A 57,299-nucleotide genomic window follows, 5' to 3' on the forward strand; every position below is an offset into this window, starting at 1 on the left:
AAGCCGGAGGCGATCCTGTACCGCCTGAACGAGGAGCAGGGTGTGCTGACGGTGCGCACCCGTGGCGATATCGCCGGCGCCCGTGCCGCCATCGAGGCCCTGTGGGCGCGCCATTTCCCGAACGACTTGCCCGTCATCGAGACCGCGTCCTCGGTGTTCGCCCGCAATTACAGCGACGACCTGCGCCAGGCCAAGCTGCTGGCGCTGGCCAGCATCGTCGCGACTGCCCTGGCCTGCTTCGGCATCTATGTGCTGTCGAGCTACACGATCCGCCGCCGCGCCCGCGAATTCGTGCTGCGCAAGCTGCACGGCGCCACACCCCGCCATATCGGCCTGCTGGTCGCGCGCGAATGGCTTGCGCTGCTGGGCGTGGGCGCGCTGCTGGCGCTGGCGCCGGCCTGGCTGTGGACCGAGCGCTACCTGGCCGGTTTCGTCGAGCGTGCGCCGATGGGCTGGTGGCCGCTGGCGATCGCCTGTGCCGGTGTCGGCCTGGTCGCCCTGGCCGGCTGTGCGCGCCAGGCGGTGGCGGCGATGCGGATGTCGCCGGCCCTGGCCTTGCGCGACCAATGATTTTTCAATGATGGAGTGTCCATGTTCAAACTGAAGCCTTTGCTGCCGATCCTGGCTGCCTGCACGATGGCGGCCGCCGCGCTGACCCTGCCGGCGGCGCCGGCCGTGGCATCCAGCATCCCCGACTATCCCTTCGTACACGTCACCGGCAGCAATTTCCGGGTCGAGATGCCAGATATTGCCACCCTCGATTTCCAGGTCGTCGCGGCTGACGCCGATCCGGCCGCGGCGCGCGCCGTGATCGATGCGCGGATGGCCGAGGTGCGCGAGCTGATGCAGAAGCTGAGCATCGAGGAGGACGACATGCAGGTGCGCGAGGTGCGCCAGTCCGTGCGCAAGGAACGCAACGCCGATGGCACCCCGGTATATGAGCTGAGCTGCGACGTGCACATCCGGCTGCGGAATACCGCCAACTGGCCGGCGCTGGGCGGCGGCCTGCTCGGCAAGCCCAACCTGGACAGCTTCGCCGCGGATTTCGATCTCAGCACCATGGAGCAGGTCAACGACGAGATGGTGGCCGCAGCCATCGCCGATGCGCGCCGCCGCGCCGAAGTGATGGCGGCGGCCGGCGGACGCCGGCTGGGGCCGATGATGGCGGCAACCCCGGACGCCCTCAAGAAGCTGGGCACCACCCTGGGCCTGGAACGCGACGAGTTCCGGGTAGAGCGCAGGGCCCGCGCTACCAGCAACCAGCGCGCCGCCGACATCGACCGCGAGACTTTCGTGATGGTCCAGTTGCTCAAGCTGCGGCAGTCGGTCGACATCGTGTTCCGGCTGGAGAACGGGGCGGCGGCCAGGGCGCGCCCGGCAAATAAACCGTGAGCGGGGGTGTATGCGCAGCCTTGGCTGCCGCCGCAGCGTATCGCGCCGAACAGTCGCCCGCCTGAATATCCGCTAGCCCTCGAGCTTCGCCAGCTTGCCCAGACAACGCCGCTGGAAATTGTCGAGTCCGTCGGTGACGAGGCTGTCGTCTTCGCCGATCACGCCGGCGTCGATCAGCAGGCGCAGCTTGGCGATGCGGTCGCCCTGGGCCAGGGCTTCGGCCAGGTGGTCGCTGCCCGGCTCGCCGGCGTGGGCGATGGCGTCGACGACTGCCTGCGGGAAGCTCCAGTGGGCGGCGATGGCGGACGAAAGCTGGCGGCTGGCGGCCAGCAGCTGGGCACCGAAGTCGCTGGAGCCGGGCACGCGGCCGTCGGTGCAGATGCGGTCGGCCAGGCGGAAGGCGACCACCAGGCCCACGTTCTGCATCAGGCCGGCCAGGTAGGCTTCGAACACGCCGGTGCTCAGGCCCGGCGCCATCAGGCTGGACGCCAGCGCGCAGCTGACCGACTGGTTCCAGACCTGGGGCGCGGCCTCGCGGGCGAAGCCGTTCGCCTGCATGTTGATGAGGGGACGGAAGGCGATGCGCGCCAGCAGCATGCGCAAGCCGTTCTGGCCGAGCATCATGATGGCGGCCTCGACGTTCTTGACCGGGGCGATCGGGCGGTAGTAGGCGCTGTTGGCTTCGCGGATGACCTCTGCCACCAGCACCACGTCCTGCGCGACCTGGCGGGCCAGGTCGGCCACCGAGGCGTCTTCGTCGCTCAGGCTGGACAGCAGTTTGGGAATCGCTTCCGGCACGCGCGGCACCAGCCCGGCGGCTTCGCCCGGTTGCGCGCTCAGATGGTGTACCGAGTCGAGGATGCGGGTCTCGACCTCTTCGGGGGCGGCGTAGCCGCGCGCCGCGGTCAGCCAGCGGTAATAGCTTGCTTCGATGTCGGCCGCGAGGTCGGCCGCCTGTTCGTCGGGCGCGGCCGCAGGAGCGGCTGCGGCGGGCGCATTCTCGGGGGCGCCGCGCAGGCGGTTGATCCAGTTCTTCATAGCACGGATTCTAAAGCAAAAAAAAGACGCCGGGCGAACCCGGCGTCTGAACGAGGAGAGTTATTTCCAGCCCGAGCGGCCCGCTCGAGCGGTCGACTCAAGCGGTTTCGTGCACGGCCTGCTCGCGCAGGGAGCTGTCGTCCACGCTCGGATTCTTCAGTTCGGCGCTCAGGCGCTCGTGGTCGAGCTCGCCTTCCCACTTCGACACGACGATGGTGGCGACGCCGTTGCCGATGATGTTGGTCAGGGCGCGGCATTCGCTCATGAACTTGTCGATGCCCAGGATCAGGGTCATGCCCGCCACCGGGATGGTCGGCACCACGGCCAGGGTCGCCGCCAGGGTGATGAAGCCGGCGCCGGTGATGCCGGACGCGCCCTTCGAGGTCAGCATCGCCACGAGCAGGATGGTCAGTTCCTGGGTCAGGGTCAGGTCGGTGTTGGTTGCCTGGGCAACGAACAGGGCAGCCATGGTCATGTAGATGTTGGTGCCGTCGAGGTTGAACGAGTAGCCGGTCGGAACCACCAGGCCCACCACCGATTTCGGGCAGCCCAGCTTTTCCAGCTTGCGCATGATGGCCGGCAGCGCGCTTTCCGACGAGCTGGTGCCCAGCACGATCAGCAGCTCTTCCTTGATGTAGGAGAGGTAGCGGAAGATCGAGAAGCCGGTCAGGCGGGCGATGATGCCCAGCACGATCACGACGAACAGGGCGCAGGTCAGGTAGAAGGAACCGACCAGCGAAGCCAGCGGGATCAGCGACTTGACGCCGTATTTGCCGATGGTGAAGGCCATCGCACCGAAGGCGCCGATCGGGGCGGCCTTCATGATGATGTTCACCACGCCGAAGATCATGTGCGACAGGGTTTCGATGCCGCGGGTGATCGGACGGCCACGCTCGCCCATCATCGACAGCGCGAAGCCGCACAGGATCGCGATCAGCAGCACTTGCAGGATCTCGCCCTTGGCGAACGCATCCACGAAGGTGTTCGGGATGATGTTCATCAGGAAGTCGGTCGTCGTCAGCGCCTTGGTCTTGTCGGTGTACTGGGCGATCGAGTGGGTGTCGATGGTGGCCGGGTTGACGTTGAAGCCGGCGCCCGGCTTGATGACGTTGGCGACGATCAGGCCGATCGCCAGCGCGAAGGTGGACACGACTTCGAAGTAGAGCAGGGCCTTGCCGCCGACGCGGCCAACCTTCTTCATGTCCTGCATGCCGGCGATACCGGCGACCACGGTACAGAAGATGACCGGGGCGATGATCATCTTGATCAGTTTGACGAAGCCGTCTCCCAGCGGCTTCATCGCAGTGGCGAGGCCGGGATCGAAGATACCCAGCAGCACGCCGACAATAATCGCGAACAGTACCTGGAGGTACAGTACTTTATAGAATGGTTTTTTCATGATCGGGCTTCATGAGCGAATGATAGTGCCGTCATCATTACTGAAAATATCTGCGCCAGCTATTGTGGAAAACCGCAACGCCGGCACGTATAACCCATCCTACGCTTCCTGAATGTCAGGAGCGCCCGATTGGCGGGCGCATCCCGGGATCACGGCGCCTTACCGGCGCCGATCAGTCGCGGCGATACACCGTGCCCGCCTTCATCACGAAGCCCACCTTGCGCAGCACCGCGATGTCGGCGGTCGGGTCGCCCTCGACCGCGATCACGTCGGCCAGGCTGCCGGCCTGGATCGCCCCCAGGTCCTTCTTGCCGAGGATGTCGCCGGCGACCACGGTGGCGGCGCGCAGGGCCTCGGTCGGCGTCATGCCCAGGCGCACCATCCACTCCAGCTCGCGCTCATTGCTGCCGTGGGTGAACACGCCGACGTCGCTGCCGTTGCCGATGGTGACGCCCAGCTTGTGCGCCAGGCGGAAGGCGCGCGCCGCTTCCTGCATGCCCGGGGTCGGCGTGCCGCCGCGCACGTGCTTCTGGAAATACTCACCGATCGCTTCCGGCGCGGTCAGGGTCGGCACATAGGCGGTATGGCGCTCCAGCATCAGCCTGAAGGTCGCCTCGCTGGCGCCGTAGCCGTGCTCGATGCTGTCGACGCCGGCCAGCACGGCCATGCGGATCGCGTCGTCGCTGCTGGCGTGGGCCGCCACCTTGCGTCCGGTCACGTGGGCGGCCGCCACCATCGCCTTCATTTCTTCCAGGGTGAAGGTCGGACGGGTGCTGCCGTCGATACCGGTGCGGTAGTCGGCATAGAACTTGATCCAGTCGGCGCCGTGCGAAGCCTGTTCGCGCACCGCCTTCGTTACTTCGCCGACGCCGGTGGCCTGCTGGGCGCCGTAGGGAATCTCCATGTCCGGACGGTAGTTGCGCTCGGCCGGGCCGTAGCTGGCGGTGGCGACGATCGCGCGCGTCGCCACCAGCAGGCGCGGCCCCGGCACCTGGCCTTCTTCGATGGCGCGCTTGATGCCGACGTCGGCATAGTCGACACCCTCGGTGCCGAGGTCGCGCAGGGTGGTGAAGCCGGCCTGCAGGGTGTCGGCGGCATGGCGCACCGCCAGCGCGATGCGGTAGGCCGGCGCTTCCTTGATCACCTGGTCGTCCCAGGTGGTTTCGTTATACGGGTGCAGCAGCACGTGCGAGTGCAGGTCGATCAGGCCGGGCAGCAGGGTCTTGCCGGGCAGGTCGATCCGTTCGGCATCCGCCGGCACGGCCAGCCTGTCGGCCGGGCCGACGGCCTGGATGCGGCCCTGGGCCACCAGTACACCCCAGCCGGCATGCGGCGCGCCTTCGCCGGTCCAGACCTTGTCGGCGGTGAGCAGCACGGGACGCTGCTCGGCGGCGCGCGCGCCAGCGCCCAGCAGGCTAAGGGAGGCGAGGGCAGTGAGGGCGATTTTCCTGGTCCAGCTCGGCATGCTTTTTTCCTTCTGAGGGTGAATTTGCGGAAACGAAATCATAGCGGACGGGACTTCTTTGCGGTCAAGAAAACATTTGCATAAATGAAATATTTAGCTTGTGTTAATAATTTTTTGGCAATACTATCGGTTTGCTGTATTGACTCGACCGCATGCCGGGGCGTGGGTCCGGCATATCTATAACCATAAGCACAGCAAGACCATTCCGAGAGAGGACACCGCATGAAAACGAAGTGTTCGAGTTCCATTGCATTATGTGTAGCCCTGGCTTTCCTGGGGACCGCGCCGGCGGCATTCGCCCAGGCCGGCTCCGGCGTCAAGAGCCAGCCCGCAGCACCGTTCTGGCAGAACGTGGGCGGCGGGATCCAGTCATCCTCCAGCCTGACCCAGGCCCTCGGCGCCTCCGCAAGGTTGCCCGAGCTGCAGCTCAAGCGTTTTCACGCTGCCACGCTCGACCTGCCCGGCATGAAGTCGTTTACGGCCGGCGCGCCGCGCGAGCGCCTGGCCGCCGGCGCCACCGCCACCTCGAGCACCCTGAGCATTTCGCTGCCCCACCCGGATGGCGGCTACCAGCGCTTCACCCTGGTCGAATCGCCGATCATGGAGGACGAGCTGGCCGCCAGGCACCCCGAGATCAAGACTTATCGCGGCAAGGGCATCGACGACCCGAACGCCAGCCTGCGCATGGACATCACCCCGCTCGGCCTGCACGCCTCGGTCCGTTCGCCGAACGGCGGCTGGTACGTCGATCCCTACTATCGCAACGACACCAGCGTCTACGCCGCCTATACCCGCGCCGACCTGATCAGCCCGCGTGGTCCGCTGATCGAAGGGAGCCTCGACCAGGCCACGCTGAGCGTGTCGCGCGGCTTCGTCGGCGAAGGCGACAATGTCGAAGTGCGCGGCGCCGGCTTCGCGCCGGGCGCCAGCGTCAACCTCGAACTGCACGCCGAAGGCGACAGCGTTCCCCTGCAGAATCTCAGCGCCACCGCCGGCAAGGACGGCAGCTTCAGCATCGCGCTGCCGGCCGGAGCCAATCCTGGCGCCTACGAGATCAGCGCGGCCGACGGCGGCGCCAGCGCCGCCTTCCACGTGGTCGGCCAGGATGCGACGCCGATGGCCAGCGCCGGCGGCACGCTGCGCACCTACCGCCTGGCGCTGGTGACCGACCCCTCGTATGCCGCCTATTTCGGCGGCGACCCGGCGAGTGTGACCGCGGCCAAGGTCACGCTGATCAACCGCGTGACCCAGGTGTACGAGGACGAGACCTCGATCCGCCTTATGCTGATCAACGGCACCGAGGCCCTGAACCTCGACACCGCCGCCAAGATGACCGGCGCCAACGGCCCCTGCGGCGGTTCCGCCTGCTTCACCGCCGCCCAGGCCTCCACCTGCGGCAGCGGCACCCTGTCGCGCAACCGCGTGGTCGCGGGCCTGCTCGCCGGCGCCAGCAATTTCGACGTCGGCCACATCGGCCTGGGCCTGAACGGCGGCGGCATCGCCAGCCTGGGCGTGGTCGGCGGCACCAGCAAGGCCCAGGGCTGCACCGGCATCCCGACCCCGAAAGGCGATTTCTACGCGGTCGACTACGTGGCGCACGAGATGGGTCACCAGTTCTCGGGCAACCACACGTTCAACGGCACCATCAGCAACTGCGCGAGCACCAACCGCAACTCCGGCACCTCGGTGGAGCCTGGCAGCGGTTCCTCGATCATGGCCTATGCCGGCATCTGCGGCACCGACAACCTGCAGACCCACAGCGATCCCTACTGGTCGCAGCGCAGCTTCGACGAGATCACCGCCTACACCTCCGCCGCCGAAACCTCGGTGAGCGAAGTGCAGATGGGCGTGCTGACCGGCTTTGCCGGCACCCAGCAGTTCCAGCTGTCGTGGAACGGCAAGCTGTCGGCGCCGATCGTGCGCGGTTCCAACTTCAGCACCGCCGGCATCAAGGCGGCGATCGAGAACATCGCCGGCTGGCAGGCCGGCGGCACGGTTGCGATCAGCGCGCTGACGGATACCGGGTTCACGATCACCTTCGGCGGCACCCTGGCGAACACCAACGTGCCCTCGCTGGAACTGCTGAACTGCAGCGGCGGCTGCACCGGCTACGTCGGCGAGATCACCGCCGGCGGTGCGACCACCCGGCGCGGCACCCTGTCGGGGACCGGCAACACGCCGCCGGTCGTGAGCGTGACGCCGTCCTACACGATCCCGGTGCGCACGCCTTTCGTGCTGACCGGCAGCGCGACCGACGCGGACGGCGACGCCCTGACCTATATGTGGGAGCAGAACGACCGCGGCGCCGCCACCGGCACCGGCCTGGTGAGCAACGTCAAGACCAACGGACCGCTGTTCCGCCAGTTCGGCCAGCGCGCCATCGTCAACAACACCGACACGCTGGAGTATGAATCGCCGGGCGAGAACACCGTGACCGGCGAGCCGACCCGCGTGTTCCCGGACATGAAGCAGATCCTGGCCAACAACACCAACGCGGAAACCGGCGCCTGCCCGACGGCTTCGCCCACGCCGACCGCGGACCAGATCGAGTGCTTCTCGGAGTTCCTGCCGACCGCGGCCTATGTCGGCGTGGCGGGCGTGAACGCGAGCCCGGCCTCGTTGAACTTCAAGCTGACGGCGCGCGACGGCCGTGGCGGCGTCAACAGCGCCATCACGACCCTGGTGCTGGCCCCGGCGGCCGGTCCCTTCCAGGTCACCGCGCCCAACACGGCCGTGACCCTGGATGCGGGCGTTCCGCAGACCGTCAGCTGGAGCGTGGCGAACACCAACGTCGCGCCGGTTTCGACCAGCAAGGTGAGGATCACGCTGTCGACCGACGGCGGCACGACCTGGCCTTACGAGCTGGCGGCCAGCACGCCGAACACCGGCAGCGCCAGCGTGGTGCTGCCGCGGGTGGCCACCAGCGCCGCGCGCATCAAGGTGGAAGCCGTGGGCAATGTGTTCTTCGACGTGTCCAACGCGAACTTCACCATCAACCTGCCGCCGGTGGCCGGCGACGTCGATGGCGACGGCGCGGTGAGCTGCGCGGATGTATCCATCGTCAAGGCCCTGATCGGCAAGCGCAACGGCCAGGCCGGCTTCGATGCCCGCGCCGATGTCAACAAGGACAACGTGATTGACATCCGCGACCTGAGCTATGTGAACGCGCGCCTGCCGCAAGGCAGCAGCTGCAATTGACCGCATCTTTAACAAATCCGGAGAAACATGATGAAAAATTGGAAAAAAATGCTGGGCGCGGCGGTACTGATGGCCAGCTGCGCGCAAGCCTGGGCGGCGCCGATCCTGTCGACCGTCACGACCAAGTCCAGCGACGGTTCGACGGTCAGCGTTGCCGTGATGATCTCGAATATCGCCGACCTGTATGGCTATCAGTTCAGCCTCGGCTTCGCCCCCGGCCTGCTGAAAGCGACGGCTTATACCGCCGGCGACTTCCTGGGTGACGCCAACACCGCGATGCAGGACGTCGTCGATCTCGATAACGCCTCCGGCCTGGTGAGCTACGCCTTCGGTTCGCTGTTCAGCGCCGTGCCGGGCATCAGCGGCAGCGGCCTGCTGGCCACCATCAGCTTCAATGTGCTGGGCGCCGGCGAGTCGCCGCTGTCGTTCTCGGATGTCCTGTTCCTGGACAGCAATCTGAACGACATCGCCGTGACCGCGCTCGATACGGCGGTCCAGACCGGCGGCGACGTGCCGGAACCGGGCAGTCTGGCCTTGCTGGCGCTGGGCGCGGCTGCGGTGGGGGCGGCGCGCCGGCGCCGTGCCGCCGCGACGGCCTGAGCGCCCGTAGCAGGCGAGCAGGGGAGGCCGGCCTTGTGCCGGCCTTTTTAGTTGAGGCGGGTAAATTCGATTGGTTTTTGATGCAGATCAAGCAACGGGTTTGATCAAAGATTAACCCGTTCATAAAATTGCAAACAGTTCACACCTGTGGCTCTTTTGCAATTTATGCGTGATAAAACGAACGATTCCATCGATGCGATCGCCCTCGAGATCGGCCTCGACCGGGAGGAACTGGCCGCCCGCATGGCCTTCCTCGAACTGGGCGAAGGGGATGTCGCGCTGCTGCGCGAACTGCACGGCCTGATCGACAAGGATATCGATACCTTTTCGGACAGCTTCTACGATCACATCCTGAGCTTCCCGGAACTGCAGGCCCTGATGGAGGACGGCGGCACGGTGCAGCGCCTGAAGCACGCGCAGGCCGCTTACTTCCGCAGCCTGACCGCCGGAGAGTATGGCGAGACCTATATCCGCGACCGCCTGCGCGTCGGCCTGGTGCACCAGCGCATCGGCCTTGAGCCGAAGTGGTATATCGGCGCCTACCGCAAATACCTGGCCGAGATGATCGAGCTCCTGTGGGAGCGCATGCACGCCGAGCCGCGGCGTTTCCGCGCCGCCTGCGACAGCATCCTCAAGGTCGTCTGTCTGGACATGGGGCTTGCGCTCGACACCTATGCGCATGCCGACCAGCGCAGCGTGGTCCAGTACCAGAACTACCTGGAGCAGGTGATCGACGGGATGCCGGCCGGCCTGATCGTGGTCGACGACGAATACCGGATCCGCTCGATCAACGCGACGATGCTGGAGATGCTAGGCATTCCGGACGACGCGGTCGAGGCCCAGCCCCAGCTCGACAGCCTGATTCCGGCCCCCGAGCTGGCCGAACGCATGGCGGCCGCGCTGGCCTCGGGCGCGCCCCAGGACGGTGTGGTGGTCACCGTCGACGGCCATGCCGAAGGCGCGCGCTACTTCGAATTCAATATCCGCCGTACGCGCCAGGCGGGCGGCGCGATCCTGCTGCTGATCGGCCAGGACGTCACCTTCCGGCGCCAGGCCAAGTTGCGGCTGCAGGAAAGCGAGGAGTTCTTCCGGTTGACCTTCACCCAGGCCGCGGTCGGGATCGCGCTGCTGTCGCGCGAGGGGCGCTTCGTGCGCGTCAACCGCAGGCTCACGCGCATCGTCGGCTTTACCGAGATCGAACTGTTGCAGCGTTTCGTTCACCAGATCACCCACCCGGACGAGCTGCTGGAAGACCGGGTGCTGATCCGGCGGCTGGTCGATGGCGAGATCCGCGATTTCCAGCGCGAGACCCGCTACGTGGCCAAAGGCGGCAATCCGATCTGGGTAACCGTCAGTGCCTCCGTGATGCGCGAGGTCGCCAGCGGCCAGCTGCGGCTGATCATCGCGGTCGAAGACGTCTCGCGCCGCAAGCAGGCCGAGGAAGCCCTGCAGCGGATGGCCAGCCACGATGCGCTGACCGGCCTGCCGAACCGCACCCTGTTGCAGGACCGGCTGGCGAATGCCATCGCCCAGGCCCAGCGCACCAGGCGCCAGGTAGGCGTGATGTTCATCGATCTCGACCGCTTCAAGCACGTCAACGACAGCCTCGGGCACGAAGCCGGCGACCAGATGATCATCGAGATCGCGCGCCGCCTGGCCTGCGCCCTGCGCGAGAGCGACACCGTGGCGCGCCAGGGCGGCGACGAATTCGTTGTGGTGCTGCCCGACCTGGCCTGCGCGGACGACGCGGCGCTGGTGGCGCAGAAGCTGCTGGCCCAGCTGTTCCAGCCGCTGACCCTGTGCGGCACCGAGCTGTTCCCGACCGGCAGCGTCGGCATCGCGATGTATCCGCGCGACGGGACGGATTGCCATGCTCTGCTGAAGGCGGCCGACACGGCGATGTACAGTTCGAAGGCCGAGGGCGGCAATCACTTCCATTTCTATACGGCGGACATGGGCATGCACGCCGAGGAGCACCTGAAGGTCGAGGCAAGGCTGCAGCGCGCGCTCCAGCGCGGCGAGTTCGCGCTGTATTACCAGCCGCAGTTCGACGTCGCCAGCGGCTGCGTGGTCGGCCTCGAAGCGCTGCTGCGCTGGCGGCCGGAAGGGCGGGAGATGGTCCTGCCGGCCGATTTCATCCCGCTGGCGGAAGAAACCGGATTGATCGTGCCGATCGGCGAATGGGTGCTGGCCACCGCGATGGACCAGCTGGCGGCCTTGCGGCGCATCGGCCTTGGCCCGCTGCGGATGAGCGTTAACGTGTCCGCGCGCCAGTTCCAGCAGCAGGACCTTGCCGCCCAGGTGGAGCGCCTGGCCGCGCGCAGCGGCTGCGATCCTGCCACGCTGACCCTGGAGATTACCGAAACCCTGCTGATGGAGAGCCCCGCCGTGGCCGCCGAGACCATGGCCCGCCTGGCGACGATGGGCGTGCAGCTGGCGATCGACGACTTCTGCAGCGGCTATTCGAGCCTGGCCAACCTGAAGCGCTTCCCGATCCATGGACTGAAGATCGACCGCTCCTTCGTCGCCGACATCGAAACCGACAGCGACGATGCCGCCATCGTCGCGGCCGTGATCGCCCTGGCCGCGTCCCTGAAGCTGGACGTGACGGCGGTGGGCGTCGAGAGCGCCGGCCAGCAAGACTTCCTGAGCGCGCACGGTTGCCGGCGGATGCAGGGCTACCGCTTCGGCGCGCCGGTGCCGGCAGCGGACATCGAAGCGCTGCTGCGGGCGCGGCGGGCGGAAGCGGCGGCATGAGGAAACCCTTGTGGAGTGTATTGCGGCGCTGCAAAGCCGAGCGGCGCCGCCTCGAGCGCGCCCTGGTGGAGCGGCAGTCCCGCGACGACCTGACCGGGCTGCCGAACCGGCGCGGCATCCTCGACCTGCTGGAGGCCGCGCTCGATGCCGCGCGCCACGATGGACGGGTGCCGGCGGTGCTGGTATTCGATGTCGACGAATTCAGGAAGATCAACGGCAGTTATGGCCACGCCGGCGGCGACGAGGTGCTGCGCGAGTGCGCGGCGCGGCTCGCGCGCCTGCTGGGTCCGGACGACATGCTGGCGCGGCCAGGCGCCAACCAGTTCATCGTGGTGCAGCCGGATTCCGGCATCGATGCGGCCGCGCGCCTGGGCCGGTCCATGCTGTGCTGCATGCGCGATTCCTTCGTGCTGGGCGGCCAGCGCCTGTTCCTGTCGGCCAGCATCGGCATCGCCACCGCACCGCCGGCGCCGTGCACGCCGGCGCAACTGCTGCAGATGGCGGAGGTGGCGCTGGACTCGGCGCGCGCCGGCGGCCCGGCCCAGATGTGCTTCCACCGCGCCGAGATGGAACAGGTGATCCGCGACCGCGTCGACCTCGAATCGATGCTGCGCCATGCGATCGGACGCGGCCAGCTCGCCCTGCAGTACCAGCCACGCGTGGGTCCGGACGGCGGCATGGCCGGGGTCGAAGCCCTGGTGCGCTGGCGCCATCCGGTGCTGGGCCTGGTGGCGCCGGCACGCTTCATCCCGCTGGCGGAGGAAACCGGCATGATCGAGCAGCTCGATATGTGGGTGCTGCGCGAAGCCAGCGGCCGGGCCGCCCGCTGGCGCCACGAAGGCCTGCCGCTGGGCCGGGTGTCGGTGAACCTGTCGGCGCGCCAGTTCCAGCAGGCCGGCCTGACCGCCCAGGTAAGCGCCGCGCTGGCCGGGAGCGGCCTCGATCCGGCCGGCCTGGAAATCGAGATCACCGAAAGCACGGTGATGCGCGACACCGCCAGGGCGGTCGAGGTGCTGCGCTCGCTGAAGGGGCTCGGGGTCGCGTTGTCGATCGACGATTTCGGCACCGGCTATTCGTCGCTGAGCTACCTGAAGCGCTTCCCGCTCGACGTGCTGAAGATCGACCGCGCCTTCGTCAAGGACGTGGTCGACGACCGCAGCGACGCCGCGATCACCCGCGCCATCATCGACCTGGCGCATGGCCTGAACCTCGAGGCGGTGGCGGAGGGTGTCGAGACCGCGGAGCAGGTGGCCTTCCTGAAGGCGAACGGCTGCGACGAGTTCCAGGGGTATTACTTCAGCTCGCCGGTATGGCCGGAACAGCTGGAGCGGCTGTTGACGAAAGACCTTCCCTATCCAATCCTCTAACCGGTACAAGCAGGGCTGTTCATGCTGAATAAACTCACCAAACAACTCACTATCAAGACGCGCCTGATCCTCGTGATCGTGCTCCTGGGCCTGGAACTGATCGTCGGCGCCACCGTGGGGCTGCTCAGCCTCGGCCACGCCAACGACCAGCTGCACTCGCTGTACGACGACCGCATGGTCTGCCTGGGCCAGCTCGACCGCATCGTGCGGCGCCTGAACCTGAACCAGCTGGCCGCCGCGGAAGCCCTGAACGCCGATCCGGGCGCGGTGCCGGCCCTGCTCGAGAATATCGCCCGCAACAAGGTGTTCATCGACGAACAATGGAAGGCCTACAGCGGCACCAGGATGACGGAACGCGAAAAGGAGCTGGCCGCAGGCTTCGTGCGCGCCCGTGGCCGCTTCGTCGGGGAGGCCCTGCAGCCGGCCGTCGAGGCGCTGCGCGCCCGGGACATGGAGCGCGCCAAGGCCCTCGTGCAGGGGCCGATGATCGCGCTGTTCGTGCCGGTGCGCACTGCCGTCGACGGCCTGATCCAGCTCCAGCTGGACGAAGCCGGCCGGGCCAGCACCGAGTCGCAGTCCACCTACGAGATCGTGCGCCTGGTCTGCCTGGGCGGCATGGCCTTCGGCCTGGTCCTGGCCGGCGTCGTCGGCGCGATGCTGATCCGCGGGATCGTCGTGCCGCTGGAGGAAGCCGTTCGGGTCGCCGGTGCGGTGGCCGGCGGCGACCTGACCCAGAGCATCGCCGTGACGGCGCAGGACGAGACCGGGCGCCTGATGCGCGCGCTGAACGAGATGAACCGCGGGCTGGCGAGCCTGGTGGGCCGGGTGCGCGGCGGTACCGACACCATCGCCACGGCTTCCGGCCAGATCGCGGCGGGCAACCTGGATCTGTCCTCGCGCACCGAAGAACAGGCGGCCTCGCTCGAGCAGACCGCGTCTTCGATGGAGGAGCTGACCGCGACCGTGCGCCAGAACGCCGACAATGCGCGCCAGGCCAATGCGCTGGCGCTGTCGGCCTCCGAAGTGGCCAACCGGGGCGGCGCGGTGGTGGCCGAGGTGGTCGGCACCATGGGTGCGATCGACGCTTCGGCCACGCGGATTGCCGACATCATCGGCGTCATCGACGGCATCGCCTTCCAGACCAATATCCTGGCGCTGAACGCCGCGGTCGAGGCCGCGCGCGCCGGCGAGCAGGGACGCGGCTTCGCGGTGGTTGCCGGCGAGGTGCGCAACCTGGCCCAGCGCAGCGCAGCGGCGGCGCGGGAAATCAAGGCCCTGATCGACGATTCGGTGCGGCAGGTGCGCCACGGTTCGACGCTGGTGGACCGCGCCGGCAGCACGATGCAGGAGATCGTCGGCAGCGTCGGCCGGGTCACCGGCATCATGGGCGATATCATGGCCGCCAGCCAGGAGCAGGCGGCGGGCATCGAACAGGTGAACCAGGCGATCGCGCAAATGGACCAGGCCACCCAGCAGAACGCGGCCCTGGTCGAACAGGCCTCCGCCGCCGCCCAGGCCCTGCGCGAAGAGGCGGACAGCCTGGCGGCCGCGGTGCAGGCCTTCCGGCTGAACGGTTCAGCCCTCCAGGTCCCCCAGCGACTGCTCGACGCCCAGCTGCACGTCGCGCAGGAAGGCACCGCCCTTGTCCGATAGGGCGATGCCCGGCACCGCCAGTTCGACCAGGCATACCAGGGCCTGGCGGAACCATTCCATGTCGGTGCCCATCAGGGGCAGGGCATGGGCGTCGATCATGTAGTAGACCGCGCGGCTCAGGAGATTCGGATCGCGCCCGGCGCGCGCGATGCCGGGCGCGAAGTCGACGACTTCGCGGTGGAAGCGGTCGGCCAGGGTTTCGAGGATGTCGTTCGAGACTTGCGGCTGGCCGGCGGCCAGCACGACCCGGGCCAGGTCCAGGCAGGCGTCCTGCAATTCCCGTTCGTCGAGGCGCTGAGTCATGGATGTGCTGCTTTCTTGCGTTGAAAAAAGCGCAGCATGCCATGAATCGGCGATTCGCGCCGGCCGCGGCCTTGCTCGAACTTGCGTTCGTACTGGAGGCGCAGGCTGCGATAGGTGGCGCTGGTGGCATCGCGTTCGGTGGCGCCGAGCGCATTCGCATACAGCATGCCGCGCGCGCCGTTGACGTCGGCGACGAGCTTGCCCGACCAGCGTGGTTGCTGGTCGAGGCGGTTGCCGGGGCCAGGCACGGTGTCGACGCTCGACCAGTTGCGGCCGAGGTTGCCGCGCAGTTCGAGCGGCAAGGCCGCCCCGAAGGGCGCCGAAGGCAGCTTGATCTCCAGCGCCAGGCTGCGGACCTCGGCTCGCTGATCGCCGCTTCGCCGCGCGCTCAGGTATCACGCATGCGTGGGTGAACGTGCAGGCGCGAGAGCGCACACGCGGCGCGATCCACGTGCAAAACGTGAACGGCTGGCATAGCCGGTTCAAGAGCTGGCTGGTGCGGTTTCGCGGCGTGGCAAGCCGTTACCTGATCAATTATTCGGGCTGGCAGCGCATGCTGGATGCGCGGCGTCTGGCGACGCCCCGGCATCTGCTGCAAGCCGCCGTCCAGCTCAGCTACATGGCGCAATGACCGAAATAACGCGAACACAGCCAATGAAAACGGCGGCACAGGAGGCGCCGCCGGAGGAGGGAATCGCGGGAAGGAGATTACTGCGCCGCCCAGCCGCCATCCATATTCCACGCCACGCCGCGCACCTGGTCGGCGGCCGGCGAGCAGAAGAACACGGCCAGCGCGCCCAGTTCCTCGGGAGTGACGAATTCGCCGGACGGCTGCTTCTCGCTCAGCAGGGCCTTCTTGGCCGCTTCGTTCGAGACGCCTTCGCGGGCGGCGCGGTCGTCGACCTGTTTCTGCACCAGCGGGGTCAGGACCCAGCCCGGGCAGATCGCGTTGCAGGTGACGCCGGTGTGGGCGTTTTCCAGCGCCGTCACCTTGGTGAAGCCGACCAGGCCGTGCTTGGCCGCCACATAGGCCGACTTGCCCGCCGAGCCCACCAGCCCGTGCACCGAAGCGAGGTTGATGATGCGGCCCCAGTTCTTCTGCTTCATGCCCGGCAGGGCCAGGCGGCTGGTGTGGAAGGCCGAGGTCAGGTTGATGGCGATGATGGCGTCCCATTTCTCGACCGGGAATTCGTCGACGTTGGCGACGTGCTGGATGCCGGCATTGTTGACGAGGATGTCGACGCCGCCGAATTTCTCGGCCGCGAAGGCCATCATGGCCTCGATCTGTTCCGGCCTGGACATGTCGGCATTGTGGTAAGCGGTGCGCACGCCGAATTCCTGGCCGATATCGGTGTACAGCTTCTCGATCTGCTGGGCGTCGCCAAAGCCGTTGAACACGATATTCGCGCCCTGTTCGGCCAGCGCGCGCGCGATGCCCAGGCCGATGCCCGAGGTCGAGCCGGTCACGAGGGCGGTCTTGCCGCTTAACATGGTTGATTTCATTGCTTCCTCTTCTCAGAAAATGGTGATCGTGAAGTGATGCGTCGCGGACTTGGTAGAATTCTAATCGCTTAGCCGGTTAAAATGTTGGCGGCCGTTCAGACATCACGAATCGAGAGGAGGCAGGGCATGGGCGAACCGAGGCTGAAGAGCGTGCAATGCAGTTCGCCGGCCGGCCTGCACCGCATGGCCTACAAGGAGTGGGGCGATCCCGCCAACCCGCGCGTGCTGGTCTGCGTGCATGGCGTGACCCGCGTGGCCGACGACTTCGACGCGCTGGCGGATGCCATGAGCGACCGCTACCGCGTGGTCTGCCCGGACGTGGCCGGCCGCGGACGGTCGGAGCGCCTGCGCGACCCGAATCTCTACGTGGTGCCGCAATATGTGGCCGACATGGTGACCCTGATCGCCCGCGTGACGGCAAACGATGAGGACGAAGCCGTGCACTGGGTCGGCACTTCGATGGGCGGCCTGATCGGCATGATCCTGGCTTCCTTCGACAACAGCCCGATCCGCCGCCTGGTGCTGAACGATATCGGCCCGGTACTGGACCCGGCCGCGATGGCGCGCATCGGCGAATACATCGGCCAGGACCTGCGCTTCCCGAACTTCGAGGCCGGCGCGCGCTTCGTCAAGGATGTGTCGAGCTCCTTCGGCCCGCACAGCGACGCCGAATGGCACAAGCTGGCCAGCGACGTGCTGGTCCAGGAATCCGGCGGCGAATGGGTGCGCCACTACGATCTCGGCCTGGCCAGGCCCTTCGCCGCGATCACGCCGGAACGCGCCGAGCAGGACCAGGCCGCGCTGTGGGCCGCCTACGATGCGATCCGCTGCCCGACCCTGCTGCTGCGCGGCGAGCTGTCCGACCTGCTGTCGCGCGCGACAGCGGAAGAAATGACGCGCCGCGGACCGAAGCCGATACTGGCGGAGATCCCCGGCGTCGGCCATGCGCCGACCCTGATGCACGCGAACCAGATCGCCATCGTCAGGGATTTTTTGAGCACCGAATAACTTATTTAAATCAAAAGGTAGAACACACATGGAAATCCAACGTCTGCACGTAGGCAAGCGCCTGTCCGAAACCGCCATCCACAACGGTACCGTCTACCTGGCCGGCCAGATCGCCGAGGACACCACCCAGGACATCGTCGGCCAGACCCGCGAAGTGCTGGGCCACGTCGACCGCCTGCTGAACGAAGCCGGCAGCAGCAAGGCCCGCATCCTGAGCTGCCAGATCTACATCTCGGACATGAGCTACTTCCCGGGCATGAACGAAGTCTGGGATTCCTGGGTCGTGCCGGGCCACACCCCGCCGCGCGCCACCGTCGAGGCGAAGCTCGCGAATCCCGCCTGCCTGGTCGAGATCGTGGTCGTCGCCGCCCAGGCGTAAGAAAGCCGTATGGTATCGATTGCCGCGCTCGGCGACGCCACCACCCAGCTCGTCCACGGCTTAGGCAAGGACGATTGCGCGCGGGTGCAGGCGGCGCTGGATTTCGCCGCCGAGGCCTATGGCGAGCGTCATGCCGCCTCCGGCCAGAGCGCCTTCGAGTTCTCGCTCGGTGTGGCGGGCACGCTCGCCGTGCTGCGCAGCGACGCCGAGACCCGCATCGCCGGCCTGCTGTTCGAGCTCTGCCTGGTCGAACCGCTGATCGCCGAAAAGCTCGAGGAACGCTTCGGCAAGGAAGTCGCCGACATGGTGCACGGCGTGCACCAGCTGATCCGCCTGCGCGACCTGACCGCCACCCAGGCCCCGGTCGGCCGCGGAAAGAACGCCGCCCAGCAGGCCATGGCGCAGGTGGAAACCCTGCGCAAGATGCTGCTGGCGATGGCCTCCGACATGCGGGTGGTGCTGGTGCGCCTGGCCTCCTGTGTGACGACCCTGCGCTATTTCGCGGAGCAGAAGCGCTTCGACGAGCTGACCCGCAACTACGGCAGCGAAGTGCTGGATTTGTATGCCCCGCTGGCCAACCGTCTTGGGATCTTCCAGCTGAAGTGGGAGCTGGAAGACCTGTCGTTCCGGATGATGGAGCCCGACACCTACAAGCGCATCGCCAAGATGCTCGAAGAGAAGCGCATGCTGCGCGAGAGCTTCGTGCAATCCTCGATCGAGCGCCTGCAGGCGGAGCTGTCCGCGGCCGGCATCAAGGCCGAAGTCAGCGGCCGGCCGAAGCACATTTACAGCATCTGGAAGAAGATGCGCGGCAAGGAGCTCGACTTCAGCGAGCTGTACGACGTGCGCGCCTTCCGCGTGATCGTCCCGGACGTCAAGACCTGCTACACGGTGCTGGGCGTCATCCACAACATCTGGACCCCGATCCCGAAGGAGTTCGACGACTACATCTCGCGCCCGAAGGCGAACGGCTACCAGTCCTTGCACACGGTGGTCACCGCCGACGACGGACGTCCGCTCGAGGTGCAGATCCGCACCCAGGAGATGCACAACTTCGCGGAATACGGCGTGGCCGCGCACTGGCGCTACAAGGAGGAGGGCGGCTCCAACTTCAAGAGCCAGCAGTACGACGAGAAGATCGCCTGGCTGCGCCAGCTGCTGGCCTGGAACAGCGAAGTCGCCGACGCCATGACGGGCGGCGACCAGGAAGAACTGCAGCGCGAGTGGGTCGAGAAGCTGAAGTCCACCACCCTGGACGACCGCATCTTCGTGCTGACCCCGCAGGCGCGCGTGATCGAGCTGCCGCAGGGCGCGACCCCGATCGACTTCGCCTACCACCTGCACAGCGAGGTCGGACACCGCTGCCGCGGCGCCAAGATCGACGGCGTGATGGTGCCGCTGAACACGCCGCTGAAGAACGGCCAGACCTGCGAGATCATCACCGCCAAGGGCGCGCCCGGCAGCGCCGGACCCTCGCGCGACTGGCTCAGCCCCGGCTACACCGTCAGCAGCCGCACCCGCACCAAGATCCGCGCCTGGTTCCACGCCCAGGAACTGGCCGAGACGCTGGCGCATGGCCGCGCCCTGGTCGAGAAATCGCTGCAGCGCGAAGGCAAGACCGCGGTCAACCTGGAGGCGCTGGCGCACAAGCTGGGCTTCGCCAAGGTCGACGACCTGTTCATTGCGGTCGGCAAGGAGAAGTTCAGCCTGCGCCACGTCGAAGCCGCTCTGCACGATCCGGGAGAAAGCCCGCCGCAGGAAGACACTGCGGTGGTCAACAAGAGCCGCGCCTCGAGCGTGGAGCAGGGCGCCAAGTCCGGCGTGCTGGTGGTCGGCACCGAAGGCATGCTGACCATGCTGGCCAAGTGCTGCAAGCCGGCGCCGCCGGACCCGATCGTCGGCTTCGTCACGCGCGGCAAGGGCGTGTCGATCCACCGCGCCAGCTGCAAGAACTTCGGCGAGATGGCGTCCAAGGCGCCGGAACGCGTGATCGAAACCGAGTGGGGCCGCGCCGACAAGGAGACCGTCTATCCGATCGACATCTTCATCCTGGCTTCCGACCGCCAGGGCCTGCTGCGCGACATCTCCGAGGTGCTGGCGCGCGAGAAGATCAACGTGATCGGCGTGAACACCCAAAGCGCGAAAGGCTTCGCGCGCATGGTGTTCACGGCGGAGATCGGATCGACCGGGCAGCTGCAGAAAGCCCTGGCCGCGATCGGGGAAGTGAGCGGCGTGCAGGAGGCACGACGCACGTAGGGTGGGCTCGCCGTGCCCACGCGTAAGCAGGCGTGACGCAAACGGTCGCGTGGGCGCGGAGCGCCTGCGCTGGCCGCGCCCACCCTACGATGTGATACGTCCCGACGTGCCGCATGCCGAAAAATGTATCATGTAAATATGCCACTCTCGTCCTTCCTCTACATCAAGCCGCGCGACTGGGGCGCCCGCATCGCGCGCTACCTTGGCAGCTGGTGGGCCATGCTGCACCTGGGCGCCGTCGCGCTGGTGATGGCGATGTCGCCGTCCATCTGGCACCGCGGCAACCGGCTCGCGACCTCGCGCTACATCTACGCCAGCACCTGGGCGGTGCTGCCCTGGTTCACCGTGCTGACGGCCCTGATCAGCCTCGTCATCATCCGCATCGTGCTGGTGACGGCGCAGAGCTACGGCCTGTCCGGCTTCGCGCTGGAGATGATGGTGCGGGTGCTGGTGCTGGAACTGCTCCCGCTGTCGGCGGCGATGTTCGCGGCCCTGCGCGCCAGCATGGCCTTCGACGCCAATGCGATGGGGCTGGCCGCCAGCGGCGTGGCAACCGGCGACGCGCTTGAGTCGACCCTGCGCCGCGTGCGCCACGACCTGGTGCCGCAGGTGATCGCGAACGCCTTCTCGGTGCTGAGCCTGGCCATGGTCAGCAGCGTGATCGTGCTGGTGCTGGCCTACCTGAACGTGTACGGCGTGTCGCCGTGGGGGCTGTCCGACTACACCCGCACGGTGGGCCGCGTGTTCGATCCGACGGTGACCCTCGGCTTCGTGTTCAAGACCGTGCTGTTCGGGCTGGCCGTGGCCGTGATCCCGAGCGCGGCCATCCTGGACATGCTGCGCCACCGTCGCCGCCACCGCAGCAATGTGCAGCCGGGCGCGCTGCGCCTGTTGTTCGTGCTGCTGCTGATCGAGGCCAGTTCGCTGGCCGTGAAATACATCTGAAAGAAAACAAGGACCCAAGGACCCCGCATGGCCGACCCCATTTCCGCCAACCCGCCCGACGAACCGAAACACGTGGAGGCGAAGGCGCTGATCCTGCTGATCGTGATCGGCGCCCTGATCATCGCCTTCTTCGTGTACGTGATGTACGCGCGCGGCGTGTTCGAGCCCACCCAGCGCTTGGTGCTGGTGACCGACAATTCCGAGGGCGTGATCCCCGGCATGGACATGAGCTTCGCCGGCTTTCCGATCGGGCGCGTGCGCCAGGTCGACCTCGGCCAGGACGGCAAGGTCAACATCCTGGTCGACATCCCGAAGGATGACGCCAAATGGTTGCGCACCACCAGCGTGTTCACCCTGGAGTCCAGCGTGGTCGGCCAGACCCGGCTGCGCGCCTACAGCGGCATCCTAACCGACCCGCCGTTGCCGGACAAGGCCCAGCGCCCGGTGCTGCGCGGCGACGCCGCCGCCGAGATCCCGCGCCTGCTCTCCACCGCCCACACCTTGCTGGAGAACCTGGAAGCCATGACCCGCCCCGATTCCGCGATCGGCAACACACTGACCAACGTCGAGACCCTCAGCGGCCGCCTGACCGGCAAATACGGCGTGCTCGGCACCGCCCTCGGCGGCGACGAGGAAGCGAAGAAGCTGCTGCAGACCCTGCAGCGGGTCGACGCCATTCTGGCCAAGACCGACCAGCGCGTGTTCGGCAAGAACGGCGTGATGGACGATACCCAGGCCGCGGTCCGGCAGCTGAACGGCGTCCTGGGCGACGCCCGCACGACCTTGCAGAAGGTCGATGCCGTGCTGGTAGAGGCCCAGGCCGTCGGTGCGAATGCGAAGGTGGCGACCCAGGACCTGGGCCGGCTGCGCGGCGAGGTCGACGCCAGCCTGCGCAAGGTGAACCGGCTGGTCGACGAAATCAACCGCAAGTGGCCGTTCAAGCGCGACGAGGAGATCAAGCTGCCATGAAGAAGACCGCCTTGTTGTTCGTGACGATGGCTTCCATCGCCCTGGCCGGCTGCGCCAGCAAGCCCCAGCCGCCCGACTGGCAGCCGAACGCGAAGAGCGCACTCGAAGGCTATACCGACGCCTGGCTGCATGGCGACACGGCCGCCGCCGACGCCGAATTCGTGCGCGCCCGCCGCGCCACCGCCAGCACCGGCCGCTTCGACAACGTGGCCCAGGCCGAGCTGGTGCGCTGCGCGGCGCGCGTGGCCGCCCTGGTATTCGACTGTCCCGGCTACGCGGCCGTGGCGGGCGACGCGAACCCGGCCCAGCAGGCCTATGCGGCCTACCTCGAGGGCCGCTGGCAGGGGCTGAACGCCAGCCTGCTGCCCGAGCAGCACCGCGCCGTCGTCACCGGCGGCAGCCTGGCCGGCGTGCAGGATCCGCTGGCGCGCCTGGTGGCGGCCGGCGCCCTGTTCAAGGCTGGCAGGATCAGCCCGGCGGACATCGGGAATGCGGTCGACACGGCGTCGAACCAGGGCTGGCGCAGGCCGCTGCTGGCCTGGCTGGGCGTGCAGGAGCGGCGCGCCGAGGCGGCGGGCGATATGCAGGCCGTTGAGCGGATACGGCGCCGGATGGCGCTGGCGTCGGAAGGCTGAGGCGGGCCTTACCTGACCCGTGCCACCCTTGCGCTGTTGGTATGGCCCTCGACCTGCAGGAAGTAGGCGCCCAGCAGGCCGCGCGTGATCTCGACCTTCGGGTTCTGCATGATCGGCAGCACGGCGTCGGCATCGTCGGTGACTTTCCAGACCTGTCCATTGGCGAGCGTAAAGACCGTTCCCGGACTCCAGCCGTCGAAGCGGCCTACCACGCTGCTGTGGATGGCCGAGGGTTCGGCATCCTTCTGCTTCTTGACCACCGGGCGCAGGCCGAAATTCTGCTCGGTCGAAGCGGCCGGCGCGGCAGTGGCGGCCGCCACCGGCGCGGCAGCCGGTGCGGAGGGCCGGGCGGCAGGGGGAGCGGCGAAGTCGACCGGAATCGCGTCATAGCAGGCCAGCCGCTTCGCGGTTTCGGCCATGGCGCGGCATTTCAGGATGGCGGCATCATCGGCGGCGAAGGCGGCGCCGGACAGGGTGGAGGCGATCAGCAGCAGGGACGGAAAGGTCTTCTTCATGGGCTCGTCGACGTTGTCATGCCGGTCCGGGGCGGGCGCGGCTTGACACTATTATATCGACACCTTGCCCGTCAGGAAGCCGTTCATCCCGCCTGCGCCGGACCGCCGGAAGCCGGCCGAAGGGGGGACGGCCGAATGGGCGGCCGGCGCAGCGCCGGCGGCAGCTGGTTGTGGATCCGCACCGCCGCCCTGGCCGCGCCGCCTGTCGCCACCGCGATCTGGTTCAGGCCCACGGTCACGTCGCCGATCGCGTACAGGCCCGGCACGCTGGTGGCCTGGTGCGCGTCCACCAGCAATTCCTCGCATTGCGCGGTGCGGGCGCCCAGCTTCGCGGCCAGGTTCGAGCGCGCCTTCTCGCCCAGCATCGGGTAGAACACGTCGGCCGAATAGTCCTCGCCGTCCTCGGTATGCAGCACCGGCTTCATCGACGCGTCCAAGGTGACGGACAGCAGCGGCGATTCGATCAGGCGCACGCCGGCGGCATCCAGGCGGCGCCTGTCTTCATCGTTCAGCATCGAGGCCGAGCCGCGTTCGAACAGGGTCACGTCGGCGCTGAAGGTACGCATGAAGAGGGCGTGGCCGACCGGGTTGGTGTCGGCGGTGGCGACCGCGATGCGCTTGTCCATCACGTCGAAGCCGTCGCACACGGGGCACAGGCGCAGCGAACCGAAGGCGATCGCTTCCCGCCAGTTCTCGATCGGCAGGCCGCCATCGGCGACGCCGGTGGCCAGCAGCACGGTGTGGGCGCGGATCCGGGTGAGCTCGCCCTCGGGCGCATCTTCGGCGGCGTAGTCGCCGACGAACAGGCCGTCCTCGATGCGCAGGTCGACGATCTCGCCCGGCATCACGCTGCCGCCGTAGCGTTCCAGCTGGACCGACAGATTGCCGAGCAGGACGTTGCCCGGCACGCCTTCCGGAAAGCCCGGATAGTTGTGCGACACGGGAATCAGGCGCAGCCGGCTGTTGCCCTTGTCGACCAGGGCGACGCTGCGGGTGAAGCGGCGCAGATAGATGGCGGCGGTCAGGCCACCGGGGCCGCCGCCGATGATGAGGCAGTCGTAGACTTGATCTTGGATAGGCATGTGCCGATTATCGGCATCCACCCATCGCGCGGCCTATCGGCGTGCGCCCCGGCATGGGGTCGGAGGGCGCTGACAAGCACTAGGAAGAGGAAAGGTCGGCCCGCGCGGCGCGCTCCGCCTTCCAGCGCTCGGTGTCGTCACGGATCACGGCGGCGATGCCCGTTACCGGCCTGTTTTCCACTGTGCCCGGCGCGTGCAGCAGGGCCACCGTGAAGGCGATCGACAGCGGCCGGCCTTCCTTGTGCAGGGCCGGTACGCGCAACAGCTCGCCGCCGTAGCGCGTGCTCCCGGTGGCGACCGTCCGATGGAAGCCGTCCCAGTGGCGCTGCTGGTGGCGGCTCGGAATGATCAGGTCGAGCGAGCGGCCGAGCGCTTCTTCCTGGGTAAAGCCGAAGATCCGCGTTGCCGCCGTGTTCCAGAACACGATCACGCCGGCGGCGTCGCACACGATCACGCCGTCGCCCAGGTCCTGCACGATCTGCTGGAAGTCGAATTGGGTGTGCATGCGTCCTCCGTGTCGATCGCTTAGTGATTATGCGGCTCCGGCTGCAGGGTCACGTGATCGATGCCATGCTTGGCCAGCAGCATCTCTTTCACCGCGCGCAATACCTCGGGCCAGGCGTTCAGGTCGGCAATCTCGAGGTGGCCGATCAGGGCCGGTTCGCCCGGCGACATGTCCCACACGTGCAGGTCGTGCACCGACAGCACGCCGGGCACGGCGGCCAGGTCGGCGCCGACGCCCAGGTAGTCGATCTGGTGCGGCACGCCTTCCATCAGGAAGTGGTAGGACTCGCGCAGTACGCCGAACGTCGATTTCAGGATCAGCAGCGACACGAAGATCGACAGGATCGGGTCGATCCGCAGCCAGCCGGTGAAGTGGATGATGGCGCCGGCGGCGATCGCGGCCACCGAGCCGAGCAGGTCGCCCAGCACGTTGACGAGGGCGGCGCGGGTGTTGATGCTCTGCTCGCCGCGCGACAACACCCAGGCCACCAGGATATTGATGCAGGCGCCGATCGTAGCGACCACGAACACGGTGCCGCCCTGCACATGCTCCGGATGGGCCAGCCGCTTGGCCGCCTCGTAGACGATCCAGCCTACCAGCAGCAGCATCGCCAGGCTGTTCACGAAAGCGGCCAGCGCCTCGGCGCGCACGAAGCCGAAGGAGTGGCGGCTCGACGGCGGCCGGCGCGCAATCAATTGCGCCATCAGCGCCAGGCCGAGGGCGGCGGCGTCGGTGGTCATGTGGCCGGCGTCGGAGATCAGGGCCAGCGAATTCGAGAAGAAGCCGGTGACCGCCTCGATCACGGCGAACAGCAGGGTCAGGCCCAGCGCCAGCCCCATCGCGGCCTGGCTGCGGCCTTCGATGACGTGGCCATGGCGGGCGTCGCCGTCGAGGTGGGCGTGCAGGTGGGCGGAGGAGGCGGACTGGTCGGACATTGGGATGCGTTATAAGGATGAACAGGCGGCAGTATACATGTAGGGTGGGCACTGCGTGCCCACGCGGCAGCTGCGATCCGCGAACCTTACGCGTGCGCATAAGATGCCCATCATCCGTGCTGCCTTGCACAACTGCAGCCGACCCCCTATAATGGCGGCATACGGGCGGTTAGTTCAGCTGGTTAGAATACTTGGTCGACATCCAAGGGGTCGCAGATTCGAATTCTGCACCGCCCACCAGAATACTCTTCAGTAAGAGCGAGAAAGGCACCGACGGTTATGACACCGCGAACTACAACTGAGTTGTGGGGGAATCGCTAGACGCGGTACGGTGGTCTTTTGTCTCAAGAAGCTCGACAACACTGATAAAAACGCGCCTGGTGCGCGTTTTTTTTCGTCCAAATATTTTTCGTTTCAAATTTTTCAACTCATATCCCAACTTTGCGGGCGCGACGGCGCCGAACAGGAGATCAAGATGCTGAATGTGCGACTTCCGGACGGCTCCAGCCGTCAATTCGAGGGCCCGGTGACCGTGGCCCAGGTGGCGCAGAATATAGCCCCGAGCCTGGCCAAGGCCGCGCTGGCCGGTAAGGTCGACGGCAAGGTGGTCGACACCTCTTTCCTGATCGAGAGCGATGCCGATCTCGCCATCGTCACCGACAAGGATCCGGAAGGCCTGGACGTGATCCGTCACTCGACCGCCCACCTGCTGGCCTACGCGGTCAAGGAGTTGTTCCCGGAAGCCCAGGTCACCATCGGCCCGGTCATCGACAACGGTTTCTACTACGACTTCTCGTACAAGCGCCCGTTCACCCCGGAAGACCTGCAAGCCATCGAGAAGAAGATGGTCGAACTGGCCAAGAAGGACGAGCCGGTGACCCGCAAGGTCCTGCCGCGCGACGAGGCGGTGGCCTATTTCAAATCCATCGGCGAAGACTACAAGGCCGAGATCATCGCCTCGATCCCGGCAAACGAAGACGTGTCGCTGTACTCGGAAGGCAAGTTCACCGACCTGTGCCGCGGCCCGCACGTGCCTTCGACCGGCAAGCTGAAGGTATTCAAGCTGATGAAGCTGGCCGGCGCCTACTGGCGCGGCGACTCGAAGAACGAGATGCTGCAGCGCGTCTACGGCACCGCCTGGGCCAGGAAGGAAGAGCAGGAGCAGTACCTGCACATGCTGGAAGAGGCCGAGAAGCGCGACCACCGCAAGCTGGGCAAGCAGCTGGACCTGTTCCACTTCCAGGACGAGGCCCCGGGCCTGATCTTCTGGCATCCGAAGGGCTGGTCGATCTGGCAGCAGGTCGAGCAGTACATGCGCCATACCTACCAGGTGACCGGCTATAACGAGGTCAAGGCTCCGCAGATCATCGACGTGTCGCTGTGGAAGAAGACCGGCCACTGGGACAACTATCGCGAAAACATGTTCACCACCGAGTCGGAGAACCGCACCTACGCACTCAAGCCGATGAACTGCCCGGGTCACGTGCAGATCTATAACGCCGGCCTGCGTTCCTACCGCGACCTGCCGCTGCGCTACGGCGAGTTCGGTCAGTGCCACCGCAACGAGTCCTCGGGCGCGCTGCACGGCCTGATGCGCGTGCGCGGCTTCACCCAGGACGACGGCCACGTGTTCTGTACCGAAGAGCAGATCGCGCCGGAAGTCGTGGCTTTCCACGCCCAGGCGATGAAGGTCTACGAGGACTTCGGCTTCGAGAACATCGATGTCAAGATCGCCCTGCGTCCGGAAAACCGCATCGGCAGCGACGAGGTCTGGGACCAGGCCGAGGAAGCCCTGCGTTCGGCCCTGCGCGGCTGCGGCGTCGAGTGGACCGAGCTGCCGGGCGAGGGCGCCTTCTACGGCCCGAAGATCGAGTACCACCTGAAGGACAGCCTCGGCCGTCCGTGGCAGGTCGGTACCATGCAGGTCGACTTCTCGATGCCGGGCCGCCTTGGCGCCGAATATGTGGCGGAAGACAATACCCGCAAGGTGCCGGTGATGCTGCACCGCGCGATCGTGGGTTCGATGGAGCGCTTCATCGGCATCCTGATCGAAAACTACGCGGGCGCGCTGCCGCTGTGGCTGGCGCCGGTCCAGGTGGCGATCTTGAACATTTCTGATGCGCAAGCTTCCTATGTGAAAGAAGTGGAAGCCCGCCTGAAGGCGGCCGGCCTGCGTGTTCACGCTGATTTGCGGAACGAGAAGATTACCTATAAAATCCGGGAGCATTCCGTCCAAAAGCTGCCGTACATCTTAGTTGTCGGTGATAAAGAGCGGGATGCCAATACTGTGGCCGTTCGCGCGCGCGGCAACGTCGACTTGGGCGTCATGTCCGTCGATGCGCTGCTGGAACGCCTCCAGAGCGAGGTGGCAACCAAGGCGAAGTGAGTTTTCTTGCGCCTTGAGACGGCCCGATCTAATTAACTTTTAAAGGAAACACCATAGCTACTGACAAGTCGTCACATCGCATCAATGGCGAAATCAACCATCCCGAAATGCGTCTGAGCGGGGTGGATAACGAGCCGCTGGGCATTGTGAGCCTGGCCGAAGCGTTTCGTCTGGCTGAAGAAGCGAACGTCGATCTGGTGGAAATCGCCCCGAATGCGACTCCGCCGGTCTGCCGCCTGATGGACTACGGCAAGTTCAAGTATTCGGAGCAGAAGCGGGCGCACGAAGCGAAGCTGAAGCAGAAGATCATCCAGGTCAAGGAGATCAAGTTCCGTCCAGGTACGGACGAAGGCGACTACAGCATCAAGCTGCGCAACCTGATCAAGTTCCTGGAAGAGGGTGACAAGACCAAGATCACGCTGCGCTTCCGTGGCCGCGAGATGGCCCACCAGGACATCGGCCAGCGCATGCTGGAGCGTCTGCGCGGCGACCTGGAGCCCTACGGCCAGGTCGAGCAGTTCCCGAAGCTGGAAGGCCGCCAGATGATCATGGTGGTCGCGCCGAAGAAGAAGAAATAAGCTACTTCGCTCGTTGAGACAGTTAAGCCGGGCCAGGCCCGGGCTGCAGGTGCGCCTGTTGCCCGGGCCTGGCCTATTCTGCCTGGGCTGTCGATATGCAAGCTTTTGGCGTGAGCACGCTGTGCCCACGGAACGAAAACTATGCTAAAATCTGCGGTTCCCGTATCGTAATGATGCAGGAATGCAAGACTGTAGTGGACTCGCTTCTGCTGCAGAAACAAGTGAAAGCAGGCATCCAAGAGCAGCGTTGCTGCCACCTGCAATCCTGTTACATATGAGGCTGCCTCTAAGAGGGCAGAAGACTATGCCGAAAATGAAAACCAAAAGCTCCGCGAAAAAGCGTTTTCGCGTGCGTCCGGGTGGTACCGTCAAATCGGGTATGGCGTTCAAGCGTCACATCCTGACCAAGAAGACCACCAAGAACAAGCGCCAACTGCGCGGCACCCGTAACATCAATGCGTCCGACGTCCAAAGCGTCTACCGCATGATGCCGTCTGCTGTTTAATCTCACACTAAGGAGCGAATATGCCTCGAGTAAAACGTGGGGTTACTGCACGTGCCCGTCATAAGAAGGTTCTTGAGCTTGCAAAAGGCTATCGTGGCCGCCGCAGCAAAGTATTCCGTATTGCCAAGCAAGCAGTCATGCGCGCTGGCCAGTACGCATACCGCGACCGCCGCAACAAGAAGCGCGTCTTCCGCGCACTGTGGATCACCCGTATCAACGCGGCTTCGCGTTCGCACGGCATGACCTACAGCGCATTCATGAACGGCCTGAAGAAAGCCGCGATTGAACTGGACCGTAAAGTCCTGGCCGACATGGCTGTGAACGACAAGCCGGCATTTGCCGCTATCGTGAACACCGTCAAGGCAAAGCTGGCTGCTTAATCGCGAGCCTGCAAAGCAGAAGTACAGCGTCGCGCGGTTGAAAGACCGCCGGCGCGCAAAGGACGGGGCAAAGGTTTCACGACCGATGCCCTGTTTTTGTTTCTGGCGTTCCCCGCCATCGAACAGGAAAAGAACAAGCATGGATCTCGCAAACCTCGCCCTGGAAGAACTTGTCGTCTCGGCCCAATCCGATTTTAGTGCCGCGCAAGACGCCGCCGCGCTGGAAAACGCAAAAGCGAAATACCTGGGCAAGACTGGCCAGGTGACCGAACTGATGAAGGGCCTCGGCAAGCTCGATCCGGACCAGCGCAAGGCGCAGGGCGCCCTGATCAATGCCGCCAAAGAAAAAATCGAACAGGCCTTGACCGCCCGCCGCGAAGACCTGGCGAACGTCCAGCTGATGGCGCGCCTGAACGCTGAGAGCATCGACGTCACCCTGCCGGGCCGCGGCCGCTCGACCGGCGGTATCCACCCGGTGATGCGCAGCTGGGAGCGGGTCGAACAGATCTTCCGCTCGATCGGCTTCGACGTGGCCGACGGCCCCGAGATCGAGACCGACTGGACCAACTTCACCGCACTGAACAGCCCGGAAAACCACCCGGCGCGTTCGATGCAGGACACCTTCTATATCGAGGGCAACGACAGCCAGGGCAAGCCGCTGCTGCTGCGTACCCACACCAGCCCGATGCAGGTGCGCTATGCCCGCACCCACACGCCGCCGATCAAGGTGATCGCGCCGGGCCGCACCTACCGCGTCGACAGCGACGCCACCCACTCGCCGATGTTCCACCAGGTCGAAGGCCTGTGGATCGGCGAGAACATCAGCTTTGCCGACCTCAAGGGCGTGTACCTGAACTTCGTGAAGGCCTTCTTCGAGACCGACGACCTGCAGGTGCGCTTCCGTCCGTCTTACTTCCCGTTCACCGAACCCTCGGCCGAGATCGACATCGCCTTCGGTTCCGGCCCGCTGAAGGGCCGCTGGCTGGAAGTCTCGGGCGCCGGCCAGGTGCACCCGACCGTGGTGCGCAACTTCGGCCTGGATCCGGAAAAATTCATCGGCTTCGCGTTCGGCTCCGGCCTCGAACGCCTCACCATGCTGCGCTACGGGATCAACGATCTGCGCCTCTTCTATGAGGGCGATCTGCGCTTCCTGAAGCAGTTCAATTAAGAAGAAACTCTTATAAAAGACAAGCAGCGATAAGGCAAACTAATATGCAATTCTCCGAAAACTGGCTCCGTTCCATGGTCGATCCGAAAATGACTTCGGACGAACTGGCCCACCTGCTCACCATGTCCGGCCTCGAGGTCGAAGAAGTGGAAGCGGTCGCGCCGCCGTTCTCGAACGTCGTGGTGGCGGAGGTCAAGGAAGTGGCCAAGCACCCGAACGCCGACCGCCTGAACGTGTGCCAGGTCGACGTCGGTAGCGGCACTTTACTGAATATTGTCTGCGGCGCCCCGAACGTACGCGCCGGCATGAAGGCGATCTGCGCCATGGCCGGCGCCGTGCTGCCGCCGGGTGCGGATGGCAAACCCTTCGAGATCAAGGTCGGCAAGCTGCGCGGCGTCGAGTCGCAGGGCATGATGTGCTCGGCCAAGGAGCTGAAAATCTCCGAAGAGAGCAGCGGCCTGATGGAACTGCCGGAAGACGCGCCGGTCGGCCAGAATATCCGTGACTACCTGGGCCTGAACGACCAGAAGTTCACCATCAAGCTGACCCCGAACAAGGCGGACTGCCTGTCGGTGCTGGGCGTGGCACGCGAAGTGTCGGCCCTGACCGGCACGCCGCTGACCTTCCCGGCCCAGCGCATCGTTGCGGTCGGCATCGACGAAGTCCTGCCGGTGAAAGTGTCCGCGCCGGACCTGTGCGGCCGCTTCACCGGCCGCGTGATCCGCGGCCTGAACGCGCGCGCCGCCACGCCCGAGTGGATGAAGCGCCGCCTGGAACGCAGCGGCCAGCGCTCGGTCTCGAGCCTGGTCGACATCTCCAACTACGTGATGCTGGAAACCGGCCAGCCTTCGCACGTGTTCGACCTGGCCAGGATCCACGGCAGCATCGACGTGCGCTGGGGCAAGAAGGGGGAGTCGCTGAAGCTCCTGAACGGCAACACCGTCGAGGTCGACGAGTGGGTCGGCGTGATCGCCGATGAAAAGGAAATCGAATCGCTGGCCGGCATCATGGGCGGCGACTCCACCGCCGTCACCCTGGACACCACCGACATTTACCTGGAAGCCGCGTTCTGGTGGCCGGGCGCCATCCAGGGCCGTGCGCGCCGCTTCAACTTCTCGACCGATGCGGCGCACCGCTTCGAGCGCGGCGTCGACTTTGCTTCTACCTGCGAGCGCATCGAGCGCATCACTTCGCTGATCGTCGAGATTTGCGGCACGCCCGACACCAAGGTCGGCCCGGTCGACGACCAGATCGTGAACATCCCGCAGCGCCTGCCCGTCACCCTGCGCACCGAACGCGCGCAGAAGGTCATCGGCGTGGCGATCGACGACGACACCGTGGCCGACATCTTCACCCGCCTTGGCCTGCCGTTCGAGCGCGAGCCGGGCCGCTTCACGGTCACCGCGCCGTCCTACCGTTTCGACATCGAGATCGAGGAAGACCTGATCGAGGAAGTCGCCCGCGTGTACGGCTTCGAGAACATTCCGGCGCTGCCCCCTAGCGCGCCGAGCGCGATGCTGATCGAGCCGGAAAACACGCGCTCGCTGTTCGCGATCCGCCACCAGCTGGCCGATCTCGGCTACCAGGAAGTGGTCAACATGAGCTTCGTGGAAAGCCAGTGGGAAGCCGACTTCGCCGGCAACACCGATCCGATCCGCCTGCAGAACCCGATCGCAAGCCAGATGAGCGTGATGCGCTCGAACCTGATCGGCAGCCTGGTCGCCAACGTGCGCTACAACGTCAATCGCAAGGCCGGCCGCGTGCGCGTATTCGAAGTGGGCGCGGTGTTCCACCGCAATCCGCAAGCCGTCGACGGTCCGCTGTCGATTGCCGGTTTCGACCAGCCGAAGCGCGTCGCCGCGATCGCCTACGGTCCGGCCAGCGACGAGCAGTGGGGCATGCCGACCCGCGCCGTCGACTTCTTCGATGTCAAGGGCGACCTCGAAGCGCTGTTCGCGCCGCGCAGCCTGCGCTTCGCCAAGCTCGAACACCCGGCCCTGCACCCGGGCCGCTGCGCCCAGGTGGAACTGGATGGCAAGGTGATCGGCTTCATCGGCGAACTGCATCCGCGCTGGTTGCAGAAGTACGACCTGCCGCAGGCGCCGGTGCTGTTCGAGGTCGATGCCGAAGCCCTGCGCGAGCGCGTGGTGCCGACCTACACCGAAATCTCGAAGTTCCCAGGCGCAACCCGCGACCTCGCCCTGGTGGTGAAACAGGACGTTCCGGCACAGGTGCTGCTCGACGCGTTCAAGGCCGAGCTGGCGTCGAACGCGTATGGTAAACTCGTGCAAGCCGTTGTTTTATTTGATGAATATCGCGGCAAGGGTTTGGAGCAAGATGAAAAAAGTCTTGCTTTCCGCTTTGGCTTGCAAGATACTCAATCGACGCTCCAGGACGATGCGGTCGAGGCCATCATGGCCGCGCTGGCATCGGCGGCGCAACAACACGGCGCCAGACTGCGCGCCTAACGATGAGGGGCTACGTGCCTCAAGAGGATTCGAGAAACCGTAGCGAGCGGAAGCAATGGTGGCCGAGAAGCGCAGCCGTACTCAGGTACGGCGAGCATCGCAGGCCGCCAGTGCGACGCGCAGTAGGTTTATCGAATCCTCATCCAAAACTGAAGGTAGGGCTAAAAATTAACAACAACGACTTAGACTCCGTCGTACTCGAGGAAGCGCTCGCCGCCCACAGGGTGCGGCAGGCGGCCCAAAAGGAGTTGCCGACCCTGACCAAGGCGGAGCTGGCCGAGCTGCTGTTCGAGCAGGTTGGCCTGAACAAGCGCGAAGCCAAGGACATGGTCGAGACCTTCTTCGACGAAATCCGCAATGCGCTCGAGCGCGGCGAAGCGGTCAAGCTGTCCGGTTTCGGCAACTTCCAGTTGCGCGACAAGCCGCAGCGTCCGGGCCGCAATCCGAAAACCGGGGAAGAAATCCCCATCACTGCGCGTCGCGTTGTGACTTTCCACGCCAGCCAGAAACTCAAGAGCATGGTCGAGGAGGCCAATCCGGCAGGTTCCGGCAACGGGTCGCTGGCGCGCGCAGCCTGAGTAGTCAAGCCAAAGAGCCATGAATGACCGACCGAACAAGATGGAACTGACTGTATTGCCACCGATTCCGGCCAAGCGCTATTTCACGATCGGGGAAGTCAGCGAATTGTGCGGGGTCAAACCGCATGTGCTGCGTTACTGGGAGCAGGAATTTACCCAGCTAAAGCCGGTCAAACGCCGTGGAAACCGCCGCTATTACCAGCACCACGAAGTGCTGTTGATCCGGCGTATCCGCGAGCTGTTGTACGAGCAGGGCTTCACGATCAGCGGCGCCCGCAACCGCCTCGACGGCCGTGGCGCCCAGGTCGAGGAGGCCGAGCTGCCGCCGCCAGTGCCGCCCGAACCACCGGTGCCGACCATCGCCCCGGAGCTGCTGCGCGAGGAATTGCACAGCATCCTCGCCATCCTGAAGCACGGGGTGCCGTTAGCCTGAACCGCGATCGTCAGGTATCGGGCTCAAGTATTCGTGCTCCTGTTGTTCTGCACCTAGGAGGTGCTAGAATGTCACTTGCTTATTTTGCTGACTCAAACGCTTGCCGTTGCAGGCGCGGATGTCGGCGTCGGCTCTTTCCTGCCTCAGGAAAAATCTAAGGGAAGACAATGATACGCGTTGCCATTTGTGACGATCACCAGATAGTTCGAGCAGGTTTCAAGCAGATTTTTTCGTCCTCCGGCGATTTCGAAGTCGTCGCCGAGGGTGCGACCGGGCGCGAAGCCCTCGACATCGCACGTCGTGAAATCTGCGACGTGTTGCTATTGGATATTGCGATGCCCGACCAGAGCGGCATCGACATCCTGCGCACGATCCGTCAGGGCCAGCCGAACCTGCCGGTCCTGATCCTGTCGGGTTACCCGGCCCAGCAGTACGCGCTCAACCTGTTCAAGATGGGCGCCAACGGCTACCTGAACAAGGAGTGCGACGCCGACGAGCTCAAGACCGCCGTGCGTACCGTCTACCAGGGCCGCCGTTATGTCAGCTCCCAGGTCGGCGAACTGCTGGCCCAGAGCTTCGACCGCGACCCCAACACGGCCCTGCACACCGAGCTGTCGGACCGCGAATTCCAGGTCTTCCTGCGCCTGGCCAAGGGCGCCACCGTGTCCGATATCGGCAATGCGCTGTCGCTGTCGATCAAGACCGTCTCGACCTACCGCACGCGCATCATGGAAAAGATGGGCCTGCAGTCGAACAGCGACCTGACCTATTACGCCATGAAGAACAACCTGCTCGACTGAAGAGTCGGCTTCAGCAGTACGGAGGGCGGCGCGCCTGCCGCGTCGTCCTCCCGCCACACCTCTCCGCACGCCACCTCTAGCGCGCTGCACAGCAATTTCCCTCAGTCTATAATTCCGCACATCGTCGCTGCGTGAGAGGATCGTTCAAGGATGTATTTCAGTACCGACCCCGCGTTCAAGCCGGGCCGCAGCCTGCCCTTGTACCAGACTCTGCTGTGTGCGGTCTGCGTGCTGATCCTGGTGCTGAACGCCGTCAGCCTGATGCGCAACCTCGACGGCCTGAAGGAGGCCAATACCAGGCAGGCGCAGGCCGACCGCGTGTCCGCCCGGCTGCAGTATGTGAACCTGCTCGTCACCGATGCGGACAGCGGGCTGCGCGGCTATTTCCTGTCCGGTTCCGACACCTATCTCGGCCCGTTGCGCACCGCCGAGCACGAGCTGGACGGCCAGATCGGCGTGCTCAAGGACCTGCTGGCCGACAATCCCTCCCAGCTCAAGAACCTGGCGCAGCTGCAGACCCTGGTGCGGCGCCGCATGGACCTGATGAACCAGGCCCTCGAGGTCTACCGCCACGGCGGCCTGAAGGACATCATCGCGATCGCCCGCACCCAGGAAGACCCGACCCAGATGGATGAGATCCGGCTGCAGGTGGTCATCATGACGGGCGAGCAGAACGAGCTGCTGGCCGCGCGCGGCGCCGCCTTCTATGACCGCTACCAGCGCACGGCCCTGCTGGGGCTGGGCACCAACATCGCCGCCATCGCCGTCCTGCTGCTGTTCTATAACCTGATCCGGCGCGGCTTCCGCCTGCGCCTGCACGCCCAGCACGCCCTGGAGCAGACCAACGACCAGCTCGAATCCCTGGTGGCGTCCCGTACCGAACAACTGTCGGTATTGTCGCGCCACCTGATCAGCGTGTCGGAAGAAGAAAAGGCACGCCTGGCGCGCGAGCTGCACGACGAGATGGGCGCCAACCTGACCGCCATCGGCATGTACCTGTCGACGGTCGGCGAGCAATTGAAGGAGACGCATCCGGAGCAGGCCGCGGCCCTCGGCTTCGCGCGCAAGACCCTGATCGAGACCGTGCAACTGAAGCGGCGCATCGTCGAAGACCTGCGGCCCAGCCTGCTGGACAACCTGGGCCTGGCGGCGGCGTTGCAGAGCTATTGCGAGGATTACGCGCGCGCCACGCGCCTGGACTGCGAAGCCTTGATCGACCCGGAAGCCGACAGCGCCGGGCCGATGCAGGCGATCGCGCTGTTCCGCATCGCCCAGGAATCGCTGAACAATATCGCCAAGTACGCGCAGGCGCGCCACGTGGTCGTGCACCTGGCGCGCGAAGGCGAGGGACTGGCGCTGGAAGTCAGCGACGACGGCGTCGGCATTCCGCCGGATGCGATGCGGCGCACGAAGTCGCACGGCCTGCTGGGCATGCGCGAACGTGCACTTCTGCTGAACGGAACACTGAAGGTGGAACGGGGAGTGAACGGCGTGGGCACCTGCGTACAGGCCTGGGTGCCGCTGGAACCGCCTGGCGCCGAACCGGCGGGAACCGTCTCAGTGGCGGTTCCGGCGCCGGCAGCGCTGGCATTGGGTGGTGGTCAGAGGGATCCGGGGCCGCCTGCGCTCATGCACGCGCCACATCCATCAGCAGACGGTCATACTCGCTCTTAGCAACCTTGTAGCACTCGCCGGCGTAGTCTTCCAGGCCTTGGCGGTTCAGCACGGTGATGTTGCCGCGGCGGTACTGGATCAGGCCTTCGTCCTGCAGCTTGCCGGCGGCGGCGGTGATGCTTTCGCGGCGCACGCCCAGCATGATGGAGATCAGTTCCTGCGTCACTTTCAGCTCGTTGCTGGCCGAACGGTCCAGACGGTCCAGCAGCCAGCGGCACAGTTTCTGTTCGATCGAGCTGTGGCGGCCGCCGACGGCGTTCTGGGCCATCTGGGCGAACAGGGCATTGGTGTAGCGCATCAGCAGCTGGGGCAGGGCGCCGCCCTTGTTGAAGGCGTCGCGCAGGTACTGGGTTTTCAGGCGGTAGCCATAGCCGGCGCTCTGGACCACGGCGCTGCAGGTAGCGCGTTCGCCCATGAACAGCGACACACCGACCGCGCCTTCATGGCCGACCACGGCGATCTCGGTGGTGGCGCCGTCTTCCATCACGTACAGCAGGGAGACGATGGCGGTGGTGGGAAAATAAACGTATTCGAGTTTGCTGCCGAATTCGAACAGTTCCTTGCCAAAGGGCAGCGGAACCAGTTCCAGGTGCTCAAACAGGGTTTCCAGGTCTAGTCTTGGCAGGGCTGCCAGCAACTCATTTTGTTGGGTGCCGCTGTAGCTGACGACCGGACGGGACGCCACTTTGAATTCCTCGGCGGAGGCGGGAATCTGGTTGACCGGCTGGGCCTTCTGGGCGGCAACACCAAGTTGAGCGTTATTCATATTGTCCTCGTTATCTCTGTCTTACATCGGGTACTTCGTGGGGTGCGACTGTTGGATGGGTTTCCTCATCGCGATGTGTGTACTTTATTGCCATAGTCTCTTGCCGAACATAAGACTAGTCGTCGCCCCCATGTAGGTTCTATGCATGATGTTTTGTCAGTCCAGTCCTACTAGAGAGAAACATTCAAAGCAGGATAGTTTTAGCCACCTGGAAATGGCCAAACTGCATTAAAACGTTTTCGCGCTCAGCCGTATAAGCCGATCCGGCAACGATTCGACTCCCCATGAGTTCGTCAGGAACATAGGGCATGGCATCGGCGTTTTCCCTGGTTAACGAAAAATTTATAAGTCGCCAAGCGGGAAGCCCGACTTGTCCTACAGCGGATTTCAAGACAAACCGCATGAGACTCGGTAAAATCGAGGGTTTATGCAAAGCGCCGCGAAGGCGAGACCATGTCCAACGAAACCGCAGCAAGTACGCCTGAAACGGGCGACGATATCGCCGTTACTCCCTCGGCCAAAACCGCCGCGCAGATCGCGCGCGAGGTCCAGCGCCGCCGCACCTTCGGCATCATTTCCCACCCCGACGCCGGCAAGACCACGCTCACCGAAAAGCTCCTGTTGTTCTCGGGCGCGATCCAGCTGGCCGGTACCGTCAAGGGCCGCAAGAGCGGCCGTCATGCAACCTCCGACTGGATGGACATCGAGAAGCAGCGTGGCATCTCGGTCGCCTCGTCGGTGATGCAGTTCGAGTTCCGCGATCACGTGATCAACCTGCTCGACACCCCGGGCCACCAGGACTTCTCGGAAGATACCTATCGCGTGCTGACCGCGGTCGACTCGGCCCTGATGGTGATCGACGCCGCCAAGGGCGTGGAAGAGCAGACGATCAAGCTGCTGGATGTTTGCCGCATGCGAGCGACCCCGATCGTCACCTTCATGAACAAGATGGACCGCGAGACCCGCGATCCGCTGGAACTGCTCGACGAGGTCGAGTCGGTGCTGAAGATCGAGTGCGCGCCGGTGACCTGGCCGATCGGCATGGGCAAGAACTTCCGCGGCGTGTATCACCTGCTCAAGGACGAGATCATGCTGTTCAAGGCCGGCGAGGAAAAGGCCGACGGCGACTACGAGATCATCAAGGGCATCGACAACCCGCGCCTGGCCGAGATGTTCCCGATGGAGATCGAGCAGCTGAAGATGGAAGTGGAGCTGGTCCACGGCGCTTCGCACGTGTTCGACCTGGAGCGCTTCCTGTCCGGCGTGCAGACCCCGGTGTTCTTCGGTTCCGCGATCAACAACTTCGGCGTGCGCGAGATCCTGTCGGCGCTGATCGACTGGGCCCCGGCCCCGCGCGAGCGCGACGCCACCGTGCGCGCCGTGAAGCCGGACGAGCAGCCCTTCTCCGGCTTCGTCTTCAAGATCCAGGCGAACATGGACCCGGCCCACCGCGACCGCATCGCCTTCCTGCGCGTCTGCTCGGGACGTTTCGAAAAGGGCATGAAGGTCAAGCACCTGCGGCTGGGCCGCGAAGTGAAACTGTCGTCCGTGGTGACCTTCATGGCCTCCAGCCGCGAACAGGTCGAGGAAGCCTACGCCGGCGACATCATCGGCCTGCCGAACCACGGCAATATGCAGATCGGCGACAGCTTTTCGGAAGGCGAACTGCTGACATTCACCGGCATCCCCTACTTTGCGCCGGACCTGTTCCGCACCGTGCGTATCCGTAACCCGCTGAAGATGAAGCAGCTGCACAAAGGCCTGCAGCAGCTGGGCGAAGAGGGCGCCGTACAGGTGTTCAAGCCGGTCATGGGCAGTGAGCTGATCCTGGGCGCGGTCGGCGTGCTGCAGTTCGAGGTGGTCGCCAGCCGCCTGCTGAACGAGTATGGCGTCGACGCCGTGTTCGAAGGCTCCAGCATCAGCAGCGCGCGCTGGGTCTCCAGCGACGACAAGAAGGCGCTGGCCGACTTCGAGACCGCGCTGGCGCCGCAGGTGGCCTACGACGCCGCCGGCAACCTGGCCTTCCTGGCCACCTCCGGCGTCAACCTGCGCCTGACCCAGGAGCGCTGGCCGAAGCTGCAGTTCCACGCGACGCGCGAGCACGCGGCGAAGCTGGACTAAGCCGACCATGTATCGGTAGGGTGGGCACTCCGTGTCCACGCGGACGTTTGCGACATGGCGGCGTTTGCGTGGGCACGTGATTCAGGCCACTGGCCTGAATCACCCCACCCTTGGTTTACGGCCGCGGTTTGTGAAGCAGCGCCTCCACCACACTGCCCACCCAACACACCACGAACACCCAGCCGCTGAGCGTCACCGCCCAGGAAGTCGGCTGTGCATCGACCTTCGCCGCAATCGCCGCCGGATCCAGCGGCACCGAACCCGACAGCACTTGGCCGGCCACCGCATTTGCCTCCTCCAGCGCGAAATCGAAATAGACGAAGCCGGCCACCAGGGCCGGTACGGCGAACAGCAGGGCCAGGCGGCGGCGGCTCAAATACCACTGGCCGACACCGGGGAAGACCAGCGCCGACAGCAGGGCGGCGGCGCCTTTCGAACGTTTCATGTGATTCCTTTCCGAATCCGGCTGTTTGAGTTATCGCAACTGTCATTGTGCCGGACAGCGTAGATTGCTTCAATGCACGTCAATTTCGTGCTTACCAGAAATGGTTGAGCGACATTGTTCACTGGGAGGAGACCATGACGCTTGCAACTTCTCATCCGGAAGTCCGCTGAGATGCTGTCCCGACTGCGGATCGGCCCCAAGCTGCTGCTGGCGCCCGGCGTTGTACTGGTGCTGCTGGTACTCCTCTCATGCGGCGCCTATCTCGCGATGCTGCGCCAGAACGATTCCCTCGACACCATCGTCCAGCAGCGCGCCACCCATATGCGGGCGGCCTCGAACCTGGTGGCGTCGGCGCAGAAGGCCCATGCCCAAGCCTACCAGATCCTGGCCTGGATCAGCGGCAGCTTTCCGCGTACCCGCGTCGAGCCGCTGGTGGGCGAGGTCCGCCAGCAGCATGAGAACATCGGCCGCGGCTTTGCCGGCCTCGCCCGCCTGACGCGGGAGAGCCCGGCGCGCCATCGCGAGGCCGAACTGCGCCATGTCGAGCAGGCCGCCGGCGCCTGGCGCCTGTACGTGGCCGCGGTGGACGACGTGATCGAGATCGCCCGTGAAGACCAGTCGATCAGCGCCAGCGCGATGACCAGGGCGGAGCGCGCCTTCGGCGTGGTGGCCGAGCGCCTGACCGAGCTGGCGCGCCGCGAGCAGGAGCTGTCGGAACAGGCATCGAGCGAGGCGGCGGACGACTTCAGGGCGATCGCGATCCTGATGCCGATCGTGATCGTCCTATCGATCGCCGCGTCGCTGGCGATCACGATGGCGGTGCGGCGCTCGCTGCTGGGCGAGGTCGGCGCCATCGAAGCGGCCGCCAGCAGCCTGGCCAGCGGCGACCTGACGGTGCGCGCCCGGGTCGACGGCGACGACGAGATCGCCGCCACCTCGCGCGCGCTGGACGACAGCATCCGCAGCCTGAACCTGTCGCTGAGGACGATCCTGGAATCGGCGCGCTCGATCGGCTCGGCTTCGCGCGAGATCGCCCTCGGCCGCGCCGGACTGCCGGCGCGCGCCGGCGTGCGCGCATCGCTGGAACAGACCGCGACCTCGATGCAGGACCTGGCGGCGGCGATGATGGAAACCGCCGACTCGGCGCGCCATGCCAACCGGCTGACCGAAGCGGCAAGCAGCGCGGCCCAGCAGGGCGGCAGCGTGGTGCACCGGCTGGTGGCGACCCTCGAAACCGTGCGCCGCTCCGCCACCCGCCTTGACGAGATCGGCGAGGCGATCGAGATCGCCTGCGGCCAGGCCGGCAGCCTGGCCCTCGGCGCGGCGGTCGAGGCGGCCGAGGGCGGCCCGCAAGCCTGGCGCTTCGCCCAGGCTGCCTGCGAGGTGAGGGCGCTGGCCGGCCGCGCGGTGGCGGACGCCCGCGAGGCGCGCGAACTGGCGCGCGAAGCGATGGCGGCGATCGAGGGCGGTACCGGGATTGCGCTCGACGCCGGCTCCAGCATGGCGAACCTGGCCAGCTCGGTGCAGGAGGTCGGCGACATCGTCAACCGCATCGGCAGCAGCAGCGCCGCGCGCGCCGAGAACCTGGCGGGCGTGAACCAGGCGATCGTGCGCATGGACGAGCTCACCCAGCAGGGCACGCGGATGGTGGAAGAGGCGGCGCTGGCCGCGCGCACCCTGCAGCAGCAGGCGCTCAGCCTGTCGCAGGCGGTGGCGGCGTTCCGGCTGGACGAGGCGGTGCAGATCGCGGCCGACGAAGACGCCAATGAAAACGGGGCTGCAGGAGCGCCTTACAAGCGCCCCGGCAGCCCCGGGCATCCCTATCTCCGGCTGGCCAGCAGCCGGAGGGGCAAGGATTAAGTTTTATTCATAATCCTCGATCGGTGCGCAGCCGCAGAACAGGTTACGGTCGCCATACACGTTGTCGGCGCGGCCGACCGGCGGCCAGTACTTGCGCTTGCGCAGCGACGGCACCGGGAAGGCGGCCACTTCGCGCGAGTAGCCGTGCTTCCAGTCGTCGGCGGTGACGACTTCGGCGGTGTGCGGCGCACCCTTCAGCGGGTTGTCCATGCGGTCGTACTCGCCGCGCTCGACCTTCACGATCTCGGCGTGGATGGTGATCATCGCCTCGATGAAGCGGTCCAGCTCGACCTTCGACTCCGACTCGGTCGGCTCGATCATCAGCGTGCCCGGCACCGGGAAGCTCATGGTCGGGGCGTGGAAGCCGAAGTCCATCAGGCGCTTGGCCACGTCTTCGTTGCTGATGCCGGTCTTTTCCTGCAGCGGACGGAGGTCGATGATGCATTCGTGCGCGACCAGGCCGTCGTGGCCGGTGTACAGCACCGGGTAGTGCGGGGCCAGGCGGCGTGCGATGTAGTTGGCATTCAGGATCGCGGTCTCGGTGGCCGCGGTCAGGCCTTCGGCGCCCATCATCGCGATGTACATCCACGAGATCGGCAGGATCGAGGCAGAGCCGTAAGGCGCGGCGCTGACGGCGCCGATGCCGGCTGCGGTGTCCGAACCTTCGCGCTGGTAGCCGGTCGACACATGGTTCGGCAGGAACGGCACCAGGTGGGCGCCCACCGCCACCGGGCCGACGCCCGGACCGCCGCCGCCGTGCGGGATGCAGAAGGTCTTGTGCAGGTTCAGGTGGCTGACGTCGCCGCCGAAGATGCCGGGGCCGGCCACGCCGACCAGGGCGTTCATGTTGGCGCCGTCCACATAGACCTGGCCGCCGTGCGCATGCACGATCTCGCACAGTTCCTTGATGCCTTCCTCGAATACGCCGTGGGTCGACGGGTAGGTGACCATCACGCAGGCCAGGTTGGCGCTGTGCTGTTCGGCCTTCTTCTTCAGGTCTTCCAGGTCGACGTTGCCGTTCTCGTCGCAGGCGGTGACCACCACCTGCATGCCGACCATGCTGGCCGATGCCGGGTTGGTGCCGTGGGCCGAGGACGGGATCAGGCAGATGTTGCGATGGCCTTCGCCGCGCGACTCATGGTACTTCTTGATGATCAGGAGGCCCGCGTACTCGCCCTGCGAGCCGGCGTTCGGCTGCAGCGACACGCCGGCGTAGCCGGTCACGGCGCACAGCATCTGCTCGAGCTGGCCGATCATCTCGCGGTAGCCGACGGTCTGCTCGTCCGGTGCGAAGGGGTGGATGTTCGAGAATTCCGGCCAGGTGACCGGGATCATCTCCGAGGTCGCGTTCAGCTTCATGGTGCACGAACCCAGCGGGATCATGGTGCGGTCCAGCGCCAGGTCCTTGTCGGCCAGCGAACGCAGGTAGCGAAGCATCTCGTGCTCGGCGTGGTAGCGGTGGAAGGTCGGGTGGGTCAGGTAGGCGCTGGTGCGGCTCAGCGATGCAGGGAAGGCGTCGGTGGCGTCGCTGTCCAGGCTGTCGAAATCGACGGTGGCGGCTTTGCCGGCGGCTTCGCCGAAGATCTTCGCCAGCACTTCGATTTCTTCGCGGCCGGTGGTCTCGTCCAGCGACAGACCGACGTGGCGGGCATCGATGCGGCGCAGGTTGACGCCGTTCTCGACGGCGATGCGGTGCACGTCATCGGCCTTGTCGGTGATGACCGTCAGGGTGTCGAAGAAGGTCTCGTTGACCAGCTGGTAGCCGAGGCTCTGCAGGCTTGCTGCCAGGATGCCGGTGTAGCGGTGCACGCGGCGGGCGATTCTAGCCAGGCCCTCGGGGCCGTGGTAGATCGCGTACATCGAGGCCATCACGGCCAGCAGCACCTGTGCGGTACAGATGTTCGAGGTCGCCTTTTCGCGGCGGATGTGCTGTTCGCGGGTCTGCAGCGCCAGGCGGAATGCCTTGTTGCCCTGGGCGTCGACGGTGACGCCGGCCAGGCGGCCAGCCATGCTGCGCTTGTAGTCGTCGCGGGTGGCCAGGTAACCGGCGTGCGGGCCGCCGAAACCGAGCGGCACGCCGAAGCGCTGGCTGTTGCCGACCACGACGTCGGCGCCCCATTCGCCCGGCGGGGTCAGCACGGTCAGGGCCAGCAGGTCGGCCGCGACCACGACCATCGCGCCCATCGCATGCAGCTTCTCGCAGGCGTTGCGGTAGTCGCGCACGTCGCCGTTCACGCCCGGGTACTGCAGCAGCACGCCGAAGCAGGTTTCAGTCAGGTTCTCGATGTCGGCGGCGGCAATGGTGCGCACTTCGACGCCGATCGGGGTGGCGCGGGTGCGCACCACTTCGAGGGTCTGCGGCAGCACGTCGTCGGCGACGTAGAAAACCTTCGAGGCCGACTTGCCGACGCGCTGGATCAGCGTCATCGCTTCGGCGGCGGCGGTGCCTTCGTCCAGCATCGAGGCGTTGGCGATGCCCATGCCGGTCAGGTCGGTGATCACCTGCTGGAAGTTCAGGATCGCTTCCAGGCGGCCCTGCGAGATCTCCGGCTGGTACGGGGTGTAGGCGGTATACCAGGCCGGGTTTTCGAAGATGTTGCGCAGGATGACCGGCGGGGTGAAGGTGCCATAGTAGCCCTGGCCGATCATCGACTTCATGACCTTGTTCTGCGAGGCGATGCTCTTCAGCTTCGCCAGCGCGGTCTGCTCGGGCAGCGGCTCGAAGAACTGGCCGAGTTCCAGCTTGTCCTTGCGGCGGATGTTGGCGGGAACGACGGCATCGATCAGGGCGGCGCGGCTCTGGTAGCCGAGGGCGGACAGCATGGCTGCCTGTTCGGCGTCGGACGGACCGATGTGGCGCGGGATGAAGCCATCGCGTGCTTCGAGTTGGGTCAGGCTGGTGCGGGTCATGGCGGAAGTCGAAAAAGAGGAATCGAGGCGGGAGTGATCAACGTCGTCCCCGCGAAGGCGGGGACCCAGGTCTGGTTGAGGCTAACGTGGCATATGCAGAACTTGGATTCCCGCCTTCGCGGGAACGACGTCGAGGCTACGGAAACGACGAGAGTGATTAACCTTCGGTGGTCTTGCCGTAAGCCGCGGCATCCAGCAGGCCGTTGATCGCATTCGGATCGCTCGGCTGCAGCTTGAACAGCCAGGCGCCATAGGCGTCGGCGTTGATCGAGTCCGGAGCGTCGGCGGTGGCCTGGTTGACGGCGGTGATGGTGCCCGAGACCGGGGCGTAGATGTCGCTGGCGGCCTTGACCGACTCGACCACGGCGGCGTCGTCGCCGGCGGTGAAGGTCTTGCCGACCTGCGGCAGTTCGACGAACACGATGTCGCCCAGCGCGTCCTGTGCGTATTCGGTGATGCCGACGGTCAGGGTGCCGTCAGCTTCTTGACGGACCCACTCGTGGGACTCGGTGTATTTCAGGTCGGCTGGGATGTTCATGCATGGCTCCTAATGGATAGAGAGATGAGGCGGTAAGTATACGTTGTTCTTGTCGGTACGGCGCGGTTCAGGCGGCCAGCACTTTGCCGTTGCGGACGAACGGCAGCTTGACCACCGAAGCGGCCAGTTTCTTGTCGCGGATTTCGACGTGCACGGTGTCGCCCACCTGCACCTCGACCGGCACGCGCGCCAGTGCGATCGCCTGCTGCATGCTGGGGCTGAAGGTGCCGCTGGTGATCTCGCCGGCGTTGCCCGAGCTTGCCACGACCTTCTGGTGGGCGCGCAGGATGCCGCCTTTTTCGCGCAGGATCAGGCCGACGAAGTTCTGCCGCTGGCCCTTCTGCTGCAGGGCGGCCTTGCCGATGAAGTCGCGCTCCGATGCCAGGTCGACGGTCCAGGCCAGGCCGGCGTCGAGCGGGGAGACGCTGTCGTCCATGTCCTGGCCGTACAGGTTCATGCCGGCTTCCAGGCGCAGGGTATCGCGGGCGCCGAGGCCGGCCGGCTTGACGCCGGCTGCCAGCAGGGCGTTCCACAGGGCTTCGGCCTGCGACGCCGGCACGCCGATCTCGAAACCGTCTTCGCCGGTGTAGCCGGTGCGCGCCACCATCACTTCGCCGAACGGGGTGCCGTCCACGATCGTGACGTTGAAGGGTTTCATTTCGCCCGATGCGGCCTGGGTGGACGGCAGCACCTGCCAGACCTTGGCGCGGGCGTTCGGCCCCTGGACGGCGATCAGGGCGATGCCGTCATCCGACAGGTCGGCGCGGCGCGGAGTGATGGTCAGGCCGCTGCCGGTGGCGTCGTTCTGCTGGCGGATCCAGGCGATGTCCTTCTCGGCGGTGCCGGCGTTGACGACCAGACGGAACCAGTCTTCGCGGAAGAAGTAGACGATCAGGTCGTCGATCACGCCGCCGTCAAGGTTCAGCATGCAGGAGTACAGGGCCTTGCCCGAGGTCTGCAGCTTGTCGACGTTATTCGCCAGCAGGCCGCGCAGGAAGGTGCGCACATTGGCGCCGCGCAGGTCGACCACGCACATGTGGGAGACGTCGAACATGCCGGCATCGAGGCGGACCGCATTGTGTTCCTCGATCTGGGAACCGTAGTTGACGGGCATGTCCCAGCCGCCGAAGTCGACCATCTTGGCTCCCAGGGAGCGGTGTGCGGAATTGAGCGGGGTCGCTTTGAGCGTCATGGCGTGAGATCCTCGGACAGATTGAATAGGGTTCAGGCACGTGGAAACATTCCACATGCATGTTGCACCCCTCTGTCCTCGGTACCTGAGAGATAGCGGTCGAAACCGCCTGCCCCTTCGGTGGGCCCGCCTGGGCCGCTCTCCAGAGTTGGTCCACGGCGCCTGCATCGTGCATTCGCGCTGTGTCCCCCGACCGGTCCGGTTGCCTGAGAGTTTTCGGGTGATGCCCCTTCGGCGGCAGCCTGCGCTGCGCTCTCCCGGTCAAGACTGCGAAGGATATGCGAGGCGTGCAGGGAAGTCAATCGGAGGCAGCCTTCGGCGCGGGGAAGCGCGCGGCAGGCGAGGGGGCGCGCACTATTGCAGTGCGTCCACACGGGCAAAAACACGTCCTTTGTTACACTTGGCCTATGACCCTTGTGACAGAAGAGACCTACTATGAGCGAAGATCAAGTAAAACAGCAAAAAGAGGCGTGGTTCACGCTGTCCGGTGACGTCAACAGCGACATGGTGCATCGTGTCTTCGAGGCGGTTGCGGAGATGACCGAAAGCGGCATCGAGACCGCCCACGTGCTGCTGCAGTCGAACGGCGGCTATGTCAGCGACGGTCTGTGCCTGTACAACTTCCTGGCCAATGCCCCGGTCGAGTTCGTCATGTACAACGGCGGCGCGGTGGCCTCGATCGCCGTGATCCTGTTCCTCTCCGGGACCCGCCGCTACGCCAGCGAGACGGCGCGCTTCATGATCCACAAGTCGCATGCGACCGCCTCGCCGGGTTCGCGTCCGGACGCCCTCAACATCATCGTCGAAGGCCTGCGCGCCGACGATGCCCGCACCGAGTCGATCCTGCGCAAGCACATCGAACTCACGCCGGAGCAGTGGGGCATCCACCAATACGGCGACCTGCACCTGAACGGGCGCGACGCCAAGACCGCCGGCATGGTCAACGAGGTGAAGGACTTCGCGCCGCCGAAAGGCGCGCCGCTGCGTAATATCTGAAAATGACAGGGCCCGGGACGGTTTCCCATCCCGGGCCCACTCGCTTTCGGCCCAGGCCGATTTAACGATTGCCGTCGTTCTTGTGGCTCTGGCGGCCGGCAGCGGCATGCTGCTCGGGGGTGCCGCCACGGGTGCTGCCCGAGCGCGAACCCGAGCCCGAACCCGACTGCTTGTTGCCGTCATTCTTGTGGCTTTGACGACCTGCTTCCGCATGCTGCTCCGGGGTACCGCCGCGGGTGCCGCCCGAACCGCCCGAACGCGAACCCGAGCCCGAACCCGACTGCTTGTTGCCGTCGTTCTTGTGGCTCTGCTGGCCGGCCTTTACGTGCTGCTCGTGGGAACCACCCTGGGTGCCCGATTTGCTGTTGTTAGCCATGATCATTCCTTTCTAAAATTGGAAAGTCCTGCTTACCGAAGCGTTAGCGTTTCCGGTCATGCAATAATGCGAGCCCGGCAGTAGATGTGGTATCGGATCACGTCGTGTGGTCTTGTAGGAATTAGACCTATCGATAAAGAATAAACTTCCAATAATTCCTGCCCTGGAGCGAAATTTATTCCAGAAAATTGCTTTCCTTATCGTTAAGTGCCAATTTTCTAATGCTGAGTTAGCTCGACAGTAGCATGTTTGTTTTTGTTGGCATGCCTGCCGGCTTGCATCGGCGGCGGCTCTTGTGAAGCGCCGCCGGCGCCACGAGCTGCAGAATGTGGTTGCTATGTGGAAATTATGTGCCACAATAGCAGGAAGCAAGCCACAGCAGCCACCATCCACCATGTCATCCAGCCGAGTCCAGAGTCCGGCAGCGCGTCAGGCCGCCTCCCAGCAGCAGGCGGTGCTGGAGTCGCTCGTCGGTATCGCAGCCGGCCAGCTCAAGGAGCAGCTTACGCCGATGATAGGCCGCTTCGGCGCGGCCCTGGCGGACGTCGACCAGCCCGGCCTGGACACGCGCGAAGTCTACCGGCGCGTACGCTCCGGCAAGCTGCTCAAGGAAAACAGCTACGCCTTCTTCCACCTGGCCAGCACCGGCATCGAACTCGCCCTGCGCCAGGAACTCGAGCGCCTGCGGCCCCAGCATGCCGCCGGCAAGGCCGCTCCCGCCACACTCAGCCTGGTGCCGCTCGAGGTCATGGACGGCAAGGTCGCTTTCGGTGCCATCACCCGTCCCTTCGACATCGCCCATTCCGAGCAGCTGGCGACCCTCTCGGTCCGCCTCGGCCTCTTGCTGGGCAAGGGCGTGCTGCGCGCCGACGCCAATCCCTTCCGCCCGGAAGTCTTCCTGAAGGCGCTGGAAGAAGCCTGGCGCGAGTTCGAGCCGGAAGAAGAGTGCCACGACCTGATCCGGGGCCTGCTGCGGCCCGAACTGGTCTTCGATTTCGCGCCCCTCTACGAAGCCCTGGTCGAGGCCCTTACCCGCAAGGACGGCCAGCCCGGCTCGGTCGAGGCTTACCGCATCCAGAAGACCGACGACGCGGCGGCTGCCCGTGCGGCGCGCGCCAGCGGCAAGGCGGCGCTGGCCGAGCAGCTGCGCAAGCTGTTCGGCGACGATGGCGACGGCCTGCCGGCGGTGCCGCTGATTCCCGATCTGCCCGAGATGCCGGCGGGGACCGGCGGCTGGCGGCCCAGCGCGGCGGCCGGCTTCGCTCAGGCCCAGGCGTCGGAAGAGAAGGGCGAGGCGAGGCCGGCGCCGGGCTTTGCGGCCGCGGCGCATCAGGGCGCAAGCCCGGGTGTACAGCCGGTGAGCGTGGCAGTGAGCGGCGGCGATGCTTCCTTCGCAGGCGCGGCCGCTTCCTTTGGCGCGCAAGCCGCCGGCGCCGTCCCGGTCTCTGCCGGCCTGGCACCGATCGCCGGGCTGCCGCGCGTTTCCGGCATGCCGCAGGACGGCGCCATCCTGGTCCCGGGCCAGGTCGCGCCGCTGCTGGAACTGCTGGCGCGCGTCGAGCCGACCCTGCAGGCCCAGGTCCAGGGGCAGGCGCCGCCCGCAGGCATGGTCCCGGCCGTGGCCGGCACGTTGCCGCACAATGTGTTCTACCTGCCGCGCTTCGCACAGAGCCTGCCGAAGGGCAGCCTGTCGCGCGGCGACGAAAGCACCCTCGGCCTGCTGTCGCGCGTGTTCGAGACCGTGCTGCTGGACGACAGCATCCCGTCCCAAACCCGCGAGCTGCTGCAGCTGTTGCAGGTACCGGTGCTGAAGGCGGCCCTGCTGGACAAGAACTTCTTCTTCGAGGAAGCGCATCCGGCGCGGCGCCTGGTCGACCTGCTGTCGCGCATGGGCTGGGAACAGCGCAAGGACGCGGACGATCCGCTGTTCCAGGTGATGCGGCGCAGCGTCGAGCGGGTCGGCGGGGCCGGCGAAGCGGGTCTTGACGCCTTCGCCGAAGCCGTGGCCGAACTCGAGGCGGGCATCGCCGCCGAGGAGGACGCCCAGCAGCGGGCGATGGCCGGTCCGGTGGCCGGCGCCCTGAAACAGGAAAAGCTGCAGGTCGCGAGCCGCGCCGCGCGCGACACCGTCGCCTTGCGCGTAAAAGCCGGCGACGTCGAACAGGTGGTCAGCGGTTTCCTCGAAGAGCGCTGGACCACGGTCATGACCTTCGCCTACAGCATCGAGGCAGACAAGCCGGGCGCGGTCGGCAATGCCACCCGCGCGATGGACGACCTGATCTGGAGCGTCAAGCCGAAGCAGACCCAGGAACAGCGCAAGGCCCTGATCGGCAAGCTGCCGCGCCTGCTGTCGACGCTGAACAAATGGCTCGATGCGATCAAGTGGCAGGACGCCGAGCGCCTGCAATTCTTCGCCCGCCTGGCCGAATGCCATGCCTCGATCGTGCGGGCGCCGATCGAACTGTCGCCGGAACGCCAGCTGGAACTGGCCGTCGAGGCGGCCCAGCAGGACGCGCTGCGGCGGGTCGAACTGGAGCAGCTGGCCGCCGAACAGGAAGAGGCGCGCCAGCAGATGATCTCGCCGGTGGACGGCCTGGAGCGCGGCATGTGGTTCGAATTCCGCACGGCGGAAGGGGCGCGCAAGGTCAAGCTGGCCTGGGTCAGCCCACTGCGCACGCTGTTCATCTTTTCCGGGGCCGGGCGGCGCGAGGCCTTCTCGCTGTCGGCCGAAAAGTTTGCCGAACTGCTGCATGCGGGCACGGCGCGCGTGCTGGCCATCGATGGGGTGGTGGGGCAGGTGCTGTCGGCGGCGATGCAGGCTGGGGCGGTCAATGATACTTCGAGCCATGTCCGGCAGTGCCGGGCATGACGGTGGCGGCCGCCTGAGTCCCTAGCCCCAGAACCGTCATTCCCGCGTTCGCCGTCATGACGTTGACACGGCGCCGGGCGACTGCGTGTTCTCCCGTCCGCGCATCCTGCGCTATAGTCGAGCCGACCCATCCACATCCTCGACTAGCCATGATCTGGTGGTACCACCTATCCGCCCTCGGCGGCCTGAACGTCACCGCATTGCTCGCGGTCGCCATCGCCGCCTGGCTGGTCGGGGCGCGCTGCTGGCGGCTGGCGCTGGCGTGGTGCCTGCTGTTCGGCGGGGCGGTGTTCATCGCGGTGGCCAGCCAGGTGGCCTTCCTCGGCTGGGGTATCGGCGTGCGCGACCTGGAATTCACCGGCTTTTCCGGCCATGCGACGCGCGCCGCTGCCGTCTTTCCGGTCGCGCTGTTCCTGCTGATGGAAAGGCGCGGCTTCAGGCGCGAGGACCGGCGCACGGAATCCCGGCCGGGTGGCCGGGACCGGCGCACAGGCGGCTGGTTGCGCGCTGCGGTGCTTGCCGGCGTCGTGCTCGCGCTAGCGGTAGCGGCGGCCCGCGTCAAGGTCGGCGCCCACTCGGCCAGCGAAGCGGTGTCCGGCTGCATGCTGGGCCTGGCCTGCGCCGGCCTCTTTATCGCTCACACCCGCAGCGCCGGCGACAGCAAGCCCCAGCCGCTGCTGCTTGGTCTGCTGGCGGCGACCCTGCTGCTGCCGCGCGCCGACCCGATCAATTCCCACCAATGGCTGACGGCTGCCGCCCTCAAGCTGTCCGGCAGCGACCGCGTCTGGCTGCGCAACGGCTGGCAGCCGGCCCTGGGACCCTACGTGCCGCCGTGCGCGCCGGAGAAGCGCCGCTTCGGCGTCCTCTGTACCTGACTCAGGGGCGTTCGGCAATCCTGAGAAATTGGACTGGCATTGAAAAATGCCACGTCCTGGCAATTTTCCTTGCTCGAACGGTGATGGGCGGCTTGGGAGGCACGCCAGGGACGATCGAAGGTCGCGTAACAAAGGAAGCAATCGGGCCGTCGCGGGCGCCGAGAGCGGAAAGCGACGCCAAATCTTGGCCGTAAAGCAAGGAACAGATGGTATGATGCGGTTTTTCACAGCTCCCACTCCACCCTGAGCAAACGTGCGTCTATCCTCCATCAAATTGTCGGGATTTAAGTCTTTCGTCGATCCCACCAATTTCCAGGTGCCGGGGCAGCTGGTCGGCGTGGTCGGCCCGAACGGATGCGGCAAGTCGAACATCATCGACGCCGTACGCTGGGTGCTGGGCGAATCGAAAGCCTCCGAGCTGCGTGGCGAGTCGATGCAGGACGTGATCTTCAACGGCTCCACCTATCGCAAGCCGGCCGGGCGCGCCTCGGTCGAGCTGGTGTTCGACAACAGCGACGGCAAGGCGGCCGGGCAGTGGGGGCAGTATGCCGAGATCGCCGTCAAGCGCACCCTGACGCGCGACGGCACCTCGACCTATTACATCAACGGCCAGCCGGTACGCCGGCGCGACATCCAGGACATCTTTCTCGGCACCGGCCTCGGACCGCGCGCCTACGCCATCATCGGCCAGGGCATGATCTCGCGGATCATCGAGTCGCGCCCCGAAGAGCTGCGCGTGTTCCTGGAAGAGGCGGCCGGGGTCTCCAAGTACAAGGAGCGGCGCCGCGAGGCCGAGAACCGCCTGTCGGATACCCGCGAGAACCTGACCCGCGTCGAGGACATCCTGCGCGAGCTGAACGCCAACCTGGAAAAGCTCGAAGCCCAGGCGGCGGTAGCGAACCGCTTCCACCAACTGCAGGCCGACCAGGAAGAAAAGCAGAAGCTGCTCTGGCTGCTGCGCAAGAACGAGGCCAAGGCCGAACAGACGCGCTGGTTCCTCGAGATGGAACAGGCCCAGACCGGCCTCGAAGAGCAGAACGCGAAGATGCGCCACCTCGAGCTGGAACTCGAACGCATGCGCCAGGCCCATTACGCCACCGGCGACCGCCTGCACGCGGCCCAGGGTGAGCTGTACCAGACCAATTCCGAGATCGGCAGCCTGGAGGCGCAGATCAAGTTCGTGGTCGAGTCGCGCACCCGCCTGCAGAACCAGATCGGCACGCTCACCGCCCAGCGCGAACAATGGCTGAACCAGGCGCGCGATACCCAGGAGCAGATCGAGGAAGCGGAGTACCGCCTCGAAGAACTGGCGGCGCGTGTCGAAGGTGCGCAGATCGCCGTCGAGGCCCAGAACGAGCGCCTGCCGGAGCTGGACGCCGCCTGGCGCGCGGCCCAGGAGAAGTCCACTGAATCGCGGGCCCGCATCATGCAGGTGCAGCAGCGCATCGAGCTGTCGTCGGCCCACCAGCGCAATGCCTCCAACATCCTCGCGACACTCGGCACGCGCCGCGAGCGCCTGCAGCAGGAGCGCGGCAACCTGAACCTGCCGGATGCCGGCCAGCTCGACAACCTGCGCATGCAGCTGGAAGAAAAGCAGCTGCAACTGGAAGAGCAGAACCTGTTGTTGGAAGAAGCCGCCAGCCGCCAGGAATCGAGCGAGCAGGAACGCCGCGACGCCCACGCCCAGGTCCAGCAGGAGAGTGCCGCCAATGCCAAGCTGGAAGCGCGCCTGTCGGCCCTGCGCCAGCTGCAGGAGCGGGTCCAGACCCAGGGCAAGGTCCAGCCCTGGCTGCAGAAGCACGAACTCGACAAGCTGCCGCGCCTGTGGCAGAAGCTCGACATCGAGACCGGCTGGGAGACCGCGCTGGAATCCGTGCTGCGCGAGCGTACCGGCGCACTGGAGATCTCGAACCTCGACTGGGCGCGCGGCTTCTTCGGCGATGCCCCGCCGGCCCGCATGGCGCTGTACACGCCATCGAGCGGCGCTGCCGCTCCACACGACCACCACGGCCTGAAACCCTTTGCCAGCCTGCTGAAGCTGAACGATCCGGGCCTGCGCGGCCTGCTCGACGACTGGCTGCACGACGTCTACGCGGCCGACGATCCGGGCGCCGCCCTGGCCCAGCGCGAGCGCCTGCCGGAAGGCGGCTGCTTCGTCACGCCGCACGGCCACATCGTCAGCCGCTCCAGCGTGCGCTTCTATGCCGCCGACGCCGAGCAGGATGGCGTCCTCGCGCGCCAGCACGAGATCGACAACATCACCAAGCAGCTGCGCGCCCAGGCCCTGTTGCTGGACGAAGCGCGCACCCGTTCCACCCGCGCCGACGCCGCGGTGAGCGAGCTGCAACGCCGGTTGCAGGACGGCCGCCAGAAGGTCGCGACCCTGCAGAGGGAAGTGCACGCGCTGCAGATCGAGGTCGTGAAGCAGGCCGAGGTCGAGGCCCGCTTCAACCAGCGCAGCGGCCAGATTTCCGCCGATCTCGACGAGATCGCGGCCCAGGAAGCCGAACAGCGCCAGATAAAGATGGAGGCCGAGGCCGAGTTCGAAGAGCTCGACATGGAACTGGCCGAGCTGCAGGGCGCGCACGAAGACGGCCAGACCGCCTTCCTGGACAAGGAGCGCGCCTTGAACGAAGCGCGCGACAAGCTGCGCGAGCTGGAACGCGCGGCCCAGGAAGCGGTGTTCGCCGAGAAGACCCAGCGCACCCGCATCGAGGAACTGCGCCGCACCATCGCCACCGCCAACCAGCAGGCCGAACAGGTCCTGGAAAGCATAGGCTCCGGCAAGATGGAGCTCGAGGCGCTGGAGTCCGGCACCGCGGCCGAAGGCCTGCAGGAATTGCTGGCGCGCCGCACCGCCCAGGAACAGGCGCTGGCCGACGCCCGCCACGAACTCGACCAGCTCACGCAGCAGTTGCGCGCGGCCGAGGAAGCGCGCATGGCGGCCGAACGCAGCCTGCAGCCGCAGCGCGAGCGCATCACCGAGATGCAGCTGAAGGAACAGGCCGCGCGCCTGAACCAGGAACAGTTCGCGGAAGCCCTGGGCGCGACCGGCGCCGACGAGGCCGAGCTGTCGCAGAAGCTGCAGCCCGACATGAAGCCGCAATACCTGCAGGGCGAGGTGACGCGCCTGACCAATGCGATCACGGCGCTCGGCGCGGTGAACCTGGCGGCGGTCGAGGAACTGGCCCAGGCCACCGAGCGCAAGCGCTTCCTCGATTCCCAGAATGCCGACCTGCAGGAAGCGATCGCCACGCTGGAGGGGGCGATCGCACGCATCGACCGCGAGTCGCGCGACCTGCTGCAGGATACGTTCGACCGCGTCAACGCCAACTTCTCGGAGCTGTTCCCGATCCTGTTCGGCGGCGGCACCGCCAAGCTGATGATGACCGGCGAGGAAATCCTCGATGCCGGCGTGCAGGTGATGGCCCAGCCGCCGGGCAAGAAGAACGCCACCATCCACCTGCTGTCGGGCGGCGAAAAGGCGCTGACGGCGACGGCCCTGGTGTTCTCGATGTTCCGTTTGAATCCCGCGCCGTTCTGCCTGCTCGACGAAGTGGACGCGCCCCTGGACGACGCCAATACCGAGCGCTTCTGCCGCATGGTCAAGCGGATGTCCGACCATACCCAATTCCTCTTCATCTCGCACAACAAGATCGCGATGGAGATGGCCAACCAACTGATCGGTGTGACGATGCAGGAGCAGGGCGTATCGCGCATCGTGGCGGTGGACATGGAGTCCGCCGCGAATTTTGCACAAGAGGCACAAGCAGCATGACAGATTTAGAGATGAGCCTGGTTGCCGCGGGCGGCGTGTTCGTGGCCGGCGTCTTCGGTTACAACAAGTGGCAGGAGTACAAGGCGAGGAAGAGCGTCGAGCGCGCCTTCGCCTCCGACCATGACGACGTCCTGATGAAGGGCGGGGCGGTGCCCGAACGCGGCGCCGCCGAGCCGGTGCTGGGCGAGACCGGCGCCGTCGACCGCCACGAGCCGGTCCTGGATGCCAACGTGGACGCGCCGTTTGCCGAGCTGGCCGGGGCCGATGCGCTTGCCGAACCTTCGGTGCGCGAATCCCAGCACGGCGCCGCCGGCGCTGGCGCCGCTGCCTCGGCCGGACCGTCTGCCGGCGCCACCCTCGATCCGCTCGCCGGGCTGCCGGGCGCCAAGCCGGACACGCCGCCGGCCCAGCTGGCCGAGAACCTGGTCGACCCGCTGATCGACTGCCTGATCCCGCTGAACACCGAAGGCGCCCTGCGCGGCGACAAGATCCTGCCCGCGCTGCTGAAGCTGCGCCGCGTCGGCAACAAGCCGGTCCACTTCGTCGGCCTGGCCGTGAACGGCGACTGGGAGCCGATCGTGCATGGCGGCGTCTACACCAAGCTGCAGGCCGGCGTCCAGCTGGCCACCCGCACCACCTCGCTGAACGAACTCGAATACTCGGAGATGGTCACGCGCCTGCGCGCGGTGGCCGACGAGATTGGCGCCGAGCCGGAAGTGCCGGACATGATCGAGGTGATGAGCGAAGCGAAGAACCTGCACCGCTTCGTCGCCGGCCACGATGCCCAGCTGGGCGTGAACCTGGCCTCGAAGGGCGCGCCGTGGGCGATGTCGACCCTGATCGGCGCGCTCGAGAGCCAGGGCTTCGACGTGCGTCCGGACGGCCGCTTCGCGATGCCCGACAAGGAAGAGGGGACTGCGGGCGGGGTCCTGTTCACCCTGTCGACCAACGTCAACCTGGGCGCCGATACGACTTCGCGCCTGACCCTGCTGCTCGACGTGCCCTGCGTGGCCCCGGCCCGCGACGGCTTCGGCAAGATGGTCGCCTGCGCCAAGTCGCTGGAGCTGCGCCTGGACGCCGCCATCGTCGACGACTTCGACCAGCCGCTGCTCGATGCGGCACTGGGCGAGATCGCCGGCCAGGTCGGCGAGTTCTACCAGGAGATGGAAGCGGCCGACATCCCGGCCGGCTCGACCCGCGCGCTGCGCCTGTTCAGCTGAGGCTTTTTCATGAGCGAGCAGCAGAACTACCTCGAGCGGATGGCGTGGCTGGTCAAGGAGCTGAACCACCACATCTATAACTACCACGTGCTCGACGCGCCCACCATTCCCGACGCCGAGTACGACAAGCTGTTCCGCGAACTGCAGGAACTGGAGGCGGCGCATCCGGAAGCGGTGTCCAACGACACGCCGACCTCGCGCGTGGGCGGTGCGCCGATCCCGGAATTCAGCCAGGTGACGCACGCGATGCCGATGCTGTCGCTGAACAACGGCTTTTCAAGCGAGGACATCGACAACTTCGACCGCCGCGTGCGCGAAGGCTTGGACCTGCCGAACGGCGCCCGGGTCGCGTATGCGGCCGAGCTCAAGTTCGATGGCCTGGCGATCAGCCTGCGCTACGAGAACGGCGTGTTCGTGCAGGCCGCCACCCGTGGCGACGGCTATACCGGCGAGGACGTCAGCGCCAATATCCGCACCAT

47 protein-coding genes, 1 tRNA gene, 1 pseudogene and 2 riboswitches (2 of these 51 running past the window's edge) are annotated in these 57,299 nt (G+C 66.0%); of the genes and pseudogenes, 33 read left to right on the top strand and 16 right to left on the bottom strand.

Going from position 1 to position 57,299, the window contains the following annotated elements:
• Nucleotides 1-570: the 3' end of an ABC transporter permease gene (locus tag AB4Z32_RS03090; RefSeq protein ID WP_441934257.1), read on the top strand. It extends 1,800 nt beyond the left edge of the window; the window shows 570 of its 2,370 coding nt (coding positions 1,801-2,370); its start codon lies beyond the left edge, outside the window; it ends in the stop codon at nucleotides 568-570.
• A gap of 21 nt (nucleotides 571-591) precedes the next feature.
• On the top strand, nucleotides 592-1,392 hold the full coding sequence (locus tag AB4Z32_RS03095; RefSeq protein ID WP_441934259.1) for an SIMPL domain-containing protein: 801 nt from the start codon (nucleotides 592-594) through the stop codon (nucleotides 1,390-1,392).
• Nucleotides 1,393-1,464: 72 nt separating this feature from the next.
• Here AB4Z32_RS03095 and AB4Z32_RS03100 read toward each other — a convergent pair whose 3' ends face one another.
• The 3 genes from AB4Z32_RS03100 to AB4Z32_RS03110 form a co-directional block, all read right to left on the bottom strand.
• A complete protein-coding gene (locus AB4Z32_RS03100) occupies nucleotides 1,465-2,430 on the bottom strand; it encodes an HDOD domain-containing protein (RefSeq protein WP_441934261.1) in 966 nt (321 codons plus the stop codon).
• A 97-nt stretch (nucleotides 2,431-2,527) separates the two neighbouring features.
• Entirely contained in the window at nucleotides 2,528-3,832 is a 1,305-nt protein-coding gene (locus AB4Z32_RS03105; RefSeq protein WP_441934456.1) for a dicarboxylate/amino acid:cation symporter, read from the bottom strand.
• A 169-nt stretch (nucleotides 3,833-4,001) separates the two neighbouring features.
• Entirely contained in the window at nucleotides 4,002-5,294 is a 1,293-nt protein-coding gene (locus tag AB4Z32_RS03110) for an amidohydrolase family protein (protein ID WP_441934263.1), read from the bottom strand.
• A gap of 222 nt (nucleotides 5,295-5,516) precedes the next feature.
• Between AB4Z32_RS03110 and AB4Z32_RS03115 the strand changes: the two genes are divergently transcribed.
• The 5 genes from AB4Z32_RS03115 (at nucleotide 5,517) to AB4Z32_RS03135 (ending at nucleotide 14,869) form a co-directional block, all read left to right on the top strand.
• Entirely contained in the window at nucleotides 5,517-8,492 is a 2,976-nt protein-coding gene (locus AB4Z32_RS03115; RefSeq protein ID WP_441934265.1) for a M12 family metallo-peptidase, read from the top strand.
• 27 nt (nucleotides 8,493-8,519) lie between these two features.
• Entirely contained in the window at nucleotides 8,520-9,092 is a 573-nt protein-coding gene (locus AB4Z32_RS03120) for a cohesin domain-containing protein (RefSeq protein ID WP_441934267.1), read from the top strand.
• A gap of 165 nt (nucleotides 9,093-9,257) precedes the next feature.
• On the top strand, nucleotides 9,258-11,849 hold the full coding sequence (locus AB4Z32_RS03125) for an EAL domain-containing protein (protein WP_441934269.1): 2,592 nt from the start codon (nucleotides 9,258-9,260) through the stop codon (nucleotides 11,847-11,849).
• Complete coding sequence (locus AB4Z32_RS03130; RefSeq protein WP_441934271.1) at nucleotides 11,846-13,216, top strand: putative bifunctional diguanylate cyclase/phosphodiesterase; 1,371 nt, start codon at nucleotides 11,846-11,848, stop codon at nucleotides 13,214-13,216. Before AB4Z32_RS03125 ends, AB4Z32_RS03130 begins: the two co-directional genes overlap by 4 nt.
• Nucleotides 13,217-13,237: 21 nt before the next feature.
• A complete protein-coding gene (locus AB4Z32_RS03135; protein WP_441934273.1) occupies nucleotides 13,238-14,869 on the top strand; it encodes a methyl-accepting chemotaxis protein in 1,632 nt (543 codons plus the stop codon).
• Here the strand turns inward: AB4Z32_RS03135 and AB4Z32_RS03140 are convergent.
• Both AB4Z32_RS03140 and AB4Z32_RS03145 read right to left on the bottom strand, forming a co-directional pair.
• The gene (locus AB4Z32_RS03140; protein WP_441934275.1) at nucleotides 14,792-15,172 is read right to left on the bottom strand and encodes a hypothetical protein; all 381 of its coding nucleotides are present in this window, start codon (nucleotides 15,170-15,172) and stop codon (nucleotides 14,792-14,794) included. The two genes, AB4Z32_RS03135 and AB4Z32_RS03140, sit on opposite strands and share 78 nt — an antisense overlap.
• Nucleotides 15,169-15,474, bottom strand: coding sequence for a hypothetical protein (locus AB4Z32_RS03145; RefSeq protein WP_441934277.1), 306 nt, complete (start codon nucleotides 15,472-15,474; stop codon nucleotides 15,169-15,171). Before AB4Z32_RS03145 ends, AB4Z32_RS03140 begins: the two co-directional genes overlap by 4 nt.
• 143 nt (nucleotides 15,475-15,617) lie before the next feature.
• Here AB4Z32_RS03145 and AB4Z32_RS03150 point away from each other — a divergent pair.
• Nucleotides 15,618-15,803, top strand: a pseudogene (locus AB4Z32_RS03150) (IS1595 family transposase); the annotation flags it as partial.
• Between the two features lie 77 nt (nucleotides 15,804-15,880).
• On the opposite strand, the gene AB4Z32_RS03155 reads toward AB4Z32_RS03150, so the two are convergent.
• On the bottom strand, nucleotides 15,881-16,675 hold the full coding sequence (locus AB4Z32_RS03155; RefSeq protein ID WP_441934279.1) for a 3-hydroxybutyrate dehydrogenase: 795 nt from the start codon (nucleotides 16,673-16,675) through the stop codon (nucleotides 15,881-15,883).
• 126 nt (nucleotides 16,676-16,801) lie between these two features.
• Here AB4Z32_RS03155 and AB4Z32_RS03160 point away from each other — a divergent pair, with 126 nt between their 5' ends.
• The 6 genes from AB4Z32_RS03160 (at nucleotide 16,802) to AB4Z32_RS03185 (ending at nucleotide 22,867) form a co-directional block, all read left to right on the top strand.
• Nucleotides 16,802-17,683, top strand: coding sequence for an alpha/beta fold hydrolase (locus tag AB4Z32_RS03160; protein ID WP_441934281.1), 882 nt, complete (start codon nucleotides 16,802-16,804; stop codon nucleotides 17,681-17,683).
• 28 nt (nucleotides 17,684-17,711) lie between these two features.
• Entirely contained in the window at nucleotides 17,712-18,062 is a 351-nt protein-coding gene (locus AB4Z32_RS03165; protein ID WP_441934283.1) for a RidA family protein, read from the top strand.
• A 9-nt stretch (nucleotides 18,063-18,071) separates the two neighbouring features.
• Nucleotides 18,072-20,318: a RelA/SpoT family protein gene (locus tag AB4Z32_RS03170; protein WP_441934285.1), complete on the top strand. Its 2,247-nt coding sequence runs from the start codon at nucleotides 18,072-18,074 to the stop codon at nucleotides 20,316-20,318.
• Between the two features lie 138 nt (nucleotides 20,319-20,456).
• On the top strand, nucleotides 20,457-21,263 hold the full coding sequence (locus tag AB4Z32_RS03175) for an MlaE family ABC transporter permease (RefSeq protein ID WP_441934287.1): 807 nt from the start codon (nucleotides 20,457-20,459) through the stop codon (nucleotides 21,261-21,263).
• Between the two features lie 27 nt (nucleotides 21,264-21,290).
• A complete protein-coding gene (locus AB4Z32_RS03180; protein ID WP_441934289.1) occupies nucleotides 21,291-22,232 on the top strand; it encodes an MlaD family protein in 942 nt (313 codons plus the stop codon).
• Nucleotides 22,229-22,867: a hypothetical protein gene (locus AB4Z32_RS03185; RefSeq protein ID WP_441934291.1), complete on the top strand. Its 639-nt coding sequence runs from the start codon at nucleotides 22,229-22,231 to the stop codon at nucleotides 22,865-22,867. The genes AB4Z32_RS03180 and AB4Z32_RS03185 overlap by 4 nt, the downstream gene beginning before the upstream one ends.
• Nucleotides 22,868-22,875: 8 nt before the next feature.
• On the opposite strand, the gene AB4Z32_RS03190 is transcribed toward AB4Z32_RS03185, so the two are convergent.
• From AB4Z32_RS03190 to AB4Z32_RS03205, 4 genes are all read right to left on the bottom strand, one after another.
• Complete coding sequence (locus AB4Z32_RS03190; protein ID WP_441934293.1) at nucleotides 22,876-23,382, bottom strand: hypothetical protein; 507 nt, start codon at nucleotides 23,380-23,382, stop codon at nucleotides 22,876-22,878.
• A gap of 83 nt (nucleotides 23,383-23,465) precedes the next feature.
• Nucleotides 23,466-24,464, bottom strand: coding sequence for an NAD(P)/FAD-dependent oxidoreductase (locus AB4Z32_RS03195; RefSeq protein WP_441934295.1), 999 nt, complete (start codon nucleotides 24,462-24,464; stop codon nucleotides 23,466-23,468).
• A 79-nt stretch (nucleotides 24,465-24,543) separates the two neighbouring features.
• Nucleotides 24,544-24,969, bottom strand: a complete 426-nt coding sequence (locus AB4Z32_RS03200; protein WP_441934297.1) for a PAS domain S-box protein — start codon at nucleotides 24,967-24,969, stop codon at nucleotides 24,544-24,546.
• 20 nt (nucleotides 24,970-24,989) lie between these two features.
• On the bottom strand, nucleotides 24,990-25,904 hold the full coding sequence (locus AB4Z32_RS03205) for a cation diffusion facilitator family transporter (protein ID WP_441934299.1): 915 nt from the start codon (nucleotides 25,902-25,904) through the stop codon (nucleotides 24,990-24,992).
• A 163-nt stretch (nucleotides 25,905-26,067) separates the two neighbouring features.
• Between AB4Z32_RS03205 and AB4Z32_RS03210 the strand changes: the two genes are divergently transcribed.
• From AB4Z32_RS03210 to AB4Z32_RS03260, 11 genes are all read left to right on the top strand, one after another.
• Nucleotides 26,068-26,144 (top strand) — tRNA-Val (locus tag AB4Z32_RS03210).
• 235 nt (nucleotides 26,145-26,379) lie between these two features.
• Nucleotides 26,380-28,290, top strand: coding sequence for a threonine--tRNA ligase (gene thrS / locus AB4Z32_RS03215; protein ID WP_441934301.1), 1,911 nt, complete (start codon nucleotides 26,380-26,382; stop codon nucleotides 28,288-28,290).
• Between the two features lie 53 nt (nucleotides 28,291-28,343).
• A complete protein-coding gene (gene infC / locus AB4Z32_RS03220) occupies nucleotides 28,344-28,868 on the top strand; it encodes a translation initiation factor IF-3 (RefSeq protein WP_441934458.1) in 525 nt (174 codons plus the stop codon).
• 304 nt (nucleotides 28,869-29,172) lie between these two features.
• Nucleotides 29,173-29,373, top strand: a complete 201-nt coding sequence (gene rpmI, locus AB4Z32_RS03225) for a 50S ribosomal protein L35 (protein WP_036228503.1) — start codon at nucleotides 29,173-29,175, stop codon at nucleotides 29,371-29,373.
• 20 nt (nucleotides 29,374-29,393) lie between these two features.
• Entirely contained in the window at nucleotides 29,394-29,753 is a 360-nt protein-coding gene (rplT, locus tag AB4Z32_RS03230) for a 50S ribosomal protein L20 (RefSeq protein WP_036228505.1), read from the top strand.
• 139 nt (nucleotides 29,754-29,892) lie between these two features.
• Entirely contained in the window at nucleotides 29,893-30,921 is a 1,029-nt protein-coding gene (gene pheS / locus AB4Z32_RS03235) for a phenylalanine--tRNA ligase subunit alpha (protein ID WP_441934304.1), read from the top strand.
• 44 nt (nucleotides 30,922-30,965) lie between these two features.
• The gene (gene pheT, locus AB4Z32_RS03240) at nucleotides 30,966-33,389 is read left to right on the top strand and encodes a phenylalanine--tRNA ligase subunit beta (protein ID WP_441934306.1); all 2,424 of its coding nucleotides are present in this window, start codon (nucleotides 30,966-30,968) and stop codon (nucleotides 33,387-33,389) included.
• Nucleotides 33,390-33,556: 167 nt separating this feature from the next.
• On the top strand, nucleotides 33,557-33,967 hold the full coding sequence (locus tag AB4Z32_RS03245; protein ID WP_441934460.1) for an integration host factor subunit alpha: 411 nt from the start codon (nucleotides 33,557-33,559) through the stop codon (nucleotides 33,965-33,967).
• Between the two features lie 19 nt (nucleotides 33,968-33,986).
• Entirely contained in the window at nucleotides 33,987-34,400 is a 414-nt protein-coding gene (locus AB4Z32_RS03250; protein WP_441934308.1) for a MerR family transcriptional regulator, read from the top strand.
• 167 nt (nucleotides 34,401-34,567) lie between these two features.
• Nucleotides 34,568-35,200, top strand: a complete 633-nt coding sequence (locus AB4Z32_RS03255) for a response regulator (RefSeq protein WP_141837548.1) — start codon at nucleotides 34,568-34,570, stop codon at nucleotides 35,198-35,200.
• A gap of 150 nt (nucleotides 35,201-35,350) precedes the next feature.
• The gene (locus AB4Z32_RS03260; protein WP_441934310.1) at nucleotides 35,351-36,874 is read left to right on the top strand and encodes a CHASE3 domain-containing protein; all 1,524 of its coding nucleotides are present in this window, start codon (nucleotides 35,351-35,353) and stop codon (nucleotides 36,872-36,874) included.
• Here AB4Z32_RS03260 and AB4Z32_RS03265 read toward each other — a convergent pair.
• Nucleotides 36,828-37,640 carry a Crp/Fnr family transcriptional regulator gene (locus AB4Z32_RS03265; protein WP_441934312.1) on the bottom strand — a complete coding sequence of 271 codons (813 nt, stop codon included), beginning with the start codon at nucleotides 37,638-37,640 and terminating at the stop codon, nucleotides 36,828-36,830. The two genes, AB4Z32_RS03260 and AB4Z32_RS03265, sit on opposite strands and share 47 nt — an antisense overlap.
• A 453-nt stretch (nucleotides 37,641-38,093) precedes the next feature.
• On the opposite strand from AB4Z32_RS03265, the gene AB4Z32_RS03270 reads away from it, so the two are divergent.
• On the top strand, nucleotides 38,094-39,761 hold the full coding sequence (locus tag AB4Z32_RS03270) for a peptide chain release factor 3 (protein WP_441934314.1): 1,668 nt from the start codon (nucleotides 38,094-38,096) through the stop codon (nucleotides 39,759-39,761).
• Between the two features lie 115 nt (nucleotides 39,762-39,876).
• Here the strand turns inward: AB4Z32_RS03270 and AB4Z32_RS03275 are convergent, their stop codons facing one another.
• Entirely contained in the window at nucleotides 39,877-40,206 is a 330-nt protein-coding gene (locus AB4Z32_RS03275; RefSeq protein WP_441934316.1) for a hypothetical protein, read from the bottom strand.
• A gap of 171 nt (nucleotides 40,207-40,377) precedes the next feature.
• Between AB4Z32_RS03275 and AB4Z32_RS03280 the strand changes: the two genes are divergently transcribed.
• The gene (locus AB4Z32_RS03280; protein ID WP_441934318.1) at nucleotides 40,378-42,066 is read left to right on the top strand and encodes a methyl-accepting chemotaxis protein; all 1,689 of its coding nucleotides are present in this window, start codon (nucleotides 40,378-40,380) and stop codon (nucleotides 42,064-42,066) included.
• 3 nt (nucleotides 42,067-42,069) lie between these two features.
• Here the strand turns inward: AB4Z32_RS03280 and gcvP are convergent, their stop codons facing one another.
• The 3 genes from gcvP to gcvT form a co-directional block, all read right to left on the bottom strand.
• Entirely contained in the window at nucleotides 42,070-44,976 is a 2,907-nt protein-coding gene (gcvP, locus tag AB4Z32_RS03285) for an aminomethyl-transferring glycine dehydrogenase (RefSeq protein ID WP_441934320.1), read from the bottom strand.
• A gap of 157 nt (nucleotides 44,977-45,133) precedes the next feature.
• Nucleotides 45,134-45,514: a glycine cleavage system protein GcvH gene (gene gcvH / locus AB4Z32_RS03290; protein WP_441934321.1), complete on the bottom strand. Its 381-nt coding sequence runs from the start codon at nucleotides 45,512-45,514 to the stop codon at nucleotides 45,134-45,136.
• A 67-nt stretch (nucleotides 45,515-45,581) separates the two neighbouring features.
• Nucleotides 45,582-46,706, bottom strand: coding sequence for a glycine cleavage system aminomethyltransferase GcvT (gcvT, locus tag AB4Z32_RS03295; protein WP_441934323.1), 1,125 nt, complete (start codon nucleotides 46,704-46,706; stop codon nucleotides 45,582-45,584).
• Nucleotides 46,707-46,768: 62 nt separating this feature from the next.
• Nucleotides 46,769-46,862: riboswitch (glycine riboswitch) on the bottom strand.
• Nucleotides 46,863-46,890: 28 nt separating this feature from the next.
• Nucleotides 46,891-46,976, bottom strand: a riboswitch (glycine riboswitch).
• Between the two features lie 165 nt (nucleotides 46,977-47,141).
• On the opposite strand from gcvT, the gene AB4Z32_RS03300 reads away from it, so the two are divergent.
• The gene (locus tag AB4Z32_RS03300) at nucleotides 47,142-47,702 is read left to right on the top strand and encodes an ATP-dependent Clp protease proteolytic subunit (RefSeq protein ID WP_441934325.1); all 561 of its coding nucleotides are present in this window, start codon (nucleotides 47,142-47,144) and stop codon (nucleotides 47,700-47,702) included.
• 61 nt (nucleotides 47,703-47,763) lie between these two features.
• Here AB4Z32_RS03300 and AB4Z32_RS03305 read toward each other — a convergent pair whose 3' ends face one another.
• Entirely contained in the window at nucleotides 47,764-48,078 is a 315-nt protein-coding gene (locus AB4Z32_RS03305; RefSeq protein WP_441934327.1) for a hypothetical protein, read from the bottom strand.
• Nucleotides 48,079-48,472: 394 nt separating this feature from the next.
• Between AB4Z32_RS03305 and AB4Z32_RS03310 the strand changes: the two genes are divergently transcribed.
• From AB4Z32_RS03310 to ligA, 5 genes are all read left to right on the top strand, one after another.
• Nucleotides 48,473-50,947, top strand: coding sequence for a DUF1631 family protein (locus AB4Z32_RS03310; RefSeq protein WP_441934329.1), 2,475 nt, complete (start codon nucleotides 48,473-48,475; stop codon nucleotides 50,945-50,947).
• 149 nt (nucleotides 50,948-51,096) lie between these two features.
• Nucleotides 51,097-51,822, top strand: a complete 726-nt coding sequence (locus tag AB4Z32_RS03315) for a phosphatase PAP2 family protein (RefSeq protein WP_441934330.1) — start codon at nucleotides 51,097-51,099, stop codon at nucleotides 51,820-51,822.
• 253 nt (nucleotides 51,823-52,075) lie between these two features.
• Nucleotides 52,076-55,600: a chromosome segregation protein SMC gene (smc, locus tag AB4Z32_RS03320; protein ID WP_441934332.1), complete on the top strand. Its 3,525-nt coding sequence runs from the start codon at nucleotides 52,076-52,078 to the stop codon at nucleotides 55,598-55,600.
• Nucleotides 55,597-56,820, top strand: coding sequence for a cell division protein ZipA C-terminal FtsZ-binding domain-containing protein (locus tag AB4Z32_RS03325; protein WP_441934334.1), 1,224 nt, complete (start codon nucleotides 55,597-55,599; stop codon nucleotides 56,818-56,820). Before smc ends, AB4Z32_RS03325 begins: the two co-directional genes overlap by 4 nt.
• Nucleotides 56,821-56,829: 9 nt before the next feature.
• Nucleotides 56,830-57,299 carry the 5' portion of an NAD-dependent DNA ligase LigA gene (ligA, locus tag AB4Z32_RS03330; protein ID WP_441934336.1) on the top strand. 1,894 nt of this gene lie beyond the right edge of the window, so the window shows 470 of its 2,364 coding nt (coding positions 1-470); its start codon is at nucleotides 56,830-56,832; its stop codon lies beyond the right edge, outside the window.

Source organism: Massilia sp. 2TAF26, assembly GCF_052115005.1.
Taxonomy (GTDB): Bacteria; Pseudomonadota; Gammaproteobacteria; order Burkholderiales; family Burkholderiaceae_D; genus Telluria.

Excerpts from the sequence above, each read along its gene's own strand:
- AB4Z32_RS03180 (WP_441934289.1), top strand. The coding sequence starts at position 21,291 with ATGGCCGACCCCATTTCCGCCAACCCGCCCGACGAACCGAAACACGTG.
- AB4Z32_RS03170 (WP_441934285.1), top strand. The coding sequence starts at position 18,072 with ATGGTATCGATTGCCGCGCTCGGCGACGCCACCACCCAGCTCGTCCAC.
- gcvT (WP_441934323.1), bottom strand. The coding sequence starts at position 46,706 with ATGACGCTCAAAGCGACCCCGCTCAATTCCGCACACCGCTCCCTGGGA.
- AB4Z32_RS03265 (WP_441934312.1), bottom strand. The coding sequence starts at position 37,640 with ATGAATAACGCTCAACTTGGTGTTGCCGCCCAGAAGGCCCAGCCGGTC.
- AB4Z32_RS03195 (WP_441934295.1), bottom strand. The coding sequence starts at position 24,464 with ATGCCTATCCAAGATCAAGTCTACGACTGCCTCATCATCGGCGGCGGC.
- AB4Z32_RS03175 (WP_441934287.1), top strand. The coding sequence starts at position 20,457 with ATGCCACTCTCGTCCTTCCTCTACATCAAGCCGCGCGACTGGGGCGCC.
- pheS (WP_441934304.1), top strand. The coding sequence starts at position 29,893 with ATGGATCTCGCAAACCTCGCCCTGGAAGAACTTGTCGTCTCGGCCCAA.
- AB4Z32_RS03115 (WP_441934265.1), top strand. The coding sequence starts at position 5,517 with ATGAAAACGAAGTGTTCGAGTTCCATTGCATTATGTGTAGCCCTGGCT.
- pheT (WP_441934306.1), top strand. The coding sequence starts at position 30,966 with ATGCAATTCTCCGAAAACTGGCTCCGTTCCATGGTCGATCCGAAAATG.
- AB4Z32_RS03140 (WP_441934275.1), bottom strand. The coding sequence starts at position 15,172 with ATGACTCAGCGCCTCGACGAACGGGAATTGCAGGACGCCTGCCTGGAC.
- AB4Z32_RS03125 (WP_441934269.1), top strand. The coding sequence starts at position 9,258 with ATGCGTGATAAAACGAACGATTCCATCGATGCGATCGCCCTCGAGATC.
- AB4Z32_RS03095 (WP_441934259.1), top strand. The coding sequence starts at position 592 with ATGTTCAAACTGAAGCCTTTGCTGCCGATCCTGGCTGCCTGCACGATG.
- AB4Z32_RS03260 (WP_441934310.1), top strand. The coding sequence starts at position 35,351 with ATGTATTTCAGTACCGACCCCGCGTTCAAGCCGGGCCGCAGCCTGCCC.
- AB4Z32_RS03275 (WP_441934316.1), bottom strand. The coding sequence starts at position 40,206 with ATGAAACGTTCGAAAGGCGCCGCCGCCCTGCTGTCGGCGCTGGTCTTC.
- AB4Z32_RS03155 (WP_441934279.1), bottom strand. The coding sequence starts at position 16,675 with ATGAAATCAACCATGTTAAGCGGCAAGACCGCCCTCGTGACCGGCTCG.
- AB4Z32_RS03200 (WP_441934297.1), bottom strand. The coding sequence starts at position 24,969 with ATGCACACCCAATTCGACTTCCAGCAGATCGTGCAGGACCTGGGCGAC.
- AB4Z32_RS03205 (WP_441934299.1), bottom strand. The coding sequence starts at position 25,904 with ATGTCCGACCAGTCCGCCTCCTCCGCCCACCTGCACGCCCACCTCGAC.
- AB4Z32_RS03270 (WP_441934314.1), top strand. The coding sequence starts at position 38,094 with ATGTCCAACGAAACCGCAGCAAGTACGCCTGAAACGGGCGACGATATC.
- AB4Z32_RS03300 (WP_441934325.1), top strand. The coding sequence starts at position 47,142 with ATGAGCGAAGATCAAGTAAAACAGCAAAAAGAGGCGTGGTTCACGCTG.
- AB4Z32_RS03190 (WP_441934293.1), bottom strand. The coding sequence starts at position 23,382 with ATGAAGAAGACCTTTCCGTCCCTGCTGCTGATCGCCTCCACCCTGTCC.
- thrS (WP_441934301.1), top strand. The coding sequence starts at position 26,380 with ATGCTGAATGTGCGACTTCCGGACGGCTCCAGCCGTCAATTCGAGGGC.
- AB4Z32_RS03315 (WP_441934330.1), top strand. The coding sequence starts at position 51,097 with ATGATCTGGTGGTACCACCTATCCGCCCTCGGCGGCCTGAACGTCACC.
- rpmI (WP_036228503.1), top strand. The coding sequence starts at position 29,173 with ATGCCGAAAATGAAAACCAAAAGCTCCGCGAAAAAGCGTTTTCGCGTG.
- rplT (WP_036228505.1), top strand. The coding sequence starts at position 29,394 with ATGCCTCGAGTAAAACGTGGGGTTACTGCACGTGCCCGTCATAAGAAG.
- AB4Z32_RS03160 (WP_441934281.1), top strand. The coding sequence starts at position 16,802 with ATGGGCGAACCGAGGCTGAAGAGCGTGCAATGCAGTTCGCCGGCCGGC.
- AB4Z32_RS03110 (WP_441934263.1), bottom strand. The coding sequence starts at position 5,294 with ATGCCGAGCTGGACCAGGAAAATCGCCCTCACTGCCCTCGCCTCCCTT.
- gcvP (WP_441934320.1), bottom strand. The coding sequence starts at position 44,976 with ATGACCCGCACCAGCCTGACCCAACTCGAAGCACGCGATGGCTTCATC.
- AB4Z32_RS03185 (WP_441934291.1), top strand. The coding sequence starts at position 22,229 with ATGAAGAAGACCGCCTTGTTGTTCGTGACGATGGCTTCCATCGCCCTG.
- AB4Z32_RS03120 (WP_441934267.1), top strand. The coding sequence starts at position 8,520 with ATGATGAAAAATTGGAAAAAAATGCTGGGCGCGGCGGTACTGATGGCC.
- AB4Z32_RS03310 (WP_441934329.1), top strand. The coding sequence starts at position 48,473 with ATGTCATCCAGCCGAGTCCAGAGTCCGGCAGCGCGTCAGGCCGCCTCC.
- AB4Z32_RS03305 (WP_441934327.1), bottom strand. The coding sequence starts at position 48,078 with ATGGCTAACAACAGCAAATCGGGCACCCAGGGTGGTTCCCACGAGCAG.
- AB4Z32_RS03165 (WP_441934283.1), top strand. The coding sequence starts at position 17,712 with ATGGAAATCCAACGTCTGCACGTAGGCAAGCGCCTGTCCGAAACCGCC.
- AB4Z32_RS03280 (WP_441934318.1), top strand. The coding sequence starts at position 40,378 with ATGCTGTCCCGACTGCGGATCGGCCCCAAGCTGCTGCTGGCGCCCGGC.
- gcvH (WP_441934321.1), bottom strand. The coding sequence starts at position 45,514 with ATGAACATCCCAGCCGACCTGAAATACACCGAGTCCCACGAGTGGGTC.
- AB4Z32_RS03250 (WP_441934308.1), top strand. The coding sequence starts at position 33,987 with ATGAATGACCGACCGAACAAGATGGAACTGACTGTATTGCCACCGATT.
- AB4Z32_RS03135 (WP_441934273.1), top strand. The coding sequence starts at position 13,238 with ATGCTGAATAAACTCACCAAACAACTCACTATCAAGACGCGCCTGATC.
- AB4Z32_RS03130 (WP_441934271.1), top strand. The coding sequence starts at position 11,846 with ATGAGGAAACCCTTGTGGAGTGTATTGCGGCGCTGCAAAGCCGAGCGG.
- AB4Z32_RS03100 (WP_441934261.1), bottom strand. The coding sequence starts at position 2,430 with ATGAAGAACTGGATCAACCGCCTGCGCGGCGCCCCCGAGAATGCGCCC.
- AB4Z32_RS03325 (WP_441934334.1), top strand. The coding sequence starts at position 55,597 with ATGACAGATTTAGAGATGAGCCTGGTTGCCGCGGGCGGCGTGTTCGTG.
- AB4Z32_RS03255 (WP_141837548.1), top strand. The coding sequence starts at position 34,568 with ATGATACGCGTTGCCATTTGTGACGATCACCAGATAGTTCGAGCAGGT.